Consider the following 57,671-nt stretch of genomic DNA (forward strand, 5'->3'; position numbering starts at 1 on the left):
TCCGCAAGCTGTGCGAGGACGCCAACGCCTTCGTGCAGCACCACATGCAGATGCTGGAGTCCACCGGGCTGGTCCGCTGGCCGGAGCTACCCCCGGCGGCGCTGCCCGCCCCCGGCCAGGACGGGTTGCTGGCCGCCGCCGCGGCGAACACCGGCCCGCAGGTCGGGGTCAGCAGCACAGTCGTCTGGCTGGTCTTCCTCGCCGCGCTCGGCACCGGCGGGATCGCCACCTACCGGATGCTGCGCCGCAGCTGAACCACCGCCTCTGGTGGCCCCCGTCAGCGATCCACCTGGGTGAAGTCCCAGGAGTGCGGGGCGCGGGCCACCAGCAGGGCGGGCGGATCGGGCAACGGACGCGGGCTGCTGCGCCACTTGGAGATGACCACGACACGGTGGTCGGTGGAGGAAAAGACCTCGCTGGAAACGTGCAGAGGGTCGTGCTCCAACTCCGGCAGGGCGGTGTCGCACACCCAGGTGATCAGGTCGGCGACGCCGTACGCCTCGGCGCGCGCCTCCCACATCCGCACGATCATCTCCGGTGCCCCCGTCACACGCTGACAGTTGTCAGCGGCAGCGCCGAGTCGGCCGGCAGGTCCAGCCGGCTCGGCGCGACCCCGGCGGCGACCAGGTGCGATCCGAGCGCAGCCACCATCGCCCCGTTGTCGGTGCACAGCTTCGGCCGGGGCACCCGCACCCGGATGCCGTACTTCTCGGCCCGCTGCTCGGCCAGCGCCCGCAGCCGGGAGTTCGCGGCCACTCCCCCACCGATCACCAGCGTCTCGATCCCCTGCGCCCGGCAGGCGGCGATCGCCTTGTTGGTCAGCACGTCACAGACCGCCTCCTGGAAGGACGCGGCCACGTCGGCGACCGGCACCGGCTCGCCGGCGCGCTGCCGCGCCTCGACCCAGCGAGCCACAGCCGTCTTCAGTCCGGAGAACGAGAAGTCGTACCGGTGGGCGGCGAGATCCTTGGCGGCGGTGAGGCCACGCGGGAAGGCGATCGAGGCGGCGTCCCCGGCGCGGGCCTCCCGATCGATGGGCGGGCCGCCCGGGAACGGCAGACCCAGCAGTCGGGCGACCTTGTCGAACGCCTCACCTGCCGCGTCGTCGATGGTGGCGCCGAGCGGGGTGACGCCCCGGGCCAGGTCATCGACCAGCAGCAGCGACGAGTGCCCGCCGGAGACCAGCAGCGCGATCGCGGGTTCCGGGAGCGGGCCGTGCTCCAGGGTGTCCACCGCGACGTGCGCGGCGAGGTGGTTGACGCCGTACACCGGCTTCTCGGCCGCCAGCGCGTACCCCTTGGCGGCGGCGACGCCGACGAGCAGCGCGCCGGCCAGACCGGGCCCGGAGGTGACCGCGATGGCGTCGATGTCGGCCAGGGTGACACCGGCCTCGGTCAGCGCGCGCTGCATGGTCGGCACGATGGCTTCCAGGTGGGCCCGGCTGGCCACCTCGGGCACCACGCCCCCGAAGCGGGCGTGCTCCTCGACGCTGGACGCGAGCGCGTCGGCCAGCAGGGTGTGCCCGCGTACGATGCCGACGCCGGTCTCGTCGCACGAGGTCTCGATGCCCAGGATCAGCGGTTCGTCAGCCATGGTCGTGTGGTCCGTCCCCGGTCGGCTCGGCGTCGCGCCGCATGACCAGCGCGTCGGTGTTGCTCGATTGGTAGTAGCCGCGACGCACCCCGATCGGTTCGAACCCGTACATCGCGTAGAGCCGCTGGGCGGCGACGTTGTCCACGGCGACCTCCAGCAGGGTGCTGCGGGCGTGACGCCGGGCCGCCTCGGCGAGCAGTTCCTCCAACAGGACACGCCCGACGCCGCGGCGCTGGACGTCCCGGCGGACCGCGATGACCTGCACCCACACCTCGTCCGGTGGGGCTCCGGCGAGCCCGGCGTAGCCGAGCAGGGCGCCGTCGGCGTCGGTGGCGACCCGGTAGTGGTGCCTGTTGGCCAGCTCGTTCCAGAACATCGCCGGCGACCAGTGATCCGCGCCGAAGAGGTCCTTCTCGATGGGCATCGCCTCATCGATGTGCCACCAGCGGAACGGGTCCAGCCGTACCGTCGTGCTCACGGCAGGACCGGTTTGCGACCGATCGCCGCCACGGCGTCCGGCCTGCGCAGGTAGAGCGGGGTGAGCCGCTCGCTGGGTGCGCCCGCCCGGATCCGCTCGGCGGCGAGTTGCGCCAGCACGGTGGCCTCCGGGTAGCGCGGCTCGACCCGGACCGGCAGGTCCAGGGCTTCGGCGTAGCGGTGCGCCCCGTCGCCGACAGCGACCGTCGCCCCCAGTTCCCGGGCGCGCGCGGCGGCCACCGCCGGGGTGGACACCTCGGGCCCGACGATTCGCTGACCGGCGCCGTCGTAGACGGCCCAGTACAGCTCCTTGCGGCGGGCGTCGCTCGCGGCCAGCACCGGCTCGCCGGCCACCGCCGGGTAGCCGATGCCGTCCAGGGAACAGACGCCGTACGTCGGGACGCCGAGCACCTGCCCCATCGTGGCGGCGGTGACCAGGCCGACCCGCAGCCCGGTGAACGGCCCCGGGCCGAGCCCGGCGACGATGGCGCCCAGGTCACGCGGGCGCGCTCCGGCGTCGGCGAGGACCGCGTCAACCTGGGGCGCGAGCAGTTCACCGTGCGCGCGGGCGTCGACCGTGCACCGGTACGCCCGGGACGTCACGCCGTCCGCCGAGATCTCCACCAACGCTGCGGTCACCGCGGGGGTCGAGCTGTCCACCACGAGTACGAGCACGGTTAGCCAGCCTAGCGGCCCCGCCACCGCCGCCCGGCCACGCCCCGCCCCCTGCCTGCGCCCCGCCCTCCTTGCCTGCGGCCGTCCCCCTGCCTACGCCCGTCCCCTTGCCTGCGGCCGTCCCCTTGCCTGCGCCCAGGTCAGCCACTCACTCCTGACCGTCCTGATGCCCGGGGCGCTGGCAGTTGCAGGCCCGGCCGCACAAGCCCCGCCGCTCAAGCCCGGCTGAGCAGACCCAGCCGCAGGCCCGGCTGCCTGGGCCGCTCTAGACCGGGCCGTCCTGGCCGTTCCCACGGCGTCGTCATGGCCGTCCTGGTCGTCCAGTCCATCGAGCGGGACTGGTCGCTATCACCCGCATCGCCGTCTCGGCTGCCCTGGCCGGCCCCTCGGCCGTCTTGGCCATCCTCCCGTCGGCTGTTCTCAGTCGACCTTTGCGGGACGTCACTCAACCGGCCGGAGGCCACTTGCCGTGATGAGCGGTATACCTGTGAGTCATATTTATGACTCACAGGTATACCGCTTTTCAGGGAATGACGTCCCGGCCGCGCCGGGCCGGGGCGGCGGATCGGCCGGTCGACAGGGTGGCGGGGTGGCCGGTTCGACGGGATCTCGGACCTAGGCCACTCAGTCGTGAATTCGGCTGAGCGGTTTCTCCTTGGCCGCTCGCGGTCCACCATGTCGACATGCCGCCCACGCGCCTCGCCACCCTGCTCGGCAGGGCTGTCCGCCAGCAACGGCACCTGCGCGACCTGACCCAGTCCCAGCTGGCCGAGGCGGCGGGGATCACCCAGGCGGCTGTTGCCCGGATCGAGAGCGGCAGCCGCGCCGCGAGTTTTCCCGTGCTGGAGCGCTTGTTCGCAGCGATGGACGTGCAGATGGTGGTCGAGGTCGAGCCGCTGGACGCGCACCTCGACGCCCGCATTGACGAACTGGCTGCCCGGCCGATCGCGGAACGCATCGACGCGCTGAGCCTGGATGAGACGCTGGACCGACTCACCGACTTTCCGCAGGTGCTGACCGGCAGCACGGCGGCTCTGTTGCAGGGCGCACCGGTCCCGGTGGACGCCGTGGAGATCGCCCTGCGCTGGCACGACTCGAAACGGTTCACCCGCTGGCTCGAGGCGAACTACGGCCAGCGGTGGAACGCCCGGTGGGGCGAGTTCGGCGGGGTGTGGCTGGAGCCGGAGGAGCCGGGCGAGCACCGTTGGTCGACCCGGTACGGCGAGATCAGGGCGACCATGTGCGACGAGCTGCCCGAGACGATCGAGGTGCGTCACGGTGGGCGCGACTATCGGGTGGTGCCGCTGGTCGAGCTGGAGCTGACCGAGCCGCGGGCCGCCGAGCTGCTGCGCCGCTACCGGGCGCGGCAACTCGCTGCCGAAGGCTGACCGCGCCGCGTGGCTAAGGGTCGCGCGGTCCCGCCGGGCGGCACCGCCCCCGCCACAACAACAAGCCGGCGGCCAGGGCCCGCACCACAACAAGCCGACCGCACGGCCACGCCAATGAGCGGTCGGCCAGGGCCTGCGCCGCAGGGTCAGCCGGCGGTGCGTTCCCAGTCGATGGTGGGGCGGCCGGCGTCGGCGAGCGCCTTGTTGGCCGCGCTGAACGGGCGACTGCCGAGGAACCCGCGCGGGTTCATCGGGCTGGGGTGACCGGCCTCCAAGACCACGTGCTGCGGGTTGGTGACCAGGGCCGCCTTCTTGCGCGCGTAGCCGCCCCAGAGCAGGAAGACCACCCGCTCCGGCGCGGCGTCCAGCGCCCGGATCGTGGCGTCGGTGAACTCCTCCCAGCCCGAGTTGGCGTGCGAACCCGGCGTGGCCTGGCGCACCGTCAGCACCGCGTTGAGCAGCAGGACGCCCTGCGCGGCCCAGCCGTCGAGGTTGCCGCTGCGCGGCTTGGCCACGCCCACGTCCTCGCCCAGCTCCTTGAAGACGTTGCGCAGCGACGGCGGCACCGCCACCCCCTCGCGGACGCTGAAGCTCAACCCGTGGGCCTGCCCGGCGCGGTGGTAGGGATCCTGCCCGAGGATCAGCACCCGGGTGCTCTGCGGCGGGCAGAGCCGGTACGCCGAGAAGAGATCCTCCAACGGCGGGAAGACGGTCTGCGTCGCGTACTCCCGGGCGACGAACTCGGCAAGCGCGGCGGTGCGAGCCGGATCGAGGTGCGGGGTGAGCACGGCACGCCACTGCTCCGGCAGCAGGGCCAGCAGATCCAGGGCGGGGGCGTCGTCGGGCATCAGGAACCTCTTCCAGCGCGGGTCGGTCCCCCGCACTCTAGGCACCGGGTCCGACAGCTCCCGCGCCGACAGGCCTCAACCCAGCTCGGCGATCCGTCGGGCCCAGTCGCCACCGACCGGGTCCAGCTCGACGATCCGGGTGTCGTCGTCGCGGCGGTCGATACGGACCCGCAGGTGCGCGTCGACCAACTGCTCCACCAGGCCCTCGCCCCACTCCACCACGGTCACCGACTCGTCCACCGAGGCGTCCAGGTCCAGGTCGTCGATCTCGGCACGCGGGTCGCTGGCGGCGCCCAGCCGGTATGCGTCGGCGTGCACCAGGGCCACCCGACCACCCTGCGCCGGGTCGGGCCGGTGCACACGGGCGATCACGAACGTCGGCGAGGTGACGTCGCCGAGAACACCGAGACCCGCGCCGACGCCCTGGGTGAGCGCGGTCTTGCCGGCCCCCAGCGGACCGGTCAACAGCACCAGGTCACCGGCCCGCAGCAGCCCGGCCAGCCGGCGGCCGAACTCCCGAGTGTCCTCGACGGTCGGCAGTTTGACGACGAAACTCACCGGTCCTCCATGCTCTCGAGTGACTCGAGGAACCGCGCCAGCGCGGCGTTGACCTCGTCGGCGTGCTCCAGCATCACCACGTGACCACTGTCTTTGATCTTGATGAACTCGGCGTGCGGCAACCGCCGGACGATCTCCTCCGAGTGTGTCACCGGAGTGATCATGTCCTTGTCGCCGACGACCACCAGCACCGGCGCGTTCGCCAAGGCGGCCAGCGCCGGGAAACGCGAGTGCGTGGCCAGCGTCCGCAGGTAGCGGGTCACCGTGTCGGCGGAGGTCCGGGAGTTCATCGTCTCCACGTACGACACCAGCGCCGGGCTGGGCTTGCGGGTGCCGAAGCCGTATTTGCGGGTCAGCAACCAGGCCACGTTGGACGTGGACTTGCGGGCCTTGTCGATCACCGGGCCGCCGTACCGGGTGGCGTTGCTGACCATGAAGAGCATCGGGCCACCGACCCGGCCGAGCAGCGCCGGCGCGACCAGCTTGGTCTCCGCGATCAACCCGCCCGAGGTGGCCATCAGTACCGTGCCCACCACCCGGTCACCGAACAGCTCGGGAAACAGCTCGGCGAACGCCATGATGGTCATGCCGCCCATCGAGTGGCCGACCAGCACCAGCGGCCCCTCGGGGGCGGTCCGGTCGATGACCTGGCGCAGCGTCCGGCCGAGCACCGCCAGGTCGTACTCCCCGGTCTCCAACCGGCCGGACCGGCCGTGACCGGGCTGGTCGTACGCGACGACACGGTAGTCGCCGCGCGCGGCGAGCATCCGGCGCTGGAAGTGGAAGGTGCCCATGTCCAGGCAGAAGCCGTGCACCAGCACCACCGTCGGGTGCCCCTGCACCGGGCGGGTCGGCTCGACCACCTCGACGTGGATGTCGGTGCCGTCCGGCAGCTCCAGCCGGAACGCCTCGTCGTACCGCTGCTCGCCGAACCTCTCGTGCGCGTAGGGGTCGGCCGGGTCGGCCTTGAGCCGGCGGACCAGGGTGCGTTCGGTCGCGACGCCGGCGGCCAGGCCGGCCGCCGCCACTCCGACCGCGGCGCCGACCAGGCCGGCGACCCGGCCGACGGCGGTCCGCGGACGCGGGATGCGGTACGTCACGAGGGGCGCTCGCCGTCGTAGACGCGCGGCACCCGCGTGCTGCCGAACCGGGTGACGATCTCGTAGTTGATCGTGCCGACCGCCTCGGCCCAGTCGTCGGCCGTCGGCTCGCCGTCGGCACCGCTGCCGAACAGGGTCGCCACGTCGCCGTCGGCCACCGGGTCGTCGCCACAGTCGATCACGAACTGGTCCATGCAGACGCGCCCGGAGATCGTCCGCCGTGCACCGGCGAGCTGCACCGGCCCGGTGTTGGACGCGTGCCGGGGCACACCGTCGGCGTACCCGAGGGGCACCACGGCCAGGTTGGCGTCGGCCTCGGTCGTGTAGGTGTGCCCGTAGGAGACGCCGGTGCCGGCGGGCACCCGTTTGGTGAGCATCACCCGGGCCCGCGCGGTCATCGCCGGCCGCAGCCCGTACGTGTCGCCGGCCACCGGGGACAGGCCGTAGACGGCCAGCCCGGGGCGGACCAGGTCGAAGTGGGTGTCCGGGCGGGTCAGGGTGGCCGCCGAGTTGGCCAGGTGCCGCCAGCGGGGGCGCAGCCCGGCCCGCTCGACCATGGCCAGCCCCTCGTGGAAGGCGGCGAGCTGCCGGTCGGTGGTCGGGTGGCCGGGCATGTCCGCGTACACGAAGTGGCTCCACACACCGACCACCTCGACCAGGCCGTCGGCCTGCGCCTTCGCGGCGGCGTCGAGCAGCTCCGGCCACTCGTCGACGGTCGCGCCACCCCGGGACAACCCCGTGTCGATCTTCAGGTGCAGTCGGGCCGGGCGTCCGGCACGCCGGCTCGCCTCGATCATCTCGTCCAGTTGCGGCAGGCTGGCGGCGGCGAGGTCCACCCCGGCGCCGACCCCCTCGTGCAGCGGCAACCCCGGCGCGAGCAACCACGCCAGCACCGGCGCGGTGATCCCGGCCCGGCGCAGCGTGAGCGCCTCGTCGAGGGTGCACACGCCGAGCCAGTCGGCCCCCGCGTCCAGTGCCGCGCGGGCGGACGGGAGCATGCCGTGGCCGTACCCGTCACCCTTGACCACCGCCATCAGCTCGGCGGTGGTGCCGGAGCGGAGCCGGCTCACGTTCTCGCGGATCGCGTCAAGATCGACGCGTACCTCGGCCTGCCACATACGCCCAGCCTACTTTCCGCCCCGATCCGGTTGGGCGGCGACGCACGGCCCGGCCCGCCGAGCCGGCCAACCGGCACCGAACAGCAACGATCAGCCCAGCCGGGCGATGACCGGGCGCAGCGCGGTCGCCACGTCGGGCGCGGTCACCGGACCGCCGCGGGCCGCCTCCCGACCGGCGAGCCCGTGCAGGTACGCGGCCGAGGCCGCCGCCCGGTCCGCCGGCACCCCGGCCGCCAGGAGCGAGCCGAGCAGTCCGGCCAGCACGTCGCCGGTGCCGCCGGTGGCCAGCGCCGGGGTCCCGGTCGGGTTGACGTACGCCCGGCCGTCCGGCGTGCCGATCACCGTGCGGTCCCCCTTGAGTAGCACCACCGCGTTCATCCAGGCGGCCAGCCGCAGCGCGGCCCCGACCCGGTCGGCGCCGGGCTCCTCCCCGCACAGCCGGGTGAACTCCCGGTCGTGCGGGGTGACCACGATCGGCGCGTCCCGGCCGCGCAGCCGGTCGGCGAGCGAGCCGTCCACCAGCAGGGTCAGCGCGTCCGCGTCGAGCACCACCGGCACCGGGGCGGCCAGGACGGCCCGCAGTTCGGCAGCCGCGTCGTCGCCGGTGCCCAGCCCCGAGCCGCACACCCAGGCCTGCACCCGGCCGGCGTCGGCGACCCGCGGCGTGGCGATCACCGAGGGGTGCTGGTGCAGCACCTCGGCCCGTGCGCCACCGGCGTAGCGGACCAGCCCCGTCGGCCCGGCGAGCGCCCCACCGACGGAGAGCACCGCCGCGCCCGGGTACGTCGCCGAGCCGGTCGCCACCCCGACCACGCCCCGGGTGTACTTCTCCGACGCCGCGCCCAGCTCCGGCCACCACTGCACGATGTCGGACCACTCGGTGACCTGGAGCGCGGGGGTGCCCCGCAGCCAGGGCCGCAGCCCGATGTCGACCAGCTCCACCTGCCCGGCCAGGGCGGCTGCCGGTCCGACGACCAGGGCGGGCTTCAACGCGCCGAAGGCCACCGTCACGTCGGCGCGGACCGCGGTGGGCCGGCCGGACGCGGCCAGCGGCACGTGCCCGGTGTCCACCGCCACCCCGCTCGGCACGTCCACGGCCAGCACGGTGGCCCGAGCGCCGTCGCGCCCGCGCAGGTCGTCGAGGCGCTGAACCATCCCGTCGGCGTTCGCCCGCAGTCCGCCCGTGCCGCCGATGCCGACGATGCCGTCGAGGACCAGGTCGACCGGGCCGGTCGGGCGGTCGACGACCCGGCCCCCGGCGGCGCGCAGCGCGGCCAGGCCCGCGGCGTGCGCCCGTCCCGGGGAGATCAGCAGGGCGGACACCTCGACGCCCCGGCGGGCCAGCCGTTCCCCGGCGTAGAGGGCGTCACCGCCGTTGTCGCCCGAGCCGACGAGCAGCAGCACCCGGCCGCCGTACACCCCGCCCCGCTCGGCGAGCAGCAGGGCGGCCCGGCGGGCCAACCCGGCGGCGGCCCGCTGCATCAGCGTGCCCTCCGGCAGGGTGCCCTTCAGCCCCGCCTCGGCCGCCCGTACGTCAGCCGCCCGCCACACCGCTCTCATGTCACCGTGCCCCATTCCGCTCGCGAGTGGGCCGTCACGGCCACCCGGCCGACGTCACCGTTCCGCGACCACCATCGCCGACGCGATCCCGCCGTCGTGCGACAGCGAGAGGTGCCAGTGGTTGATGCCCCGCTCGACGGCCGCCGTCGCGACGGTGCCCGAGACGGTCAGCCAGGGTCGACCGGTGTCATCGGGCACGATCTCGCAGTCGTGCCAGCTCAGCCCGGCCGGGGCGCCGAGCGCCTTGGCGACGGCCTCCTTCGCGGCGAACCGGGCGGCGAGCGACTCGGGCGAGCGTGGGGTGCCGGAGCGGGTGGCCCGCTCGGCCGCGGTGAAGAGCCGGTCGGCAAGCAGCGGCGTCCGCGCCAGGGACCGGGTGAACCGGTCGACCAGGACGACGTCGATGCCGACAGCGACGATCACCAGACCACCCTACCGGCGGCCGGGGCGGCAGATTAGCCGTCGGGCCCGCCGTGGGCAACGCCTGTGGACACACCGGAGTACGACAGCAGCCGGCTGTCCACAGGGCACTCCGGCACGGCTCGGCCCTGCCTAGCGTCAGCGCGTGGATGCCGATCGTGCACGGGGGTGGGGTCATGACCGAGGAGCCGTTCGCCGTCCGGCCGCAGGAGCTGCGCGCCGTGGCCGGTGCGCTCGACGACGAGGCGTACCGGTTGGCGTGGGGCCTGGCCCGGGCGGCCGGCCTGCTGGTGCCGGCGCCGGGTTGGCGGGCCGCGACGGCCCTCGCGGGGCTGGAATCGGCCGCGCACGCGTGGTTCTGCCGGCTGGGGGCGGACGTGGCGCTGACCGCCGGTGGGGTCCGGGCCGCCGCCGAGGCGTACGAGACGGTGGACGACCGGGCCGCCGGCCGGTTCGCCGTCCTGCCCCGGTGAGCGGCGTCGGCTACCGCCAGCTCTGGGCCGCCGATCCGGGCGGCTGGCGGGTGGCCGGGGTGGCCTGGGCCGGGTTGACAGGTCCGGTCGAGCGGCATGCCGACGCGCTAACCGGTTCCGCCGGGCGGTTGCGGGGCGGCTGGTCCGGCGCGGCCGCGGTGGCGGCAGATGCTCGGCTGGGCGGTCTGCGAGGCGAGGTGACCTCGGTGGCGCCCGCGCTGATCGAGGCCGATCAGGTGCTGTCCGAGCTGGCCGGGTGCCTCCTGGTGGCGAAGGCGCGGCTCGCCGAGGCGGTCGCCCGGGCCGACGCGGCCGGCCTGGTGGTGGACCGGTCCGGTGCTGTGCACGTCGATCCGACTCGCCTGCGACCGACCGAGCGGGCCGGCGCGGCCCAAGCGGGCGCGGGGGCGGCTCTGCGGAGAGCGCTGGAGTTGGCCGACGCGGCGGACCGGCAGGCCGCCGACCGGTTGGACGAGCTGGCCGGGGCCGCCGGCACCGGTTGGGCGTCCCCACCGCCGCCCGGCCGACCGGCCGCCGGAGCGACGCCGGCGCTGGTGCGAGCCTGGTGGTCCGGGTTGACCCCGGCACAGCGACGGTGGCTGGTCGGGCACGAACCGTCCCTCGTCGGCGGCCTGGACGGGGTGCCGGTGGCCGCCCGCGACCAGGCCAACCGCCTGCTCCTCGGCGCGCGACGCGCGGAGTTGCTGGCCGAACGTCGACGGCTGCTGGCCCGGGTGCCGCCGGGGCCGCTCGCCTCGCTGCGGCTGCGCGGGGTGGCGGCGCGGCTGGCCGGCCTGGACGCGCTGGCCGAGCGCCTGGCGACCGGGGAGCCGCGGGCGTACCTGCTGGGGCTGGACCCGGCCGGTGAGGGTCGGGTGGTGGTGGCGCTCGGCGACCCGGACCATGCCGACCGGGTGCTGACGTACGTGCCGGGAATGACCGCCGGCCTGGACGACGCCCCCGGCGAGCTGGGGCGAGCGGCCCGGGTGCTGGAGCGCTGCGCGACGCTCGCGCCGGGTGAACGCAGCGCGGCGGTGCTGTGGCTGGACTACGACGCACCGGACTTCCTGACCGAGGCGGCGTCGGCCGACCAGGCCCGGGACGCCGGCGGGGCGCTGCACCGCTTCCAGGAGGGGTTGCGCGCCACCCACGAGGGGCCGTCGGCGCGGCAGACCGTGCTCGGGCACAGCTACGGGTCGCTGGTGGTGGGCATCGCCGCCCGGGAGCACGGGTTGGCGGCCGACGCGTTGATGTTCGTCGGCTCACCGGGGGTCGGTGCGGAGCACGCGGTCGAGCTTGGCGTCCCGGCCGCCGAGGTGTGGGCCAGCAGCGCTCCGGACGACGTGATCCGCCTGGCCCGGCCGGTGGACGAGCTGGGCCGCCGGGCCCTGCTGGGCGCCGCTCCGCTCGCGGCCGTGCCGGGGTGGCCGGATCGGACGGACCACGAGCTGTGGTTCGGTCACGACCCGGCGGACTCCGGGTTCGGCGGCCGGGTGTTCCCGAGCGGTCGTGGCGGGCACACCGGCTACTGGGAGCCGGGCAACCCGGCGCTCGACGGGATGGCCCGTGTGGTGCTGGGCCGCTGACGACGCGCCGTCGACGCTCGGCCGCGCCGGCTCGGCACCGCGCACACCATGGGACCCCGGACACTGCTGGGCCGCGCCGGGTCGGCACCGCGCACACGACGGGGCCCCGGGCACCGCGGGTGCGGTGCGCCGGGGCCCCGGACGTGGGCGGCGACTACTCGACGGTTACCGACTTGGCCAGGTTGCGGGGCTGGTCCACGTCGTGCCCCCGGGCGGCGGCGATCTCGGCGGCGAGCACCTGCAGCGGCACCGTGGTGACCAGGGGGGCCAGCAGGGTCGGCGTACGCGGCACGTAGATCAGGTGGTCGGCGTACCGGACGACTGCCTCGTCGCCCTCCTCGGCGATCACGATGGTCCGCGCGCCACGAGCCCGGACCTCCTGGATGTTGGAGACGACCTTGTCGTGCAGCATGCCGCGGCCCACCGGCGACGGCACCACGCAGATCACCGGGGTGCCCTTGTCGATCAGGGCGATCGGGCCGTGCTTCAGCTCACCGGCGGCGAAGCCCTCGGCGTGCATGTACGCCAGTTCCTTCAGCTTCAGCGCGCCCTCCAGGGCCACCGGGTAGCCGACGTGCCGGCCGATGAACAGCACTGTGGGCTCGGACTTCAGGTCCCGGGCCAGCTCGCGGACTCCCTCGATGCGGTCCAGCAGCTCACGCAGCTTGCCCGGGATCTCCTGGAGCTGGGCCACGACCGCGCCGACCTCGTCGGCGAACTTGATCCCGCGCACCTGCGCCAGGTGCAGGCCGATCAGGTAGCAGGCGACGACCTGGGTGAGGAACGCCTTGGTGGACGCGACGGCGATCTCCGGCCCGCCGTGGGTGTAGAGCACGGCGTCGGACTCGCGGGGGATGGTCGAGCCGTTGGTGTTGCAGATCGCCAGCACCCGGGCCTTCTGCTCCTTGGCGTGGCGCAGCGCCATCAGCGTGTCCATCGTCTCGCCGGACTGCGAGATCACCACGATCAGCGTGGACCTGTCGAGCACCGGGTCGCGGTAGCGGAACTCGCTGGCCAGCTCCACCTCGCAGGGGATCCGCGTCCAGTGCTCGATGGCGTACTTGGCGACCATGCCCGCGTGGTACGCGGTGCCGCAGGCCACGATGAAGATCTTGTCGACGTCGCGCAGATCCTGGTCGCTGAGGCGGACCTCGTCGAGGGCGATCTCACCGGTCTCGGTGAGCCGGCCGAGCAGCGTGTCGGCGATGGCCTGCGGCTGCTCCTCGATCTCCTTGAGCATGAACCAGTCGTAGCCACCCTTCTCGGCTGCCGACGAGTCCCAGTCGATGTGGAAGTCCTTGCCGCTGGCGGGCTGACCGTCGAAGTCGGTGATCTCGATGCTGTCGCCGGTGATCAGGACGATCTGGTCCTGACCCAGCTCCACGGCCTCGCGGGTGTGCTCGATGAACGCGGCCACGTCGCTGGCCAGGTAGTTCTCCCCCTCGCCACGGCCGACGACCAGCGGCGAGTTGCGCCGGGCGCCGACGACCGCACCGGGCACCCCGGCGTCGACCGCGAGCAGGGTGAACGCGCCCTCCAGCCGCTGGCACACGACGCGCATGCCGGCGGCGAGCAGCTGCGGACCGTCCGGCTGGCCGGCGGCGCGCAGGTCGGCGAGCGCGGCGGAGAGCAGGTGCGCGGCGCACTCGGTGTCGGTGTCGCTGGTGAACTGGACGCCGTCGGCCTCCAGCTCGGCGCGGAGCTTGGCGAAGTTCTCGATGATGCCGTTGTGGATCACCGCGACGCGACCGTCGGGGGCCAGGTGCGGGTGCGCGTTGCGGTCGGTCGGGCCGCCGTGGGTGGCCCACCGGGTGTGCCCGATGCCGGTGGTGCCGTCACCGATGCCGATGGGGCTGGCCGCGCAGGAGGTCGGGTCGTCGGCGGCGCGCTCGGAGAGCACCTTCTCCAGGTTGGAGAGCTTGCCGGCCTTCTTCTCGGTCAGCAGTTGGCCGTCGCAGACGATCGCCACGCCCGCCGAGTCGTAGCCCCGGTATTCCAGCCGCCGCAGCCCGTCGAGCACGATGCCCAGTGCCGGGCGCGCGCCCGCGTATCCCACGATTCCACACATGGCCCGCAGCCTAACCCAGTTTCGCTCAGTGTGGGTGCTCGAAAGTCGGCTAAACAAGCACCGAATTTGAGCGATCGGTGGCTGGCGGACAGTAATGGGACGAGTGTCACGGGACCGGTCGCGGTGCCACCGACCCGACGGGGTTGCGGACGGCCAGCGGGTACGACAGTCTTCCGGCGGGCTCGGCGCGCGCTCCCCCGGCCCGTTGGCCCATACCCACTCCCGCCCGGAGCAGCCATGTCCGACGCGCCGCCGCCCGAGGCGTCCCCGACGCCACCCCCGGAACCAACCCCTACGCCGCCGGATCCGACTGCGGGACAGCCGCCGACGCCGCCGTCCGAGTGGGCCGCGCCGGGCTCCTTCCCGATGCCCGATCCACTGGCTCCGGGCCAGCCCTGGGCGCCGCCGGCGCCGTGGACACCCGCGTCGCCCTCGGCGCCGTGGACACCCGATCCCGCCGGAACCGGGTGGACGCCCACCGCGGCGACCCCCTGGCCACCACCCCCGTCACCGGAGCCCACGCCGGCCGGCTATCCGCAGCCCGGCTATCCGCAGCCGGGTTACCCGCCGCCGGGCTATCTCTACCCCGGCTATCCGCCGCCGGGCTACCCGCCGCCGGGCTACCCGCCGCCGGGCTACCCGCCGCCGGGCTATCTCTACCCGGGCTATCCGCCGCCCGGCCGGCCCTCCGGCAACGGTCGGGTGGTCGGGATCGTCGCCGCTGTCGTCGCGGCGCTCGTCCTCGGCGCCTGCGGCTGCTTCTGCGTGGGCGGACCCCTGCTCGGCCAACTGCTCCCGGACACGGTGGCCGAGGACCCGTACGACACCGGCCCCTTCGACGACGACGGCTGGCCGCCGAGCGCCGCGCCGGAGCCCACCGCGCCCACCGATCCCGAGACCACCACCGCGACGCCCACCAAGAAACCGATCACGCGCCCCACGTCGGGGCCCGCGCCGGTGACAGTGGTCTACCAGGTGTCCGGCGCGGGTGAGGCGGACATCGCCTACTACGACGCCGAGAGTGACCTCATCCACGTCGACAGCGCGAAGCTGCCCTGGCGTACGACGATCCGCACCAACGGCCAGAGCCGGATCATGGTGGAGGCGACCTGGCCCGACGGCGTGGCCGAGAAGCCCCTCGACTGCACGATCACGATCACCGGCGTCGGAAAGCCGGTGATCGACAAGAGCCAGGGGTACTGGATGACCCGCTGTGAGCCCGAGTGAGGCTGGGGTTGCGCCGGCGGGTGCCCGTAGGCTGGCGCAGGTGACGACGAGCACCGATGTCGACCCGCTGGTGGCCCGGATGCGGCCCTTCGGCACGACGATCTTCGCCGAGATGTCCGCCCTCGCCGTCCGGACCGGGGCGGTCAACCTGGGCCAGGGCTTCCCGGACACGGACGGCCCGCCGGAGATGCTCGCCGCCGCCGCCGCCGAGGCGCTGCGCGGCGGGCACAACCAGTACCCGCCCGGCCCGGGGATACCCGCCCTGCGCGCGGCCGTCGCGGCCCATCAGCGGCGGTTCCACGACCTGTCGTACGACCCGGACGGCGAGATCGTGATCACGGCGGGCGCGACCGAGGCGGTGGCGGCCAGCATCCTCGCGCTGTGCGAGCCGGGCGACGAGGTGGTCTGCTTCGAGCCGTACTACGACTCGTACGCCGCCTCGATCGCGCTTGCCGGCGCGGTCCGGCGGCCGGTCACGCTGCGTCCCGCCGCGGACGGTCGGTACGCGTTCGACCCGGCGGCGCTGCGGGCGGCGTTCGGGCCGCGCACCCGGCTGGTGCTGCTCAACTCACCGCACAATCCGACGGGCAAGGTGTTCACGCCGGCCGAGCTGGCGCTGGTGGCCGAGCTGTGCCAGGAGTACGGCGCGTACGCGGTCACCGACGAGGTCTACGAGCACCTGGTGTTCACGGACGCGTCCGGTCCACACGTGCCGCTGGCCGCGTTGCCCGGGATGCGGGAGCGGACGCTGCGCATCTCGTCGGCCGGCAAGACGTTCTCCTGCACGGGCTGGAAGGTCGGCTGGGTGAGCGGCCCGGCGGCGCTGGTCTCGGCGGTGCTGCGCGTGAAGCAGTTCCTCACCTACGTCAACGCCGCCCCGCTGCAACCGGCGGTCGCCGTGGCGCTGGCCCTGCCCGACGACTACTACACGGGCTTCCGCGACGGGCTCCAGCAACGTCGCGACCAGCTCGTGGGCGGCCTCACCGACGCCGGGTTCGAGGTGCTGACGTCGGAGGCGACGTACTTCGTCACCGCCGACATCACGCCGCTCGGCGGCTCCGACGGGGTCGAGTTCTGCCGGTCGCTGCCGGAGCGCTGCGGCGTGGTGGCCGTGCCGACCCAGGTCTTCTACGACGATGCCGAGGCCGGCCGACGACTGGTCCGGTTCGCGTTCTGCAAGCGCCCGGAGGTGTTGACCGAGGCGGTCACCCGGTTGCGCGCCCTGACCCGCTGACGCGCCGGGCGCGAGCCCCGGTCCACTCGACTACGACCCGACGGGGCTGGCCGTACGCACCAGGGCGGCGATCCGCTCGGCGACCTCGCGGGCGGTCGCCTCGGTGGCGGCCTCGACCATCACCCGGACCAGGGGCTCGGTGCCCGACGGGCGCAGCAGCACCCGGCCGGTCTCGCCCAGCTCCGCCTCGGCCCGCTCGACCTCGGCGCGGACGGCCGGCGCGTTCGCCCCGACGGTACGGTCGCCGACCGGCACGTTGATCAGCACCTGCGGCAGCTTGGTGACCACCGAGGCCAGCTCGGCGAGGGTCTTGCCGGTCGCGGCCATCCGGGCCATCAGGTGCAGGCCGGTGAGGACCCCGTCGCCGGTGGTGGCGTGCGCGGGCATGACGATGTGGCCGCTCTGCTCGCCGCCGAGCGCCAACTCCGAGGCGCGCAGCTCCTCCAGCACGTACCGGTCGCCGACCTTGGTCTCGATCAGCCGGATGCCCTGCGCGGACATCGCCAACCGCAGGCCGAGGTTGCTCATCACGGTGGCCACCAGGGTGTCCTGGGTGAGCGTGCCGGCGTCGCGCATGGCCAGCGCGAGGATCGCCATCACCTGATCGCCGTCGACCTCGTCGCCGTCGGCGGTGACCGCCAGGCAGCGGTCGGCGTCACCGTCGTGGGCGATGCCCAGGTGGGCGCCGTGCTCGACGACGGCCTCGCGCAGAGCCTCGATGTGGTTGGAGCCGCACTCGTCGTTGATGTTCAGCCCGTCGGGCTCGGCGTGGATCGCGATGACCTCGGCCCCGGCCTCCCGGTACGCGACGGGGGCGACCTCGGCGGCGGCGCCGTTGGCGCAGTCGACGACGACCTTGATCCCGTCGAGCCGGTGCGGCACGGTGCCGACGAGGTGCTGGACGTAGTGGTCCGCCCCGTCGAGCAGGTCGTGCACCCGGCCGACGCCGGCGCCGACCGGCCGGTCCCAGGCAGTGGTGGCGTTCGTCTCGACGGCCGCCTCGATCCGCATCTCGATCTCGTCGGGCAGCTTGTGGCCGCCGGCGGCGAAGAGCTTGATGCCGTTGTCCGGCATGGGGTTGTGCGACGCGGAGAGCATCACCCCGAGGTCGGCCTTCGACTCGGCGGTGAGGAACGCCACGGCGGGGGTGGGCAGCACGCCGACGCGGACCACGTTGGCGCCCGCGCTGGTGAGCCCGGCCACGACGGCGGCCTCCAGCATCTCGCCGCTGGCCCGGGTGTCCCTGCCGACAACGGCGAGCGGCGGGTGGCTGCGGTCCGTCTCGGCGAGTGTGTGCGCGGCGGCCACGGCGAGTGCGAGCGCCAATTCGGGTGTGAGATCCGCGTTCGCCCGCCCGCGTACGCCGTCCGTGCCGAACAACCGACCCATACCCGCCAACCTCCGATGAGCACTACCGAGAAGGAGAAAGCGGAACGGCCGGACCACCTCCCCGGTCGAGGGGAGGCGGACCGGCCGTCCGTCAGAAGTACAACGCGCTGGGAAAGATCAGCGCTTCGAGTACTGGGGAGCCTTACGGGCCTTCTTGAGGCCGTACTTCTTGCTCTCCTTGACCCGGGCGTCCCGGGTGAGGAAGCCGGCCTTCTTGAGGGCCGGGCGGTCGTCCGGCTCGTTGATGATCAGCGCGCGGGCGATGCCCAGCCGGAGCGCACCGGCCTGGCCGGTGGTGCCGCCGCCACGCAGGTTGGCGATGACGTCGAACTGCTCGAGCTTCTCGGCGGTGACCAGCGGGTCCTTGATGAGCTGCTGGTGCACCTTGCTCGGGAAGTAGGCCTCGAGGTCCTGGCCGTTGCAGGTGATCTTGCCGGTGCCCGGGACGATGCGGACCCGGACGATGGCCTCCTTGCGGCGGCCCACGGTCTGGATCGGCCGGTCACCACGAGGCGCGCGGGCGACGGGCGCCGGCGCCTCGGTGGCCTCAGGGGCTTCCGGGGCAACCTCGGTCTCGGTGGTGATGTCGGTCATGCTGCTTCCTTCGCCCGCGCTCACTGCGCGATCTGCTTGATCTCGAACGGCACCGGCTGCTGCGCGAGGTGCGGGTGCTCGGCACCGGCGTAGACCTTCAGCTTCTTGATCAGCTGACGGCCGAGCTTGTTGTGCGGGAGCATCCCCTTCACGGCCAGCTCGATGGCCCGCTCGGGACGCTTGGTCAGCAGCTCGTCGTAGCCGACCTGCTTCAGACCACCCGGGTAACCCGAGTGGCGGTAAGCGACCTTGGTCTGGCGCTTGTTGCCGGTCAGCGCAACCTTGCCCGCGTTCACGATGACGACGAAGTCGCCCGTGTCGACGTGCGGCGCGAAAGTCGGCTTGTGCTTACCACGCAGCAACGTGGCGGCGTGGGTGGCCAGGCGGCCCAGCACGACATCAGAGGCGTCGATGACGTGCCACTGACGCTCGATCTCACCCGGCTTCGGGCTGTACGTACGCACAGGTCTACCTTGTCTCGTCGTCGGTCTGGGGTCGCGCGCCGAGGTGACCAGATCTAGCAGGCCGGACCAGCGCGCACGAACGACCAAGCGTACCTGATAGGGCACGCCTCTGGATGTCGTACAACAGCAGGCAACGATACCCGGCGCCCCATCGGCAGGTCAAAACGGGGGTGGGATGCCGCGCGGCGACGCGCCGACCATGACCCGGATCACACCCCGGCGAGCCGGTGGGACCCCGGACGACGGTAGACGAACCAGGTCACCGCGAAGCACAGCGCGTACCAGCCGATGAACGCCAGGTAGGCGGCATCGGCGTTGCCGGAGCCGAGGAACGACTGGCGGAAGGCGATGTTGACCAGCACTCCGCCGGAGGCGCCGATCGCCCCGGCGATGCCGATCAACGCGCCGGTCATCCGCCGGGCCCACCGCGCGGCGGCCTCCGGGTCACGCGTGCCGGCGGCCACGGCGTCGGCCGCCCGGGCCCGGAAGATCGCCGGGATCATCTTGTACGTGGAGCCGTTGCCGACGCCGGAGAAGACGAAGAGGGCGAGGAACCCGGTCAGGTAGAGCCCGAACGAGCGCTCCCGGGCCGCGTACAGCACCGTGCCGGCGCCGATCGCCATCGCCACGAAGTTCCAGAAGGTCACCCGGGCCCCGCCGAGCCGGTCGGCGAGATGGCCACCCAGCGGCCGGATCAGCGAGCCCACCAGTGGCCCCAGGAAAGTCAGCCAGGCGGCGTCGACGGCTGTGGGGAACCGCTCGGCGAACTGGAGCTGGAGCACCTGGCCGAACGCGAAGCCGAACCCGATGAACGAGCCGAAGGTGCCGATGTAGAGCAGCGACATGACCCAGGTGTGCGGGTCCCGGGCAGCCTCGCGCAGCGCCCCGGGCTCGTTGCGCGCGCCGGGCACGGTGTCCAGCCAGCGGGCCGCCGCCAGCGCGGCCAGCACGATCAGCGGCAGGTAGACCGCGGGCACCAGCCGGGGGTACGCGGCCCCGGCGGTGGCCAGGACCGCCAGCCCCACCAGCTGCACCGCGGGCACCCCGAGATTGCCGCCGCCGGCGTTGAGCCCGAGGGCCCGCCCCTTGAGCCGGGACGGGTAGAACAGGTTGATGTTCGCCATCGAGGAGGCGAAGTTGCCGCCGCCGACGCCGGTGAGGCAGGCGAGCACCATCAGCGTGGAGTAGGACACCCCGGGTTCCAGCAGCACAGTCATCGGCACCGTCGGGACCAGCAGCAGCAGCGCGCTGATTGTCGTCCAGCGCCGCCCGCCGAAGCGGGCCACCGCCAGGGTGTACGGCAGCCGCAGCACCGCCCCCAGCGCGGCCGGCACGGCGGTGAGCAGGAACTTCCCGGCCGGGTCGATGCCGTACGCGGGGCCGAGGAAGAGCACGGTCACCGACCAGAGGCTCCACACGGAGAAACCCACGTGCTCGGCGAAGATCGACACCCAGAGGTTGCGGCGGGCGATGGGTGCGCCTGTCGTACGCCAGAAGTCGGGATCCTCGGGCCGCCAGTCGTCCAGCGGGCGCCGACGTCCGGCGACGGCAGGTGGCTCGGCGGTGACTGCGGTGCTGGTGAGCGTGCTCACGGCGGCTCCTCCTCGTCGATGCGACGAGGAGGAACGCTAGGAAGGCGGGGTTACCTGGCAGTGCCCGTCACGGGTCGGCCCGGATACGCCTACCGCACCACGGGCCGGCGGCGGTGGTGAGGTCCGGTGGCTCAGAGCTGCTGGAGGATGCGCAGGGCGCGGCCGACCCGGAGCATGGTGTCGGTGTCGGCGACGTCCACGCAGTCGGTGAACCACTTCTTCATCGGTGCGGAGATCCGGTCGGGCATCACCACGTACCGGCCCATCGGCACGGCGAGGGGCGAGTCGCGCAGGAGCGACTCCTCGACCACCTCGACGACGATCACGATGGGCACGTCGGTGGAGTTGTAGACGTCCGAGCTGATCACGAGCCCGAGGCGTTCCCGGGCGCCCTCGATGCGCCAGACCTCACCCCTACGCAGCACTTGGCCGTCCGCCGGAGAAGAGGTCGTTGACCATGCCGACCTCGCGGGCGTCGGCGAGGGCGGCGGACTCCAGGTCGAGGCCGGCACGGCCCACGGCGGCGGCGTGCGCGGTGAAGACCTCGCGCAGCGCCTTCTCGCGGGCGGCCTGGTCCATCCACGCCGAGAGGGACAGCCCTTCGCGCTTGGCGAAGCGTCGGGCCTCCTCGATCGTCTCGTCCGTGAACGACAGCGTCACCTTGGCAGTCATGCCGCTGAGACTACCCAGCGGTATGACCATCAGTCATCCACGCGCCGGCCGGCTCGTCCCCGGCCGCCGAAACGCACATACCGTCACCGGGCCCGGCCGCCGAACACGGCGAAGCGCCACTCCTTGACGTAGCAGTCGACGTCCACCAGGCCGGCCTCGCCGAGCCACCGGCACTGGTCGGCGACTGTCGCCGGCAGGTCGTGCCGCATCCGCTCCCGGGAGGCCGCGATCTCGTCGGGGGACGCGCCCAGCTCGGTGATCCGCGCCAGCCACACCTCGTCGTAGCGCCGGTCCAGAGCCGGCGTCGGACCGGCCACCTGCTCGGCGTTGACGAACACCCCGCCCGGCGCCAGCGCGGCGGCGGCCCGCCGGTAGAGCGCCCGCTTGCCGTCGTCGTCCAGGTGGTGGATCGCCAGCGCGCTGACCACCGCGTCGTACCGCCCGGGCGGCAGCTCGTCGGACAGGTCGGCGCGCACGCTCCGGTGCGGCACGCCCCGGTCGCGCAACTGTTCGGTGGCGCGGGCGAGCATGGCCGGCGCACCGTCCACCAGGGTCAGCCGGACCCCGGGCACCGCCGCGGCGAGCAGCAGCGAGAGCAGGCCGGTGCCCGCGCCCAGGTCCAACACCTCAGGTGTACGACCGGCGGCCAGCGCGGCGCGCAGTGGTGGCGCCGCCACCTCGACCGCTGCTCCGTAGAAGGTGTCGAAGCAGGGAATCAGCCGCCGACGCGCCTCGTCGTAGGTGCCGGCCACCGCGTCGAAGACGTCCGTCACGCTCATCGCCACTCCCATTTAGTGAGACAACTTTCCCACATACTAAGCGACGGGCGTGGGGTCGGCACAGCACCGACCGCTGGATGGGACGCGGGCGGCGCTCGCCACGGGCGGCGGACGGCAGGTCGGCGGACCGACCCACCCGTCACGTCCGCTGCCCCTGTGCGGTGTGAGCCCCACTTGACAGGACCGAAACAGAAGAGACCCGGACCGGAAACCGCCCGCCGGCACGCTTTCGGGACATGACAGACGGTGCACGGCCGGCAACTCGACCGGGGCGAACCCCCCGGGAGGTGGCGACGCACTGCCCGTACTGCGCCCTCCAGTGCGGGATGACGCTGCGCGAGGACGACACCGGGGTGAGCGTGCTCCCCCGCCAGTTCCCCACCAACCGGGGCGGGCTCTGCCAGAAGGGCTGGACGTCCGCCGAGCTGCTCGACCACCCGGACCGGCTGACCACCCCGCTGCTGCGCGACCCGGTCAGCGGCGAGCTGCGCCCGGCGACCTGGGACGCCGCGCTGGACCGGATCGCCACCGGCCTGCGCGCCATCCAGGGCAGCTCCGGTCGGGACGCGGTCGCCGTCTTCGGCGGCGGCGGGCTGACCAACGAGAAGGCGTACGCGCTGGGGAAGTTCGCCCGGGTCGCGCTGCGCACCCGCAACATCGACTACAACGGACGGTTCTGCATGTCGTCGGCGGCCGCCGCCGGCCTGCGCGCCTTCGGTGTCGACCGGGGACTGCCGTTTCCGCTGGCCGACCTCGGCCGGGCCGACACCCTGCTGCTGGTCGGCGCCAACCCGGCCGAGACCATGCCGCCGCTGGTGCGCTGGCTCACCGAGCAGCGCCGGGGTGGCGGCCGGCTCATCGTCGTCGACCCCCGCGTCACCGCCACCGCCCGCCAGGCCGACCTGCACCTGCAACCGCTGCCCGGCACCGACCTCGCCGTGGCCAACGCGTTGCTGCACATCGCGCTCACCGAAGGGTGGGTCGACCAGGCGTACGTGGCCGAGCGGACCAGCGGCTTCGACGTGGTCCGCCGCAGCGTCGCCGCGTGGTGGCCGGCCCGCGCCGAGCAGCTCTCCGGCGTGCCGGTGGCCGACCTGGAGGCGACCGCCCGAGCGCTGGGCACCGGCGGCCGCGTGATCATCCTGACCGCGCGCGGCGCCGAGCAGCACGCCAAGGGCGTCGACACCGTCACCGCGTACGTCAATCTCGCTCTCGCTCTGGGCCTGCCCGGCCGCGAGGGCTCGGGGTACGGCTGCCTCACCGGCCAGGGCAACGGTCAGGGCGGGCGGGAGCACGGGCAGAAGGCCGACCAGCTCCCCGGCTACCGCAGGATCGACGACCCGGCGGCCCGGGAACACGTCGCCGGTGTCTGGGGCGTGCCGGCCGACGACCTGCCCGGCCCGGGCGTGCCGGCCTACCAACTGCTCGACTCGCTCGGCACCCCTGACGGCCCCCGCGCGTTGCTGGTGTTCGGCTCGAACCCGGTGGTCTCCGCTCCCCGGGCGGCCCGGATCGAGGGCCGGCTGCGCGACCTCGACCTGCTGGTCGTCGCCGACCTGCTGCTCTCCGAGACGGCGGCGCTGGCCGACGTGGTGCTGCCCACCGCGCAGTGGGCCGAGGAGGACGGCACGATGACCAATCTGGAAGGCCGCGTGCTGCGCCGACGGGCCCTGCGCCCGCCTCCGCCGGGCGTCCGGACCGACCTGGCCATCCTCGCCGACCTGGCGGCGAGGTTGGGCGACGCCGAGACGGCTGCGGCGCGGTTCCCGACCGACCCGGCCACCGTGTTCGCCGAGCTGCGCCGGGCCTCCGCCGGAGGGGTCGCCGACTACGCGGGCATCGACTGGGCCCGGATCGACGACGCCGACGGTGTCTTCTGGCCCTGCCCCAGCGCGGACGGGCCGGACACGCCACGGCTCTTCGCCGACCGGTTCGGCACCCCGGACGGCCGGGCCCGGTTCCACGCCGTGGACCACCGGCCGGCGGCCGAGGAGGTCTGCGCCACCTATCCCCTGCACTTCACCACCGGCCGGGTGCTCGCCCAGTACCAGTCCGGCACCCAGACCCGCCGGGTGGCCGCGCTGCGCCGCGCCGCGCCCGAGGCGTTCGTCGAGCTGCACCCCGACCTGGCGGCCCGGCTGGGCATCGACGACGGCGACCCGGTGCGGGTCACCTCCCGCCGGGGCGAGCTGCGCGCGCCGGCCCGCCTCAGCTCGGGCATCCGACCGGACACGGTCTTCGCACCGTTCCACTGGTCCGGTGCCGGCCGGGCCAACTCGGTGACCAACGACGCGGTGGACCCGATCTCCGGGATGCCCGAGTTCAAGATCTGCGCGGTCCGGGTGGAGAAGGCATGACGGCCCGGGTGGTGATCGTCGGCAACGGGATGGCCGGTGCCCGGCTCGCGGCCGAACTGCACGCCCGCGAGGGAGACCGGAAGGTCACCGTGCTCGGGGCGGAGCCGCACCGCGCGTACAACCGGATCATGCTCTCCACGCTGCTGACCGGCCGGATCGCCGAACCGGACGTGGAGCTGACCGAGGCCGCCGGGCACGGCATCGATCTGCGCCCCGGCGTACCGGTGACCGCTGTGGACCGGTCCGCCCGCGAGGTCCGCACCGGCGACGGCGAACGAATCTCCTACGACCACCTGGTGCTGGCCACCGGCGCGCGGGCGGTGGTGCCGCCGCTGCCCGGCCTCGACCCGACCGACCTGCCGCAGCGGGTCGTTCCGTTCCGGACCCTTGACGACTGCCGCCGGATCCTCGCCGTCGCCGACGGGGCCCGCAGCGCGATAGTGCTCGGCGGTGGGCTGCTCGGCCTGGAGGCCGCCCGCGGCCTGGCCACCCGCGGGCTCGCCACCACTGTCGTGCACCACACCGGGCACCTCATGGAGCGGCAGCTCGACCCCGCGGCCGGCGCGGTGCTCGCCGGCACGCTCGCCGGGCTCGGCGTCACCATCCAGCTCGCGGTGCCGGCGACCGGAGTCGTCGCCGACGACGCCGGCGTCCGCCTCGACCTGGCCGACGGGCGGTCGCTGCACGCCGACCTGCTGGTGCTCTCCTGCGGCGTACGCCCCGACACCGCCCTCGCGCAGGCCGCCGGGCTGACCGTGCGGCGCGGCGTGGTGGTGGACGACCGGCTGCGCACCAGCGACCGGAGCATCTCGGCGATCGGCGACTGCGCCGAGCACGACGGCGCGCTCACCGGACTTGTCGCACCCGCCTGGGCCCAGGCCCGGGTGCTCGCCGACGTGCTGACCGGCACCGACCCGCTGGCCCGCTACCGACCTCGACCCGTGGTGACCCGGCTCAAGGCGGCCGGGATCGACCTGGCCGCGATGGGCGACGCCGCGGGCGGCGGGCCGGGCGAGGAGCTGACCTTCGCCGATCCCGCCCGGGGCACGTACGCGCGCCTGCGGATCCGCGACGAACGGCTGGTCGGCGCGATCCTGCTCGGCGACAACCCGGCGATCGGCACGGTGATCCAACTCTTCGACCGGGGTCACCCGGTGCCGGCCGACCGGCGGGCCCTGCTGCTGGGCCGGGCGCTCGGCGGGGCCGGCGCGGCGCCGAGCGCGTCACCGGCGCTGATGCCGGACGCGGCAGTCGTCTGCCAGTGCAACACGGTGACCAAGGGAGCGCTGGTGCGGTGCTGGCGCTCCGGTGCACGAACGCTCGACGCGGTGGTGGCGGGGACCCGGGCCGGCACCGGATGCGGCGGATGCCGGGATGCGGTCGGCGGCATCGTCGACTGGCTGTCCGAAGCGGAATCGGTGGAGGTGACGCGATGAGCGGTCAGGACCTGGTCGTCATCGGCAACGGCATGGTGGGGCAGCGCTTCGTCGACGCGCTGCGCGCCCGCGACCCGCAGGGCCGCTGGCGGGTGACGGTGCTGGCCGAGGAGGGGCGTCCCGCGTACGACCGGGTGCGGCTCTCGGCGTACTTCGACGGGGTGAGCGAGGACGAGCTCAACGTGCACACCCCGCACGACGGCGTGCGGCTGCGCCTCGGTGAGCCGGCCACTGCCATCGACCGCGCCCGGCGGGTGGTGACCACCGCCGTCGGCGAGTACGGCTACGACGCGCTGGTGCTGGCCACCGGGTCGTACCCCTTCGTGCCGCCGGTGCCCGGCGCCGACCTGCCCGGCGTGTTCGTCTACCGGACCCTGGACGACCTGGCGGCGATCCGGGCGTACGCGCGGGGACGGCGGGTCGGCGCGGTGATCGGCGGCGGGTTGCTCGGGCTGGAGGCGGCGAACGCGCTGCGCCTGCTCGGCCTGAGCACCGACGTGGTGGAGTTCGCGCCCCGGCTGATGCCGGTGCAGGTGGACCAGGCCGGCGGCGCGATGCTGCGCCGCTACGTCGAGGAGCTGGGCGTGCGTACCCACCTCGGGGTGGCCACCACCGCGATCCGCGCCGGCGCCGACGGCGCTGTCGACGCCCTGGAGCTGTCCGACGGCCGCGTGGTCGACGCCGAGCTGGTCGTGGTGGCCGCCGGCATCCGGCCCCGCGACGAGTTGGCGCGGGCCGCCGGCCTGCCGCTGGGTCCGCGCGGCGGGGTGCTGGTCGACGAGACCTGCCGCAGCGCCGACGAGCACGTCTGGGCCGTCGGCGAGTGCGCGGCGGTCGACGGCACCTGCCACGGCCTGGTCGCCCCCGGGTACGCGACGGCCGAGGTGGTGGCCGACCGGCTGGTCGGCGGCGCGGCGACCTTCCCGGGCGCGGACACCGCCACCAAGCTGAAACTGCTCGGTGTCGACGTGGCGTCGTTCGGCGACGCGCACGGCACCACCGAGGGCTGCCTGGACGTCACGTTCACCGACCCGGCCACCCGGGTCTACGCGAAGCTGGTCCTCTCCGACGACGCGCAGACCCTGCTCGGCGGGGTGCTGGTGGGCGACGCCAGCGCGTACCCGACGTTGCGGGCCAGTGTGGGCGGTCCGCTGCCGGCCGCGCCGCTGGCGCTGCTCGCGCCGGACGGCGGCGGCGCGGACGCCGGGGCACTGCCCGCCACCGCGCAGGTCTGCTCCTGCAACGCGGTGACCCGCGGCGACGTGGACGACGCCATCGCGGGCGGCTGCGCGGACGTGCCGGCGTTGAAGGCGTGCACGCGGGCGGGCACCAGCTGCGGCTCGTGCGTCCCGATGCTCAAGCAGCTCCTCGACGCGGCCGGGGTCGCGCAGTCCAGTGCGCTCTGCGAGCACTTCGACGTCGGCCGGCGGGAGCTGTTCGAGATCGTCCGCGTGCGCGGGATCCGCACGTTCTCCCGGCTGGTCGCCGAGCACGGGCGGGGGCGCGGCTGCGACATCTGCAAGCCGGTGGTGGCGTCGATCCTCGCCTCGCTGGGCAGCGGGCACGTGCTCGACGGTGAGCAGGCGTCGTTGCAGGACACCAACGACCACTTCCTGGCCAACCTGCAACGCGACGGCAGCTACTCGGTGGTGCCCCGGATCCCCGGCGGCGAGATCACCCCGGAGAAGCTGATCGTCATCGGCGAGGTCGCCCGCGACTTCCAGCTCTACACCAAGATCACCGGCGGGCAGCGGATCGACCTGTTCGGGGCCCGGGTGGAGCAGCTGCCGCAGATCTGGCGACGCCTGGTGGACGCCGGCTTCGAGTCCGGCCACGCGTACGGCAAGGCGCTGCGCACGGTGAAGTCCTGCGTCGGCGAGACCTGGTGCCGGTACGGGGTGCAGGATTCGGTGGGGCTGGCCGTGGCGCTGGAGCTGCGCTACCGCGGGCTGCGCGCGCCGCACAAGCTCAAGTCGGCGGTCTCCGGCTGTGCCCGGGAGTGCGCCGAGGCCCGCAGCAAGGACTTCGGCATCATCGCCACCGAGACCGGCTGGAACCTCTACGTCGGCGGCAACGGCGGCTTCCGGCCCCGCCACGCCGACCTGTTCGCCACTGATCTGTCGACCGAAGCACTGATTCGACTGATCGACAGATTCTTGATGTATTACATCCGCACCGCCGACCGGCTGCAACGCACGGCCGGGTGGATCGAGGCCATGGACGGCGGCCTGGACCACCTGCGCGCGGTGATCGTGGACGACTCGCTGGGGCTCTGCGCCGACCTGGACGCGGCGATGGCCCGGCACGTGGCGTCGTACTCCGATGAGTGGCGCGACGTGCTGGACGACCCGGAGCGGCTGCGCCGCTACACCTCCTTCGTCAACGCCCCCGACGTGCCCGACCCGTCGATCACCTTCGCCGTGGAACGCGGCCAGCCGGTGCCGGCACGCGCCCTGACGACCACCCGTCCCGAGCCGGCCGACACCCGCCGGCAGCCCGTCTCACTCGGCCTTCCGGAGGTACGGCGATGAGCCACACGAGCACGCTCGACTGGACCGCTGTCTGCCCCCTCGACCGGCTGGAACCGAACCGGGGTGCCGCCGCCCTGGTCGACGGCGTGCAGGTCGCCCTCTTCCACACCGTGGACGGGCTGTTCGCGATCGACAACCGCGACCCGGTCTCCGGGGCGTACGTGCTGTCGCGGGGCATCGTGGGCAGCCGCGGCGGAGTGCCGACGGTCGCCTCCCCGCTGCACAAGCAGGTGTACGACCTGCGCACCGGGGAGTGCCTGGACCTGCCCGGGATGGCCGTGGCCCGGCACGACACGCGCTGCCACGACGGGATCGTCGAAGTGCGGTTGCGACGGGAGGGCTGATGCGGGAAGAACTGGCCGGCTTCACCATCGGGGTGACCGCCGACCGGCGGCGCGACGAGTTGGCCGCGCTGCTCGAACGCCGGGGCGCCCGCGTGGTGCTCGCCCCGGCGCTGCGGATCGTGCCGCTGTCCGACGACACGGAACTGCGCGAGGCGACCCGCGCCTGCCTGGACCAGCCACCCGACATCCTGATGGCCAACACCGGCATCGGGATGCGCGGGTGGCTGGAGGCGGCCGAGGGCTGGGGGCTGGCCGAACCACTGCGTTCGGTGCTCGCCAGCTCGTACGTCGTCGCCCGGGGCCCGAAGGCACGCGGCGCGATCCGTGCGGCCGGGCTGCACGACCAGTGGTCACCGGCGTCAGAGAGCTGCGACGAGGTGGTCGATCACCTGCGCCGCCGTGGCGTGGCCGGGCAGGTGATCGCCATGCAGCTGCACGGTGAGCGGCAGCCCGAGTGCACGCTCGCGCTGGAGGCGGCCGGCGCCACGGTGATCGAGGTGCCGGTCTACCGCTGGGCGCCGCCGACCGACCCGGCACCGCTGCACCGGTTGATCGACCTGATCGCCGGCCGGCTGGTGGACGCGGTGACGTTCACCTCGGCACCAGCGGCGGAGGCGCTGTTGCGGGCCGCCGGGGACCGTACCGACGCGGTGGTGTCCGCGTTCCGCAGCGACGTGCTGGCCAGCTGCGTCGGAGCGGTGACCGCCGAGCCGCTGCTGCGGCACGGGGTGCCGGTGAGTGCGCCCGGGCGGGCCCGGCTGGGCGCGTTGGTGCGGACCATCGTCGACGAGCTGCCCCGCCGGACCGTGACGTTCAAGGCCGCCGGGCACCTGCTCACCCTGCGCGGACACGCGGCGGTGATCGACGGCGAGCTGCGCCCGCTCGCCCCCGCCCCGATGGCGGTGCTGCGGGCGCTGGCCCAGGCCCCCGGCCGGGTGCTGTCGCGCACGGCGCTGCTGCGGACCCTCCCCCGGGGCGCCGACGAGCACGCGGTGGAGATGGCGGTGGCCCGCCTGCGGGCCGGCCTACGCGCGCCGCGCGTGGTGCAGACCGTGGTCAAGCGCGGCTACCGGCTCCGGGTCGACTGACGCGTCGCGGCCGGCCCTGGTGTGCCGGCCACGACGCGGCGGTTCAGCCGACCGGCGTGGGGAAGCCCCTACCGTGCTCGGCCTGGAGCCGGAGCATGGCGTGCTCGACCACCGTCACCAGCACCTGCTTGACCGAATCCCGGTGCCGGGCGTCGGTCATCACCAGCGGCACCTGCGGCGAGATGGCCAGCGCCTCGCGGATCTCCTCCAACTCGTACTGGGGAGCGCCGTCGAAGTTGTTGAGCGCCACCACGTACGGCAGGTTGCGGTTCTCGAAGTAGTCCAGCGGGGCGAACGCGTCGGTGATCCGGCGGGTGTCCACCAGGACGGCGGCACCCACCGCACCTCGGATGATCTCGTCCCACATGAACCAGAAACGGGTCTGACCCGGTGTACCGAACAGGTACAGGATCAGGTCCTGGGCCATGGTGATCCGGCCGAAGTCCATGGCGACCGTGGTGGTCTCCTTGCCCGGCACCTTGGACGGATCGTCGATACCGACACCCGCGGCGGTCATCACCGCCTCGGTCGTCAGCGGCGTGATCTCGGAGATCGAGCCGACCAGGGTCGTCTTACCGACGCCGAAGCCGCCCGCGACGACGATCTTCGCGGAGACGATTCCCCGGCTCGGCCGCCCCCCAGCGGGGTCATAGCCTGCGAAGTCCACTTAGCACCCTTCCAAGCAGTTCCATCCGCTCCTCGAACCCCTCGGCGGGAGCAGCAGTGTGTAACGTCAGCAGGCTCTCGGCCACCATGTCGGCGACCAGCACCCGGGCGACGCCCAGCGGCATCCGGGTGTACGCGGCGATCTCCGCCAGCGACTGTGCACGGCCCTCGCAGACCGTGGCGATGCGGTGCTTGTCGTGCCCCGCGAAACGGGACTCGGCAACCTGGGTGGGAGAGGCCGTGAGGACCGCCTCCAGGGCGATGTCCTGCCGGGGCTCGGTACGACCACGGGTGACCGCGTACGGACGCACCAGAGCGCCGCGCGGGTCAGCGCGCCGTTGGTCCATCCACGATCACCTCCTCGTCCCCAGCGGAGCCGGCCCACACCGCCTCCCATCCCTGTTCCGGCGCGCGGTCCGCGCCGGGTCTTCCGGCGCTACGAACGCACCGCGTCCCTCGGCAGCGGCACCAGCGCGGCGCCGACCCGCTCCACCAGCAGTGCCATCTCGTAGCCCACCTGGCCCACGTCGCAGCTCCGCGCGGCCAGCACGGCCATCGACGAGCCGTCGCTGATCGACATGAGGAAGAGGTATCCGCTGTCCATCTCGATGACTGTCTGCAACACCCCGCCCGCGCTGAACATCCGGGCCGCGCCCTCGGTCAGGCTCACCACGCCGGAGGTGATCGCGGCGAGCTGGTCCGCCCGGTCCCCCGGCAGGTCCCGGGAGGACGCGAGCAGCAGCCCGTCGGCGGACACCGCCACCACGTGGGCGATACCCGCCACGCTGTCGGCGAAGTTGGTGAGCAGCCAACCCATGTCCTGCATGGCAGCTGGCCTGTTCATCGGCTCTCCTTGGTCGAGGTGCTGTTCAGGTCCGTGCCGGCCGTCCGACCACGCTGCACGCCGCGGTGGTAGGCCGACAACAGGCCGCGTACTTCATCGGGGGTCCGCCGGCTGCGGTCCCGGCCACCCTTCGGTTCGATGCCACCCGGCACGAGCTGCGCCTGCGGCACCCGCTTGGGCAGACCCGAGCGGGTGGTGCCGGCGGCGGCCGGCTCGGCGGCCCGGCTGGCCAGCGACCAGCCCTCGTCGGCCGCCGTCCGCCAGGCGTCCGGGTCCGTGGCCGGCGGGGGCGTGCTCGGCGGGGCAGCGGGGGCCGGGGCCGCTGCCGGCGCCGTCCGGGCGGCCGGCGGCGGGGTGTACGACGGCGGCGGTTTCGGCGTCGAGGCCCCACGACCGCCGGTGCTCGCACCGCCACGACCGGTGCTCGCACCACCGAATCCGTCCATGCTTCCCACGCTCTGCGCTCCCGTGCCCTCGGAACTGCCCGGGGTGCGGGTGGGCAGTGGCGGTCGGGCCGGCGCGGCCGCCGGCGCCGACGCGGTGGCCGCTTGACCGCCGTTGGCCGCCCGCGGGCCGGCGTCGGCGGGCGCGGGCGGGGTGTCGAACTGGGGCCGGGTGAAGATCGCGGTGGCGTCGTCGCCGTGCGACCGGAACCAGACCGCCTCCATCTCCCGGAAGATCGGCGCCTCGGCCGGGAACTCCGGCCGGGTGCTGACCGGTGCGGAGGGCGCCGGCGGCGTGGCCGGCGCGGCGGGCTGCACGGGCGGGGCCGGCGTCGCGGGCGGGGCGACCGCTCCGGGACCGGCGACCGGCCCGACGGGCAGCCCCGGCGCGCTCCGAGCGTCAGTGGTGTCGGCCGTCGAGCCGCGTCGGGGCAGCGCGCCGATGGTCGGGTACGCCACGGTCGGGCTGCCCACCGAGGTGCCCCCACCGTTGCTGTACGCCGGCCGGGCGGGCGGGACCGGGGTGGCCGGCGCGGTGGCGGGCGGCACCGTTGGGCGGGCCCCGGTGTAGCCGCCGGCCTGCACGGCCGGGGCGGTGTCCCGCGCGTCGACCGGAGACTGCCACTGCTCGGGCGTCGGGGCGCTGGTCCGCCACTGGTCGGGCAGCGTCGCCGCCGCGGTGCTGGCCCCGGCGTACGACTCGGCGTGGTTGACCGGGGTGAGCGGCGTCTGCTCGACAGCCATCGGCTGGCGCGGACGGGTGAGCACCTGCTCGCGGCCCCGGTTGCTCGGCAGGACCACGGTGGCGGCGGGCAGCGTCACCTGGGCGACGGTGCCGCCCTCCACGTTGCGGCGCAGCTCCACCCGGATGCCGTAGCGGGAGGCGAGCCGGCTCACCACTGCCAGACCCATCAGCCGGAACGCGGCGACGTCCACGCTCGGCGGGGCGGCCAGCCGGCGGTTGAGCGAGTCGAGCTGCTCGTCGGTGAGGCCGAGCCCGCGGTCCTCGATCTGGATCAGGACGTAGTCGCGGATGCGGCGACCGTCGGCGACGACGGTCGTGTTCGGCGGCGAGAACCGGGTGGCGTTGTCCAGCAGCTCGGCGACGAGGCGTACGACGTCGTTGACGGCGTGCGCGGCAACCGAGATGTCGGTGTCGACGGTGCCGAACTCGATGCGGTTGTAGAGCTCCACCTCGGACTGCGCGGCGCGCAGCACGTCCACGACCAGCGCGTCGTCGCGGCGCGGTACGGCCGAGTCGGCGCCGGCGAGGACCAGCAGGTTCTCGTCGTTGCGGCGCATTCGGGTGGCCAGGTGGTCCAACTCGAAGAGCTGGGCCAGCCGCTTCGGGTCCTCCTCGCCGCGCTCGATCGCGTCCAGCTCGCCGATCATCCGGTCGACCAGGGTCTGACTGCGGCGGGCCAGGTTGAGGAACATCGCCGAGACGCTGGTGCGCAGTGCTGCCTGCTCGGCGGCGACCCGCACCGCTTCCCGGTGGACGACGTTGAAGGCCAACGCCACCTGACCGACCTCGTCCCGGCTGTTCAGCTGGATCGGGTCGCGGACCTGACGGACGATCTCGTCCACGCCACCGTCGCCCACGCTGCCCATGTTCTGCAGGCGCTGCACGGCGTCCGGCAGGTCGTGGTTGGCCACCGAGAGCGCGCCCTCGCGCAGTCGGCGCAGCGAGTGGTTCAGCGACCGGGCCAGCACCACGGCCAGCGACACCGCGATGATCAGGGTGAGCAGCACCAGGATCGACTCGACCACGGCCTGCCGGATGACGTCCGAACGCGCCTGGTCGGCCTGGTCGAGCAGCCGGTTCTGCAGTTGAACCTCGGCCCAGCGCATCAGGTCGTTGACCGCGCCGATGGCGGCGGTGGCGTCCTGAGCGCTGACCAGCGGGCGCTGCCCGACGGAGCGGGTGATGTCCGTGGCGACCCGGTCGGAGAGGCCGACGGCGTCGCCGGAGACGGTGCTGTCGACGAGGGCCCGCTGCACCGGATCAGCGGCGAGCGAGAAGGCGACCAGGGACTCCTGCTGGCTGGTCAGCGTGGCCACGAAGGAGGAGAACTGCTCCGGGTCGAGCTGGCCGGCGGTCAGCGCCGTGAAGGCGACCGCCTCCTCCTCGGCGACGGCCGCCTTGGCGCGGGCGAACGCGGCGACCGCACGGCGGCTGTCCGACAGGCTCTCCTCGCCGGGCAGCTGGGCCAGCCCGTCGCCGTAGGCGACCAGGTCGGTGAGGATGACGCCGTAGCGCAGCACCGCCTCGGCGACCGCCATGGCGTCATCCTGCCGGCGGTCCAGCACCTCCTGGCGGGTGCCGTCCAGGGTGGACAGGTGGTCGTCGATAGCCGCCAGCCGGTCCCGCAGCGCCGCCGGCACGTCGCCGATGCGGCCCCGCTCGGCGTTGTACTGGTCCACGCGCTGCTGCGTCTCGCGCACCCGCAGGTTGTACGCGTCGGCGGACTGTCGGGGAGCGGCCAGGTAGGCCGCGGCGGCCATCCGCTCGGCCTGGAGATCCTGGGTGAGCGCGCTGACGTCGATGGAGAGCGCGGTGAGGGACCGGGCTCGGGTGGCGTCGTAGGCGCCCTCGCCCACCGAGATGAGCCGGACGGTGGCCAGCGCGATGACGGCGGCCACCGGAACGACCAGAATCAGCGCCAGCTTGGACCGGATCCGGGCGTCCCGCAGCCTCGGTAGGCGCCGGCGCGTACGACGAGCATTCTCGCCGAGCGCGGGCAGGGTCGTCGGTCCGGTGCTCACGACATCGCCTCCGTCGTTTCTTCCCCGCCTGGCCCGCCGAACCGTGCCGTGGGCGGAGGGGACCACGCGCGGCACGGCCGCGATTTCATCAGAGAAGATCGTGTTTGGGAAGCCGCAGTGAGGCAGGAAACGGTCGGACGGCGCGGAACCCGTGATCCGGTCAACTGATACCTTCATTTCCGCAAGCCCCTGAACAGGGCATGTAACTCCAGAGTGGTCACGCGTGTATGCAAAGTGAGCTTTTGCAAACATTGCGTTACCCCAGCATGTGGGATGGCCGTCCCGAAAATGCAACCGGGGTCCGCGCTTGACCACAGCGCCGGCCATTGGCAAGGTTTTGCAGGCTTCGCGCACACCGTACGGCAGAGGAGATCCCGTCCTCCACTGAGGACGGATTAGCGGCGGTGACCGGGCAGCGCCCGCGCCCGCACCTGGAGGACTGAGTTGAGCCCCATCCGCTCCGCGACCATCGCGGCGCTCGCATCGGCCGTAGTGGCCACCACGCTCACCGGCTGCCAGTTCGGTGGAACGGAGCAGGACACGAGTCCGATCGTGATCGCTGCCGATCTCGAACTCTCCGGGGCTGCGGCCCCGATCGGTCAGACATACCAGCGGGCCCTGAAACTCAAGGTCGAGCAGTTGAACTCCTCCGGAGCACTCAACGGCCGGAAGATCGATCTGAAGGTCAAGGACAACCGTTCCGACGCCGCCGAGTCACTGCGCAACATCGCCGACTTCAGCAGTGATTCCCAAGTCAGCGCCATCGTCATGGGCGGCTGTAACGAATGCGCGGTCGGCGCGGTCGGCGTCATCAACGACAAGCGGATTCCCACCATTGCGCTCGCCGCTTCCGGAGCGATCGCCAGCCCGGTCGCCGAGCGGCGCTACGTGTTCAAACTCGGTCCGAACGCGGCGGACAGCGCCGCGGCGCTCACCACCGAACTGCGGCGCAAGAACGTCCGCAAGGTGGGCCTGCTCGCCAGCAACGACGACTACGGCCGGGAGGGCGTGCTCGCGCTACGCCGCGAACTGACCAAGGCCAGCATCAAGGTCGCCGGTGAGGAGTCGGTGAAGACCACCGACACCGAGGTCGGCCAGCAGGTCACCAAGCTCACCAAGCTCAAGCCCGACGCACTTGTCGTCTGGACCCCGCCGGAGCAGGCCGCGCTGGCCGCGACAAGCGCCCAACAGGCCGCGTTCCGGGGGTCGCTGTTCTTCGACGCGGGAGCGGCCGGCGATCTCTTCCTCGGCACTGCGGCCCGAGCCACCGAGCGGGCCACGCTGATCTTCACCCAGACCATGGTGATCGACGACGTGATCGCCACCACCCCGGCGAAGGCGGCCCGGCGGCAGTGGTTCCAGGACTACACGGCCCGCTTCGGCGGCTACAACGGGTCCTCGTCCTTCGCCGCCGACGCGATCCAACTGATCGCCGACGCCGAACTGCGGGCCGGCGGCCCGGCCGGAAAGGTCGACCGGGACGGCATCCGCGACGTGCTGGAAACGTCCCAGATCGACGGCCTCTCCGGCCCGATCCGCATGACGCCCGACAACCACTCCGGCCTCATGCCGCAGGCGCTCACCACGCTTGTCGCCCGCAACGGGCGCTGGCGTCTGGCGGGGTAACGCTCGGGCCCGCCGGTGCCTGGTGCATCGTGCTCGGCGTTGGGGTTGTGGCCTACCGTCCCCGGCTCCGGGCGGTCAGGCTTGATCCCTCCGCCGGGCACGGTAGGCCACAACCCTCCCGCGTCACGGTTACTGCAAAGGGCCGGCCTCCTTGTCGGGGCCGGCCCTTCGTGTTTCCTTGTTGGTCTTGTCTTGCCTTTTGGGGTCAGCGGCTGCTGGTGGTTTCCCGTACCCAGGGCAGCGCGAACCGCTCGATGAGCACGAGCGCGGAGTAGAGCAGGATGCTGACCAGCGCCACGAGCATGATCGCCGCCCAGGCGGTGGCGGTGTCGCCGACGCCCGCGTACTGGGTGATCACGTAGCCCAGGCCGCTCTCCCCGGCCTGGAACTCACCGATCACCGCGCCGATGGCCGCCAGCGGCATGGCCACCTTGAGCCCGACGAAGATCTGTGGCAGCGCCGCCGGGAACCGCACCTTGCGGAACGCCTGCCAGCGGGAGGCGTTCCACGACCGCACCAGCTCGGCCAGGTCGGCCGGCGTGGTGGTCAACCCCGTCGCGGTGGACAGCACGATGGGGAAGAAGCAGAGCAGGAACACCATGGTCAGGATCGGCTTCTGGCCCCAGCCCAGCGCCACCACCAGCAGTGGCCCGAGGGTGATCTTCGGCACGGCGTTCACCGCGACCAGCAGCGGGGTGAACATCCGCTCGACAGTGTGCGAGCTGGCCAGGGACAGTCCGATCAGGACACCCGCAGCGGCTGACAGGACGAAGCCGATCAGGATCTCCAGCAGGGTGGTCCCGGTGTGCTCCAGCATCTGGGCGGGCTTGTCGACGAACGCGCTGAGCACGTCCCCCGGCGGCGGCAGGGCGGCCGGGTGGACCAGTTCCAGCCGGGCGATCAGCCACCAGGCGGCCAGGGCGACCACGAGACCGGCCGCGGGCAGCAGCGCCGCCCCGGTCCCCGCGCGCAGGCCGGCGCCCCGACCCGCCCGACGTGCCTCCGGTCCGGTGCCCGGGGGTGGGGGCACCGTCACCGCCGACTCGGCTGAGCGGACGTCGGTCATCTTGTCCTCCTCGTAATTCGCCGGCCGCGGGGACCGACGAGCGACGGGGGTACGTCCCACCGGATCCGGTGGGACGTACCCCCTGGTGACGACCGGACGATCAGGCCTTCGGCGCGAGGCTGAAGTCGATGATCTGCTCGGGGGTGATGTTCTGCTTGAGCGCGCCCGCGCCCTGCAGGATCGCGATGCTCTTCGCGACCCGGCCGCTGTCCAACGTGCCGATCGCGGTGCCGGAGTTGCCGGAACGCACGTACGCGGCCATCAGGTCCAGCTCGGCGGCGGCGGCGGCCGGGTTGGCGGCGTCGACGTTCTTCTTCAGGATCTCGCCGGCCTCCTTGGAGTTCGCCAGGCTGTACTCCAGGCCCTTGAGCAGCGCCGCGGTGAACTTCTTCACCATCTCCGGCTTCTCCTTGGCGATCTTCGAGGAGGTGATCAGCACGTTGCCGTAGAGGTCCTGCATCACGTTGCTGTACGGCAGCATGACTGCCTTCTTCTTGGCCACCGCCTCGATCGTCGGCTGGCCGACGACGAACTGGCCGATGCCGTCCACCGACCCACTGGCCAGGGTGCCGATCAGCGCCTGGGCCTCACCGTTGACCCAGGTCACCTTGCTGGCGTCCACACCGGCGAGCCGGGCGTACGTCGGGAACAGGTTGCGGACCACGGAGCCGGGGGTGTCGGCGAGCTTCTTGCCCTCCAGGTCCTTGGGCGAGTTGATGTTCTTGCCCTCGACGGTGGCGATGCCGGCCATCGTGCGCTGCTGGATCGCGGCCACCGCCGTGAAGTCCTTGGCCTGTCCGTTGCCGAGCTGGAGCAGACCACCGGTGAGGTCGATCGGTCCGAAGTCCGCCTGGCCACCGACGACGGTCTGGATCACGCCACCGGTGCCCTGACCGGCCTTGATGTCGACGTCGAAGCCGGCCTCCTTGAAGAAGCCCTTGTCCTTCGCCACCCAGGCGTAGGAGTCACGGCCGAAGTTGCCGAAGGAGGTGAGGTACGTCACCTTCGTCAGCTCTCCGTCCTTGCCGCCCTTGGCGTCGTCGGACGAGTCCGACCCGCTGCTGCAGGCGGAAACAAGGGCAAGGGCGGTGGCCAGCGCGGCCGCAGCGACCGTACGGGTCAGCCTTCTCATCAGTGCACCATGTCCTTTCCGACCGGGGCCGCAGGCCACCGGAGGGGGTTGTCGCGACGGTACCGGCGGGAGGGGTAGAAGCCGGGCACCGCCATCGTGAGGGGACTCTTCGCGGGCACAGCGTACGAGAAACCCACAGTTGCGACGCCAGGCGTATCGGGTTGCGGAACGGATACAACATGACGACCACCCCGGACGGTGCGAGATGTCAACGGGGCAGCTAGCCTTTGTCGGATTCCTGACCGTCCACTCAGCGGAGGTACGCCGCAGATGATCCGACTGTCCGGGGTGTCGCGTACCTTCGAGGGCCGATCCGGCCGGGTCGAAGCCCTTCGCGGCATCGACCTCGACGTGGCCGAGGGCGAGTTCGTGGCCGTGCTCGGGCGCTCCGGCTGCGGGAAGTCCACCCTGCTGCGGCTGATCGCCGGGCTGCTCCCGCTCACCTCCGGCGAGATCACCGTGGCCGGTACGCCGATCACCCGGCCCCGCCGCGACATCGCCATGCTCTTCCAGAAGCCGGCGCTCCTGCCGTGGCGCAGCGTGCTGGACAACGTCCTGCTGCCGGTGGAGATCTTCGGCTGGAGCCGCGCCAAGCACCGCGAACGGGCCCGGCAACTGCTCGACGTGGCCGGGCTTTCCGGGTTCGAGAAGCGGCTGCCGCACGAACTCTCCGGTGGCATGCAGCAGCGGGTGTCGCTGTGCCGGTCGCTCATCGGCGAACCCCGGGTGATGCTGATGGACGAGCCGTTCTCCGCGCTCGACGCGCTCACCCGCGAGGAACTCTCCGGCGAACTCCAGCGCGTGCACATGGAGAACAAGCCGAGCATCGTCTTCGTCACCCACTCGATCGACGAGGCGGTGCTGCTCGCCGACCGGGTGGTGGTGCTGAGCCCCCGTCCCGGCCGGATCCGCAAGGTGGTCGAGGTGGCCATCCCCCGACCCCGCACCCTGGGCCGCAACGCCCATCTCGCCGACGTCGCCCGGGTCAGCGCCGACCTGCACGAGCTGTTGATGGAACGCGACCAGCCGGCCGCCGCCGGCGTGGAGGGACGATGAACATGCGGGTGTCGGTCTTCACCGAGCCCCACCGCGGCGCCGACTACGACACCCAGCTCCGGTTCGCCCGGCTGGTCGAGGCCGGCGGCTACGAGGGTTTCCTCCGCGCCGACCACTACCAGTCGATGGGCGCCGACCCGGGCCTGCCCGGCCCGACGGACGCCTGGCTGACCCTCGCCGCGCTGGCCCGCGAGACCCAGCGGATCCGGCTCGGCACCCTTGTCACGTCGGCGACCTTCCGGCTGCCCGGCCCTCTCGCCGTGCTGGTCGCCCAGGTCGACCAGATGAGTGGCGGTCGGGTCGACCTCGGCATCGGCGCCGGCTGGTACGAGCGCGAGCACATCTCGTACGGCATCCCGTTCCCGGCCGTCGGCGAGCGCTTCGACCGACTCGCCGAGCAGCTTGAGGTGATCACCGGGCTGTGGGCCACCCCGGTGGGCGAGACGTACAGCTTCACCGGCGACCACTACCGGCTGGTGGACGCGCCCGCGCTGCCCAAACCGGTGCAGGTGCCCGGCCCGCCGATCATCGTGGGCGGGCGCGGCCCGAAGCGCACCCCCGAACTGGCGGCCCGCTACGCCGACGAGTTCAACATGCCGTTCAAGTCCGTGGCCGAGACCGCCGGGGCGTACGACCGCGTTCGGGAGGCGTGCGACCGCGTGGGTCGGGCCGAGGCCGGCCGGGCCCCGCTGGTCCTCTCGGCCGGGATCGTGGTGGCCATCGGCCGCACCGACGCGGAGGCCGCCCGGCGGGCCGCGCCACTGCACGAGAAGAGCGCGCTGCCGCCGGAGGACCCGGTGGTCGGCTCGCCCGCGCAGCTCGTGCAGCGGATCGGCGAGTTCGCCGAGATCGGCGCCACCCGGGTGCACCTGCGCATGACCGACCTCGACGACCTCGACCACCTCGAGCTGATCGCCGCCGAGGTGCTCCCCCAACTGGACGGTGGACGATGACGGACGTGACCGACGGCACCGAACTCGGGCCGGTGGGCCAGGAGATCGTGTACGAGAACGACCGGGTCCGGGTCTGGCACATCCGCCTCGAACCGGGCGAGCGGCAGCCCCTGCACCGGCACGACCACCCCTACCTGGTGGTGGCGATCCAGGGCGCGAAGAACGTCGTACAGACCATCGACGGCACCCGGATCGACGCCGACGAGCCCACCGGCGGGGTCGTCTACCGGGACCCGGGTGCGGTACACATGCTCACCAATGTCGGGGACACGACATACCTGGCCCGACTGGTCGAACTCAAGTAGACCCGCCGGGCGTGCCTCGCCGCGCCGCGCGGCGTGCCGGTGGCGATCCGGTGTACCAGGTGCGTAACGTGCCGGACATGGCCTTTCGGACCTGGGGCAGACTACTGCTCACGGCGCTCGGGGTGAGCGTGCTGGCCGGAGCCGGCCAGCTCGGCGTCGCGTACGGCTTCGGCATCGTCCGACTCACCGGTGCCTTCACCGGCACGACCGTCAACCAGTGGCCCGCCCAGCTCGTCTGGGTGGGCTGGTTCGCCGCGAACGCCGCTGTCGCCGGCGCCGTCCTGACCGGTCGTCTGGCCCGCCGGGACACCCCGGCGGCCAGCACCGGCCGGCAACTGGCCATTGGCGGCGCGGCCGCCCTCGGCGCCACCGCCGTGGCCCCGCTCTGCATGCAGCCCGCCCGAGCCGCCGAGTTGATCTCGGTGGACCCGGTCTGGGCGGTCGGCATCTGCGCCATCCTCGGGGCGGTCATCGGAGCGGGTGCGGCCGTCGCCGTGCTGTTCCGACCCGAACTGGGCTGGAACATGGCGGCCGTGGCCGGGGCGGTCTGGCTGCTGGCGTTGATCTCCGTCCTGCCGTCGCTCGGCACGGCTGGCCCGCTGCCCACGGTCCGACTCGGCGTCCTCGAACCGAGCTGGCTGAACGACGCCGCCGCGCAGCGCCTGGCGCTGCTCCTGCTGCCCGTGGTGGCGCTGCTCGCGGGCGCCGCCACCGCCGGGTTGGCCCGCTGGCGCGGCCAGGTTCCGCTGGTGAGCGGGGCGACCGGGGTGGCCGGTCCGGTGCTTGTGGCATTCGCGTACCTGACCGCTGGCCCCGGCGACGCGGTGGACCGCTACCAGACCACCCCCTACTACGGCGCGCTGATCGCGATCCTCGCCGGCGCCCTCGGTGCCGCGGCCGCGGCCTTGCTGCGCTGGCCCATCGGCGCGCGTACCGCCGATCCCCAGGCGATCGCGCCGACCGACATCCTGCGCCCGCTGCCCGCCGGCCCGTCCCTGCCGGGCGCCGAAGCGGCGAGGTCGACGGGTCCGGCCGACGACGCGACCCCCAGCGGTGGGGACCTGGCGACCACCGGTCCGGGTCCGCGCGCCGCCGACGACACCGCAGGCGTACGCACCGTCCCCGCCCACTGGGACTGGCCGGCGACCACGGCGAGCGGCCAGCACGGCACCGTCCCCGCCGACGCGACGCCCCCGGGGCCGGCGCCCCGACCGGTTGGCCGCCGCCAGCACGCCGACACCACCCCGGACGCGGCGACGGCGGGCACCCCGAACCAGGACGCGCCTCCCACGGGCGGGCAGCACGACCGCGCGACCAACCCGCCGGCCCCCGCCTCGTGGCTGACCGACCCGACCGGCGAGTTCACCGCCGGGCGACGAACGACCTCGTCGAGCCCTGACGGGGACGCAATCGGCGCCGCCGTCCCGTTGCCCGCCGTCCCGGCGTCCACCGCTGCGGTCGGCGACACAGGGGCTGCCGGCCCGACGCCCCGCGCGGACGCCGACGACCCGACCGGGAAGACGACGACGGCCACGACCGCCGGGGACGAGCGAAGCAGCGACGACACGACGACCAGCGACCCGGCCATCCCGGTCCCGCCGGTCGCGGTCCCGCCGGTCGCGGTCACACCGAGGGCGGACGGCGCAGGCACGCCGAGCGCGGGCAACGCGGCCACGCCGGTCGCGGACGGCGCAGGCACGACGGTCGCCGGCAACGCGGGCACGCCGAGCGCAGACGACGCAGGCACGACGGTCGCGGGCAACGCAGCCACGACGAGCGCGGGAACCCCGAGCGCGAGCAGCGCGGGAACCCCGAGCGCGGGCAACGCGGCCACGCCGAGCGCGGGCAGCGCGGGCGACGGCACGGCCGACGCACCCGCACCCAAGCCGCGTCGTACGCGCAAGCCGAAGTCCACCCCGGCCGAGGTCACTCCGGGCACGACCGCCGAGGACCCGGCGGCAGCCGCTGGGTCGACAGGTGGGCGTACCAGGCGGCTGGCCCGGTCCGGCAAGGCCACCGACGTGAGCGGCACCGACTCCGCAGGGCCGGTCGACCACGCTGCTCCCGTGCCCGACCAGGACGCTCCCCGGCCCGACCGGGACGCTCCCCTGCCCGGCGACATCGAGCCCGCCCAGGCGAGTCTGACCGGCGGCAAGGGTTCGCGGGAGCAGACCGACGGGACCGGTGGAGAGAGCCGGCGCGACCGGGCCGCCGGCACCGATTCGACGGTCACCACCGCCCCGGTTGGGGATCCCGCACCCGTTGAGGAGTCCGCGACGGGTCGCGCCGAACGGTCCGCGGCGCAGGGTGACGGCGGCGCTTCGTTGTTCGGCGAGGCGAGTGTCGACGGCCCGGAGGCCGACCGGTGGACCCCGACGGCACCGGCCTGGCCGGTCACCTCGGCGTGGACCGCCGCACCGGGGGCGGCCGACCCCGAACCGTCCGCTTCGGATGCTCCCGTCCCGGCGGAGGAGTCGACCGACTGGACGCCCCGCTTCCGGCACCGGGCGCCGCTGCCGGACCTGAGCCGCGCCAGCACCTGGGACGCCTTCAACACCACTCGACGCACCGCCGCGTCGGACCGGACCACCAGCACGGCCGACCAGAGCGCCGGCGCACCCGGCCAGGGCAGCCCGACCGCCAGCATCCCGGACCAGGACGGCCCGACCGCCGCCACGCTCGACGGGGGCCTACCGACAGGCCGCGCCGCCAGCACCACGGGCCAGACCAACAGCACGACAGACCAGCCCGGCAGCACGACAGACCGGGCCGTCGGCAGGCGCGGCCGGGCCGGCGAGGCCACCGGTACGCCCGCATCGGCGGGATCTGTCGCGCCGCCGTCGACCGGCCCGGGCATACCCGGGCAGGGCGGCACGTCCGGCACCGCCGGCAGTGACGGGCCGGACAGCGACGCCCGGCGGGCCGCGTCGACCTCCACCGACGACGCGGAGCAGCCCTCCCGGCGGGGACGGCTCGGTGGCCTGTTCCGCCGCAACCGGGTCCGGGCCGACGAGGAGAAGCGGTCCGCGGCGGATGCGGCGGAGCCGCTGGCCACGCAGGACGAGGAGTTCGTCGACTGGGTCGCCGGGCTCGGCAAGCCGATCGCGGACAACGAGCCGGAGCAGGAGAACGGGCGTCGTTCGCTGCGCTCCACCGGCCGTCACCACCGCGACTGACCGCCTGACGTCAGGTCGGTACGCCGACCCAGGATGATCGACTCGGGTTCGCTGAATCCGGGCTGTCCACCGCGCTGGGACACCCCGAGGTCAGTGAACCCGAGTCGATCATGCCGGCCCGGTCAGGCGAGCGGCAGATAGACCTTCCCGCCGCCGGAGACGAACTCCGCCGACTTGTCCTTCATGCCGCGGGCCGCGTACTCCTTGAGCTCTTGCGTGATCTTCATCGAGCAGAACTTCGGGCCGCACATCGAGCAGAAGTGCGCCGTCTTCGCGGGCTCGGCGGGCAGCGTCGCGTCGTGGTACGACCGCGCCGTCTCCGGGTCCAGCGAGAGGTTGAACTGGTCCTCCCAGCGGAACTCGAACCGCGCCTTGGACAGCGCGTCGTCCCACGCCTGCGCGCCCGGGTGCCCCTTGGCCAGGTCCGCCGCGTGGGCCGCGATCTTGTACGCGATCACGCCCGCCTTCACATCGTCGCGGTCGGGCAGGCCGAGGTGCTCCTTCGGGGTGACGTAGCAGAGCATGGCGGTGCCGAACATGCCGATCATCGCGGCGCCGATCGCCGAGGTGATGTGGTCGTAGGCGGGCGCGATGTCGGTGGTCAGCGGGCCGAGCGTGTAGAAGGGCGCCTCGTGGCACCACTCCTGCTGGAGGTCCACGTTCTCCTTGATCTTGTGCATGGGCACGTGGCCCGGGCCCTCGATCATCACCTGCACGTCGTGCTCCCAGGCGATTTTCGTCAGCTCGCCGAGGGTGCGCAGCTCGGCGAACTGCGCCTCGTCGTTGGCGTCCGCGATCGAGCCGGGCCGCAGCCCGTCGCCGAGCGAGAACGTCACGTCGTAGCGCGCGAGGATCGCGCACAGCTCCGCGAAGTTCGTGTAGAGGAAGTTCTCCTCGTGGTGCGCCAGGCACCACGCCGCCATGATCGAACCGCCCCGGGAGACGATCCCGGTGACCCGGTCAACGGCCAGCGGCACGTACGGCAGCAGCACCCCGGCGTGCACAGTCATGTAGTCGACGCCCTGCTCGGCCTGCTCGATCACGGTCTCCCGGAAGACCTCCCAGCTGAGCTTGACCGGGTCGCCGCCGACCTTTTCCAGGGCCTGGTAGATCGGCACCGTGCCGATCGGCACCGGCGAGTTCCGCACGATCGCCTCCCGGGTCTCGTGGATCCGCTTACCCGTGGACAGGTCCATCACGGTGTCGGCGCCCCAACGGGTGGCCCAGGTCAGCTTCTCCACCTCCTCGGCCACCGACGAGCTGACCGCCGACGTACCGATGTTGGCGTTCACCTTGACCAGGAAAGCCTTGCCGATGATCGCCGGCTCGCACTCCGGGTGGTTGACGTTGAGCGGCAGCACCGCCCGGCCGGCGGCGATCTCGGCCCGTACGAGTTCCGGGTCGACGTTCTCCCGGATCGCCACGAACTCCATCTCCGGCGTCACCACACCGGCCCGCGCGTACGCGAACTGCGTCGGACGACGTCCGTCCACACCGGCGAGCGGCGTACCCGCGCCTCGTACCGGCGCCACGTCACCCCGCTCGGCGATCCACGGGCCCCGCAACGCGGGCAACCCCACCGCCGGGTCGGATCCCGGGCCGGACGTGTCGTAGAGCCGCACCGGCGGATGGTCGCCGGTCAGCGCCACCTCGGCGAACGGCACCCGCACATCCGGCCGTGACCCCTCGACGTACACCTTGCCTCGTGCCTGCATGACAACCTCCCTGGTGATCAGGCGGACCAGCCGAAGTGATCCAGCGGCCCGCGCCCCGCGCCCAGCTCCCAACCCCGCGCGCCGGTCAGCGCGCGGAGCACGTACTCCTTGGCGGCCCCCACCGCCGCCGGCACCGGATCGCCCAGCGCGAGCCGCACGGCGATCGCCGCCGAGAACGAGCACCCGGTGCCGTGGGTGTGCCGGGTGTCCACCCGTGGCCCACGCAGCACTGTCGTGACGCCGCCCCCGTGCAGCACGTCGACCGCTTCGTCTCCGCCCAGGTCACCGCCGGTGACGACGACGTGCTCCGGGCCGCCGGCGGCGAGGGCCTGGGCGGCGACGATCATCCCGGCCAGGTCGTCCACTGCGCTTCCGGTGATGGCCGCGGCCTCCGCGCAGTTCGGCGTCGCCACCCGGGCGTACGGGAGCAGCCGCTCCACCGCACCCACCACGCCGAGCCGGTGGCCGCTCGTGGCGACCAGCACCGGATCGACGACGAGCTGCGGCAGCCGGCCGTCCCGGGCGGCCTCGGCCACGACGTCGGCGACGGCGGGTGTGCCGAGCATTCCCGTCTTGACCGCGCCCACGGTGAAGTCGGCGAGCACGCTGTCCAGCTGCTCCGCGACCGTGCGCGGCGGCAGCGGCAGGACGGCGTCGACACCTCGGGTGTTCTGCGCGGTGACCGCCGTGAGGACGCTGGTGCCGTACGCCCCGAGCGCCGCGAAGACCTTGAGGTCGGCCTGGATGCCGGCGCCGCCGCCGGAGTCGGAGCCGGCGATGGTGAGGATGGTTTTCGGGGTCATGGTTTTTCCCTGGTTGCGGTCTGGGGCTGCGGCCGACCGTGCCCACTCCGGGCGGTCAGGCTTGATCCCTGCGTGGGCACGGTCGGCCGCAGCCCTGACCGGGGGACCTCCGTGTGCCCGTGCCGGCTTTTTGCGAGCTTCTGGGTGGCCGCCTCGACGAAAGCGCTGGTCAGTAGGTGGGCTGTTTCTTCGGGGTTTGCTGCTCGCATGAGTGCGCCCAGCACTGCCACTCCGGCGGCTCCGGCCTCGACGCAGGCGGTTACCTGATCAGGGGTCTCAACCCCGCCGAGAGCCAGCAGGGGCACCGGGCTGGCGCGCACCAGGCTGCGCAGTCCCGCGACGTTCAGGGGTGGGCCGTAGCCGGGTTTGGACTTTGTTGGCCAGACCGGGGAGACGGTGGCGTAGTGCTCGGTGGTCAGGCGGGCGAGTTCGGCCTCGTTGTGGCAGGAGCGGCCGACCAGCGGCAGGGCCGGCGGCGGGTACGGGCCGGCGGCGGGCAGGTGGACGGCGTCGCCGCCGAGCGGGTCGGGGCCGGCCACGACGAGGGTCCCGCCGGCGTCGGCGAGGATCGCGCGCAGGTCGACCGCGAGAGCGGCGCGCTCGGCGCGGGGTAGGTCCTTCTCCCGCAGTACGACCCACCGCACTCCCTGAGCGACGGCCCCCGCCACGACCCGTTCGAGACCGCCCCTGGCGACCAGCCGATCGGTCAACAGGACGACCCCCGACGGCAGGACGCCTGTCACAGGTCCGGTCTTCCCTCGTCCGGAGTGGACGCGAGGGCGTGGAAGCGGCGGGCGATGCGGCCCGCACCGGCGGCCAGGCGGCCCGCCTCGACCGCGTACCGCATCGCCGTGGCCATCGCCACCGGGTCGGCGGCCCGGGTCACCGCGCTGGCCAGCAGGACCGCGTCGCAGCCCAGCTCCATGGCCAGGGCCGCGTCGGACGCCGTGCCGATGCCGGCGTCCAGGATCACGGGTACGTCCACGCTCTGGCGGATCAGCCGGATGTGGTGCGGGTTGCCGATGCCGAGCCCGGAACCGATCGGGGAGCCGGCCGGCATCACCGCGGCGCAGCCCACGTCGGCGAGGCGGCGGGCGAGCACCGGGTCGTCAGTGGTGTACGGCAGCACGGTGAAGCCGTCGGCGACCAGTTCCTCGGCGGCGCGGAGCAGTTCCACGCCGTCGGGCAGCAGCGTCCGCTCGTCGCCGATCACCTCCAGCTTGACCCAGTCGGTGTCGAACGCGTCGCGGGCCAGCCGGGCGACCTTCACCGCCTCGGTGGCGGTGTGGCAGCCGGCGGTGTTCGGCAGCAGCCGTACCCCGCACCGGTCCAGCAGGTCGAGCAGCCCTCCGGCGGTGCCCGGGGCGGTGTCCACCCGGCGCAGCGCCAGCGTGACCAGCTCCGTGCCGGACGCCCGGATCGCCTGTTCCAGCACGTGCAGGTTCGCGGCGCCGCCGGTGCCGAGGATCAGCCGGGACGTGAAGGCCACCCCACCCAGTTCGAACGACATCCCACTCACCCGCCCTGCGCCGCGGTCAGCACCTCGACGCGGTCGCCGTCGCGCAGCACCGTGCCCGGCCAGCCGGCCCGGGGCACCACCTCGCCGTTGACCGCTACCGCGACGCCACGCTGGTGCGGGGCGACGTCACGGACCAGGTCGGCCACCGACGCGCCGCCGGGGACGCTGCGTCCGGCCCCGTTCACCGTCAACTCCACCGGTCCTCCTCGGTCGTTCGTCCAGGTCCGCTCCTGTCGCCCGCGCCGGCCCGCACCGCGTCGCCGGTACCTGTCGACGCGACGGCGAACCGGTCCGCGCCGAAGGGCGCGAGCAGCGGGTCGGGTACGCCGGTGGTCACCAGGTCGGCGATCGTCTCGGCGGTGATCGGGGTGAGCACGATGCCGTGCCGGTGGTGCCCGGTGGCGGCCAGGACGGCGGGCCGGCCGGGCAGCGGCCCGAGGATCGGCGCGTTGTCAGGTGTTCCGGGCCGCAGGCCGGCGACCGCCTCGACCAGGTCGTACTCGGTCAACTCGGGCAGCAGGTCGACCCCGGCGCGCAGCAGCCGCTGCACGGCGCCGGCGGTGACGGTCGTGTCCGACCGCTCCTCGACCGTCGCGCCGAGGACCACCTCACCGTCGGCGCGGGGCACCAGGTAGACGTGCTCGCCGTCGGCGTACCCCCGGATCACGTGCCGGAAGCCCGGTGCGACGCCGCCGGGCGCGCGCAGCCGGAGGATCTGGCCCTTCACCGGCCGCACGGGCAGGCCGGTGAGCGCGGCGGCCCCGCAGCCGGCGGCGACCACGGTGACCCCCGCGTCCACGTCGGACAGCCGCCGGACCGGCTGCGGCACCAGCACCGCGCCGGCCCGCCGCGCGGCCGTGCGCAGCGCCGGCACCAGCAGCCGGGGATCGACCTGGTGGTCGGTGGGCGCGAGCGCGCCGCCGCGCACCCGCGGGGCCAGCGCCGGTTCGCTGTCGCGCAGCTCGCTCGGGCGCAGCGGCGTCACCGGCAGACCCAACCCCTGTTGGTACGCCCAGAGCCGGCGTGCCTCGGCCAGGTCGTCGCCGGTCAGCCCGACCATCAGGGTGCCCTCGGTCCGGTAGCCGATCTCGGTGCCGCTCGCCTCGGTCAGCTCGGCGGCGAACCCGGGCCAGCGGGCGGCGGACGCCACCAGCAGCTCGGTCAGCTGCCGCTCACCGAAGTACGCCTCGGCGACCGGGGAGAGCATGCCGGCGGCGACTGCCGACGCCCCCGACCCGGAGGCGGGGTCGTGCACCTCGACGCGCAATCCCCGGACGGCGCAGCGCCACGCGATGGCCAGTCCGATCGGGCCCGCACCGACCACCGCCAGATCGGTGCGCGTCACGCCAGCGCCCGCAGCAGGTCGACGGTCGCCCGCGCGGGGTCGGCGGCGCCGGAGAGCGCACCGACCACCGCCACCCCGTACGCCCCGGCGGCCCGCAACGCGGGCACCCGGTCGGCGGTCACCCCGCCGATCGCGATGACCGGCACGTCGACGGCGTCGGCGACGTCGCGGACGCCCGAGGGCCCGATGGGATCCGGCAGACCGGTCTTCGTGCTGGTGGTGTGGCACGGGCCGACGCCCAGGTAGTTGGCGCCGGCGACGACCGCCTCGATCGCGGTCCGGGGCTCGCGGGCGGTGGCCCCGAGCACGCCGGTCGGGCCGAGCACGTGCCGGGCGGCGGCGACCGGCAGGTCGTCGGCCCCGACGTGCCCACCGGCGGCGCCCACCGCGAGCGCCACGTGCAGCCGGTCGTTGACCAGGCAGGTCGCCCCGTACGGCGCGCAGAGCGCCAGCACCCGGCCCGCCAGGTCGTACGCCTCGCGGTCGGTGGCGGAGTCCTCCACCCGGACCTGTACGACGAGGTCGGCGCGGGCCGCCGCGAGGGCGGCCCGGACCACGGTGAGTGGGTCGCGCCCGGGTCGGGTGTCGGTGACGAGATGCAGTCGTCCAAGGGACGGCACGGCAACGCTCCTCCCTGCGCCGGCATTACCCGGATCAGGTTCAACGGTCGGGGGCTGTCAGCCCCCCTCTCAGCCCGGTACACCGGGCTCCCGTGGGTTACTTGCGTGTCACCGTACGACAGTTCCGCCGGTCTGCCAAGGGACTGGCCGCCGGCCGGACACCACTCCATCGATGGGGTACTTTCTCCGGTCCTGTTCGGAATGTCGCCCGCCGTTGCAGAACCGTTACCAGCCGGCATCTTGCCCGACATCGATACACCAGAATTAATTTGTTCAGCGATTCGACAAAATGCCGGCGTGGACGCCCTGGCACGGCGTCCCCACCGGCTCCATCCGGGACGGTCTTCGGCAGCCGGCCCCCGCGATTCCTGTCCACCGCGACATTGGAGGCGGCGTGTCCCGTTCTCGTCGTGCCCGTTTACCACTCACCGCTACCCTGCTGTCCCTCGCGCTAGCCTCGACGACCCTGCTCGGGTCGCCGGCGCAGGCGGCTCCGGCCGCAGCGCAGATCCCCGCGCGAGACGTGCCGGTCGCGGCTCCGCTCTCCCAGGCGGTGCCGAAGGCACCGAAGGCCGCAGCGGCCGACCCCTATTCCGTCCTGGTCTTCTCCAAGACCGCCGCCTTCCGGCACGACTCCATCCCCACCGGCATCGCCGCGATCCAGCAGCTCGGCGCGGCCAACGGGTTCACTGTGGACACGACCGAGGACGGCGCCGCGTTCAACGACGCCAACCTCGCCAAGTACAAGGCCGTGATCTGGCTCTCCACCACTGGTGACGTCCTCGACGCCGACCAGCAGGCGGCCTTCGAGCGCTACGTGCGGGCCGGCGGCGGTTACGCCGGTGTCCACGCCGCCTCCGACACCGAGTACAGCTGGGCCTGGTACGGCGACCTGGTCGGCGCGTACTTCGCCAACCACCCGCAGAACCAGCAGGCCACCGTCAAGGTGGAGGACCACGCCCACCCGTCCACCGCCGACCTGCCGGACCGCTGGTCCCGGTTCGACGAGTGGTACAACTTCCAGACCAACCCGCGGCCGGACGTGCACGTGCTGGCCAGCCTGGACGAGAAGAGCTACACCCCGGGCGCCGGCGCGATGGGCGCCGACCACCCGACGGCGTGGTGCCAGGACTTCGACGGTGGCCGCTCCTGGTACACCGGCGGCGGGCACACCCGCGAGTCGTACGCCGAGCCCGAGTTCCTCAAGCACCTGCTCGGCGGCATCCAGACGGCGGCCGGCGTGATCGACGCCGACTGCGGCGCATCGAAGACCTCCAGCTTCGAGAAGATCACCCTGGACAGCAACACCAGTAATCCGATGGAGCTGGACATCGCGCCCGACGGGCGGGTCTTCTACATCGAGCGCGACGGCCGGGTGCAGATCATCAAGCCCGACACCGGCAGCACCGTCACCGCCGTCGACCTGGACGTCTTCACCGGCAACGAGGACGGCCTCATCGGCATCCGGCTCGACCCGGACTTCGCCACCAACAAGTGGGTGTATCTCTACTACGCCCCGAACGACGGCGTCACGCGCAACCTGCTGTCCCGGTTCACGGTGACCGGCGACACCATCGACCCGGCGAGCGAGAAGCAGGTGCTGCGGGTCGACACCCAGCGCAACACCTGCTGCCACGCGGGCGGCAGCATGACGTTCGACAGCGCCGGCAACCTCTACCTGGCCACCGGTGACAACACCAACCCGTTCGAGTCGAACGCCTACGCCCCGCTCGACGAGCGGCCGGGCCGTCAGGACTACGACTCGCAGCGCACCTCCGCCAACACGAACGACCTGCGCGGCAAGGTGATCCGGATCCACCCCGAGGACGACGGGACGTACACCGTTCCGACCGGCAACCTCTTCGCGCCGGGCACCGCGAAGACCCGTCCCGAGATCTACGCGATGGGCTTCCGCAACCCGTTCCGGATCGGCACCGACCCGAAGACCGACACGCTGTACGTCGGGGACTACGGACCGGACGCCAACGCGAACAACCCGGACCGGGGCCCCCGCGGTCTGGTCGAGTGGAACGTCGTGACCCCCGGCAACTACGGCTGGCCGTACTGCACCGGGACGAACGAGGCGTACAACGACTACACGTTCCCGTCCGGCCCGAGCGGGCCGAAGTTCGACTGCGCCGCGCCGGTGAACAACTCGCCCAACAACACGGGCCTGACCAACCTCCCGCCTGTCGTTCCGGCCACCGTCGACTACGGCTACGCCGGTGACGCGCGGTACCCGGAGATCGGTGGCGGTGGCGCCCCGATGGGCGGCCCGGCCTACCGGTACGACGCCAACCTCAACTCCCCCCGCAAGTGGCCGGCCTACTACGACGGCAAGGCGCTGCTCGGCGAGTGGAACCAGAACAAGATGTACACGATGCAGATGACCGCCGACGGCAAGTCGTTGGTGGACATCAACCAGCTGCTCACCGGCATGAAGATGATCCGGCCGATGGACTTCGAGTTCGGCCCGGACGGCGCGCTCTACCTGATCGAGTGGGGTACGGGCTTCGGCGGCAACAACGACGACTCCGGCATCTACCGGATCGACTACACCGCCGGTGACCGCGCACCGATCGCCGCGGCGTCCGCCAACCCCACCTCGGGGCCGGCGCCGTTGACCGTCACCTTCTCCAGCGCCGGCTCCCGGGACCCGGACGGCGGCGATCTCACCTACGCCTGGACCTTCGGCGACGGGCAGACCTCCACCGAGGCCAACCCGACGCACACGTACGCGACGGCGGGCAACTACACCGCCCAGCTCACCGTGACGAACCCGAAGGGCCGTACCGCGGTGGCAAACGTTCCGGTCACCGTGGGCAACACCGCGCCGACGGTGAGCATCGAGTTCCCGCCGGACGGTGGCTTCTTCAACTGGGGTGACCAGGTCCGCTACACGGTCAAGGTGACCGACCCGGAGGACGGGCAGATCGACTGCGCCCGGGTGAACCTCCAGGTGCTGCTCGGTCACGACGAGCACGCCCACCCGCTGGAGCAGCACACCGGCTGCACCGGCACGGTCCAGACGTCGCTCGCCTCCGGGCACGGCGCCGAGGCGAACGTCTTCGCGGTCTTCGAGGCCACCTACACCGACGATGGTGGCGCCGGCGGTGCGGGCGCGCTCACCGGCCGGGACATCGAGATCCTGCAGCCCAAGCAGAAGCAGGCCGAGTACTTCACGGCCACCGGCCGGGTGCCGGGCAGCACCGGCGGCGGAGACGCCGGCGTGCAGCGGGAGGCCGGAGCCGACACCGCCGGTGGCGGCCAGAGCATCGCGTTCATCGAGGACGGCGACTGGTGGTCGGTCGTCCCGGCGGACCTGACGAACATCACCGAGATCCGGTTCCGGGCCGCCTCGGCCGCCGCTGGCGGTCGGATCGAGGTCCACGCGGGCGCGGTGGACGGACCGGTCGTGGCCACGGCCACGGTCCCGTCGACCGGGGCGTGGCAGACGTACACGGACGTGAGCGCGCCGGTCACCGGTGCCGCGAGCGGCTCGCTGTACTTCGTGGCCCGCGATCCGAACGGCGGGACGGGCTCGCTGTTCAACGTCAACTGGATGGACTTCGTCGGCCGCGGCGTCACCGAGAACGGGCCGCCGGTGGTCACCGCCACCGCGACCCCGACCAGCGGCACCGTGCCGGTCACCGTCGCGTTCGACGGCACGGCCACCGACGCCGAGGGCGACACCCCGCTGACGTACGCCTGGGACTTCGGTGACGGCGGCACGGCGTCCACCCTGGACGCCAGCCACACGTACACGAGCGTCGGAGCCTTCACGGCCACCCTCACGGTGACCGACAGCAAGGGCGCCAAGTCGTACGCCACGGTGCCGGTGCGGGTGAACGCTCCGGACACGTCCTGCTTCGGGGCGCGTTCGGACGACTTCAACGGCAACACCCTGGACAAGGGCCGGTGGACCAGCGTGGTCCGGGAGAACCAGCTCTACTCCCTCGGCGGTGGGGCGCTGAAGCTGCCCACCTCGGTGGGTGACCTGTACGGCGCCCGCAACGACGCCACCAACCTGGTGCTCCAGGCGGCGCCGACCGGAGCCTGGGAGATGACCACCAAGGTCACGCTTCCGGTGACGGCCAACTACCAGCAGGCCGGTCTGCTGGTGTACGGCGACGACGACAACTACGCCAAGGTGGACCTGCTCTACAACGGCAGCCGTCGGGTGGAGTTCATCCGAGAGACTGCCGCGACGCCGCGCAACGACGCTGCGGACGCCACCAACGCGCCGGCGGGTGACACCGTGTACCTGCGGATCACCAGCGACGGGACGAACCTGACCGCCGCGGTCTCGGGCGACGGGCAGACGTTCACCCCGGTCGGCCGCTCGGCCGCGCTCGCCGGCATCACCAACCCGCGGATCGGGGTCTTCGCGCTCAACGGAGGCACCGAGGCACCTGTCGTGGACGCCGCGTTCGACTCGTTCGTGGTCACGCCGGACGCCCCGGCCGGCCCGGTCGACCCGTCGGACGAGTTCACCGGCGACACGCTGGACAAGTGCCGGTGGGACGCGATCCAGCGGGAGGACCCGAACGGTTACCGGGTCACCGGTGGCGCGTTGCGGATCGACGTGCCGAACGGTGACATCTACGGCACCGACAACACCGGGCCGAAGAACTTCATCCTCCAGACCGCGCCCTCGGGCGACTGGACCCTGGAGACGAAGGTCGACGGCAGCCTGCTGAACGAGCAGTACCAGCAGGCGGGTCTGCTCGTGCAGGCGGACGACGACAACTACGTGAAGTTCGACTTCATCGCGGACAACCAGGCCGGCCAGACGGTCACGCGGCGGATCGAGTTCCGCAGCGAGATCGGCGGCGTCGTCCAGAACCCGCAGCCGGAGGCGACCAGCCTCACCTCGGCGGTGTGGCACCTGCGGCTGGCCCGCAGCGGCGACACCTTCACGGCGTCGTACTCGGCCGACGGGACGACCTGGACCACGCTGGAGACGTTGACCAGCAGCGCGGTCGGGGCCACCCCGAAGGTCGGTCTGTTCACCCTCGGCGCCAACCAGACGGCGTCGAAGACGGCCTCGTTCGACTACTTCCGGCTCAGCACCGAGGTGGTCACCGACGAGACCGCTCCGGTGACGACGGCGGCGGTGTCCGGCACCCCCACCGAGGGGTGGTACACCGGGCCGGTGACGGTCACCCTGACCGCCGCCGACGAGGCCGGCGGCAGCGGACTGGCCGGTACGGCGTACCAGCTGGACGGGGCCACCACCTGGACCGACTACACCGCTCCGGTGACGGTCAGCGGGGACGGCGAGCACGAGCTGCGGTTCCGCTCGACGGACCAGGCGGGCAACGTGGAGTCGACGAAGACCGTCTCGGTCAAGATCGACGCCACCGCGCCGGTCACCACTGCGACGTTCGCTCCGGCGAACGACGCGGGCTGGCACAACGGGACGATCCCGGTGGTGCTGACCTCGACCGACGCCGGTTCCGGGATCAAGACGGTCGAGTGGTCGCTGGATGGCGGCGCGTGGACGCCGTACTCGGAGCCGGTCGCGGTGACCGGTGACGGGCAGCACGAGCTGCTGTACCGCTCGACTGACAAGGCGGGCAACGCCGAGACGCTCAAGTCGGCGATCCTGAAGATCGACGGCACCAAGCCGACGCTGCTGGTCTCCGGTATCGCCGACGGCCAGCTCTACGGGGACAGCCAGGACGTCCGGGTGTCCTGGCAGGCCGTCGACCCGACCTCGGGTATCGCGACGGTGGTCGGCCAGCTGGACGGCAAGGCGTACGCCAGCGGCACCCTGCAGGCCATGTACGAGCTGCCGCTCGGCCTGCACGAGCTGACCGTCACCGCGACCGACAAGGCCGGCAACACGACGACCTCGAACGTCCGGTTCTTCGTCACCACCTCGTTCCGGGACATGCAGAACCTGCTGGACCGGTTCAAGGCGACGGGGCGGCTCTCGGCCAAGGCGCAGAAGCAGTTGACGGCGAAGCTCGACGCGGCCCGGCAGGCCGAGGCGGCCGGCAACGACAACAAGGCGATCAAGCAGTTGACCGCATTCCGGGCCCTCGCCGCCGACGCCACACTGGTGCCGGAGGCCGAGGTTCGGGACGTCCTGATCCGGGACGCCGACGCCATGATCGTTCGGCTCGGCGGCACGGCCAGTAAGGCCGGGGTCAAGGCGAACGACGGCGAACCGGTCAAGGGCACCGGACGGCTCGGTGGCGACGCCACCCGGCTGGCACCCGGTCGCCAGCTCTGATCCGATCGAGGCCCCTTCCCGACGCCACGGTGTCGGGGAGGGGCCTCCCTCATCAGTAGTGAGGAGATGTCCGTGACGGGTATCCGCAAGGTGGTGGCCGCCGTGTTCGCCGGGCTGGTCCTGACCCTGCTCTCCGCTGCCCCGGCGGCCGCCCAGGCCGACAAGCTCAAGCTGACGGTGGCCGGCGACGGCGCTCAGGGGGTCACCATCCAGGCCAGCTACCCCGATGGCCGCCGGCTGGACCGGATGGTGCGGTTGGTGCTCACCGCCACCGGCCCGGACGGGCAGCGGGTCGGGCCGGTCCAGCTGGAGCCGCAGCCCGAGGGGCAGGGTTTCTACAGCAGCGGCCCGGTGCTGTCCACCGGCACGTGGAAGGTGACGGTGAACTCCCCCGCTCCGCTGCAGAGCAGGACCACCGCCACGGTGCAGGCCCGGGCGGCGCAGTCACCCCCGGCTCCCAAGCCGGTCGCGGTGACCGCGGACGGGCCGCGCGATCGCGGTGCGGCCGCCGGGTGGTGGCCGTTCGCCGCGGCCGGCCTCGTGCTGGTCGCCGTGGCGATGGGGGTGGCCATGCTGTTCGGCCGCCGCCGCGCCGGCACGCCGAACGACTGACCGAGCGGCGCTTCGGCGCCACCACAACGACCGGGCCGGGCCGCGATGAGCGGCCCGGCCCGTTGTCGTTCGCCGCGCTCAGAGGATGGCGCGCAGTGCCGCCAGGTCGTCGTCGCTGGGCTCCCACGTGCCGGCGGCGGCGTTCGCGTGCACCTGCTCGGGCGTCGTGGCGCCGGCGATCACCGAGGTCACGGCCGGCTGGGCGGCCAGCCCGCCGATCGCCACCTGGAGCATGGTCAGGCCCCGCTCGCCCGCGTACGCCTCGATGGCCTCGATGGTGTCCCAGTCGGCAGCCGCGAGCCGCTCGGCGTACCGGCCACCGCCGGAGAGCCGGCTGCCGGCCGGCGGCTGCTCGCTGCGCTTGTACTTGCCGGTGAGCAGGCCGTTGGCGAGCGGGAAGAACGGCAGCATGCCGAGCCCGAACCGCTCGCACGCCGGGATGATCTCGGTCTCCACCGAGCGTTCCAGCAGGCTGTAGTGGTTCTGGGCGCTGATGAAGCGGGCCCGGCCGTTGGACGAGGCGACCCAGTCGGCGTCGGCGATCTGCCAGCCGGCGAAGTTGGAGTTGCCCAGGTAGCGCACCTTGCCGTCGCGGACCAGGTCGTCCAGGGCGGCGAGGGTCTCGTCGATCGGGGTGCCCGGGTCAGGCTCGTGCATCTGGTACAGGTCGATGTGGTCGGTGCCGAGCCGGCGCAGCGACGCCTCCACCGCGCGCGCGATGTAGCGGCGCGCACCCCGGGCACCGAAGTCCGGCCCGTTGAGGCCGTTCATGTCCATGCCGAACTTGGTGGCCACCACCACGTCGTCCCGGCGGCCCTTGAGTGCCTGCCCGAGCAGCTCCTCGGAGCCGCCCTGCGGCTCGCCGTAGATGTCGGCCGTGTCGAAGAGGTTGATCCCGGCGTCCAGGGCCGCGTCCACCACCGCGCGGGTGCCGTCGAGGTCCAGCTTGCGGCCGAAGTTGTTGCAGCCGATGCCGACGACGGACACCACGAGCCCGGAGTCGCCCAGCCGGCGATAGGTCATCTCAGTCACGAGATCCACCCTATGCCGGCCGGACGCACCGCTGCCCGGTGACCGCTCAGCCCACGTCCCAGACCGGTTCCGGGGTCTCCACCACCTCGCTGTCGCCCCGGAACAGCACGAACCTGTCGAAGGAGCGGGTGAACCACCTGTCGTGGGTGACCGCCACCACAGTCCCCTCGAACGCGTTCA

Annotated in this window: 52 protein-coding genes and 1 riboswitch (2 of these 53 running past the window's edge); of the genes, 18 read left to right on the forward strand and 34 right to left on the reverse strand. The window is 73.0% G+C overall.

Going from position 1 to position 57,671, the window contains the following annotated elements:
• Positions 1-254: the 3' end of a DUF4142 domain-containing protein gene (locus AB0B97_RS16700; protein ID WP_234591094.1), read on the forward strand. 487 nt of this gene lie to the left of the window's left edge; only the last 254 of its 741 coding nucleotides appear in the window; its start codon lies beyond the left edge, outside the window; the stop codon is at positions 252-254.
• 23 nt (positions 255-277) lie between these two features.
• On the opposite strand, the gene AB0B97_RS16705 is transcribed toward AB0B97_RS16700, so the two are convergent.
• Genes AB0B97_RS16705 through tsaB form a run of 4 tightly spaced genes read right to left on the reverse strand, consistent with a single transcriptional unit; the run spans position 278 to position 2,745 of the window.
• Complete coding sequence (locus tag AB0B97_RS16705; RefSeq protein WP_039906914.1) at positions 278-532, reverse strand: hypothetical protein; 255 nt, start codon at positions 530-532, stop codon at positions 278-280.
• Between the two features lie 14 nt (positions 533-546).
• Positions 547-1,593: a tRNA (adenosine(37)-N6)-threonylcarbamoyltransferase complex transferase subunit TsaD gene (gene tsaD, locus AB0B97_RS16710; RefSeq protein ID WP_357494420.1), complete on the reverse strand. Its 1,047-nt coding sequence runs from the start codon at positions 1,591-1,593 to the stop codon at positions 547-549.
• Complete coding sequence (gene rimI / locus AB0B97_RS16715) at positions 1,586-2,071, reverse strand: ribosomal protein S18-alanine N-acetyltransferase (protein ID WP_357494422.1); 486 nt, start codon at positions 2,069-2,071, stop codon at positions 1,586-1,588. The genes tsaD and rimI overlap by 8 nt, the downstream gene beginning before the upstream one ends.
• Positions 2,068-2,745, reverse strand: coding sequence for a tRNA (adenosine(37)-N6)-threonylcarbamoyltransferase complex dimerization subunit type 1 TsaB (tsaB, locus tag AB0B97_RS16720; protein ID WP_357494424.1), 678 nt, complete (start codon positions 2,743-2,745; stop codon positions 2,068-2,070). Before tsaB ends, rimI begins: the two co-directional genes overlap by 4 nt.
• 683 nt (positions 2,746-3,428) lie before the next feature.
• Here tsaB and AB0B97_RS16725 point away from each other — a divergent pair.
• Complete coding sequence (locus AB0B97_RS16725) at positions 3,429-4,133, forward strand: helix-turn-helix transcriptional regulator (RefSeq protein ID WP_357494426.1); 705 nt, start codon at positions 3,429-3,431, stop codon at positions 4,131-4,133.
• Between the two features lie 146 nt (positions 4,134-4,279).
• On the opposite strand, the gene ung is transcribed toward AB0B97_RS16725, so the two are convergent.
• From ung to AB0B97_RS16755, 6 genes are all read right to left on the reverse strand, one after another.
• Positions 4,280-4,981, reverse strand: a complete 702-nt coding sequence (gene ung, locus AB0B97_RS16730) for a uracil-DNA glycosylase (protein WP_357494428.1) — start codon at positions 4,979-4,981, stop codon at positions 4,280-4,282.
• A gap of 75 nt (positions 4,982-5,056) precedes the next feature.
• Positions 5,057-5,539 (reverse strand): tRNA (adenosine(37)-N6)-threonylcarbamoyltransferase complex ATPase subunit type 1 TsaE, encoded by a 483-nt coding sequence (gene tsaE / locus AB0B97_RS16735; protein ID WP_357494430.1) that lies wholly within the window; start codon positions 5,537-5,539, stop codon positions 5,057-5,059.
• Positions 5,536-6,639, reverse strand: a complete 1,104-nt coding sequence (locus AB0B97_RS16740; RefSeq protein ID WP_357494432.1) for an alpha/beta hydrolase — start codon at positions 6,637-6,639, stop codon at positions 5,536-5,538. Before AB0B97_RS16740 ends, tsaE begins: the two co-directional genes overlap by 4 nt.
• A complete protein-coding gene (gene alr / locus AB0B97_RS16745; RefSeq protein ID WP_234591121.1) occupies positions 6,636-7,757 on the reverse strand; it encodes an alanine racemase in 1,122 nt (373 codons plus the stop codon). Before alr ends, AB0B97_RS16740 begins: the two co-directional genes overlap by 4 nt.
• A gap of 90 nt (positions 7,758-7,847) precedes the next feature.
• Positions 7,848-9,317 carry an NAD(P)H-hydrate dehydratase gene (locus AB0B97_RS16750; protein WP_357494434.1) on the reverse strand — a complete coding sequence of 490 codons (1,470 nt, stop codon included), beginning with the start codon at positions 9,315-9,317 and terminating at the stop codon, positions 7,848-7,850.
• A 54-nt stretch (positions 9,318-9,371) separates the two neighbouring features.
• Positions 9,372-9,740, reverse strand: a complete 369-nt coding sequence (locus AB0B97_RS16755; protein ID WP_234591615.1) for a holo-ACP synthase — start codon at positions 9,738-9,740, stop codon at positions 9,372-9,374.
• A 173-nt stretch (positions 9,741-9,913) separates the two neighbouring features.
• Between AB0B97_RS16755 and AB0B97_RS16760 the strand changes: the two genes are divergently transcribed.
• Together AB0B97_RS16760 and AB0B97_RS16765 are read left to right on the forward strand one after the other, a co-directional pair.
• Positions 9,914-10,210 (forward strand): hypothetical protein, encoded by a 297-nt coding sequence (locus tag AB0B97_RS16760; protein WP_357494436.1) that lies wholly within the window; start codon positions 9,914-9,916, stop codon positions 10,208-10,210.
• Positions 10,207-11,796, forward strand: coding sequence for an alpha/beta hydrolase (locus tag AB0B97_RS16765; RefSeq protein WP_357494438.1), 1,590 nt, complete (start codon positions 10,207-10,209; stop codon positions 11,794-11,796). The genes AB0B97_RS16760 and AB0B97_RS16765 overlap by 4 nt, the downstream gene beginning before the upstream one ends.
• 154 nt (positions 11,797-11,950) lie before the next feature.
• Here AB0B97_RS16765 and glmS read toward each other — a convergent pair whose 3' ends face one another.
• Positions 11,951-13,864: a glutamine--fructose-6-phosphate transaminase (isomerizing) gene (gene glmS, locus AB0B97_RS16770; protein ID WP_234589296.1), complete on the reverse strand. Its 1,914-nt coding sequence runs from the start codon at positions 13,862-13,864 to the stop codon at positions 11,951-11,953.
• Positions 13,865-14,230: 366 nt separating this feature from the next.
• On the opposite strand from glmS, the gene AB0B97_RS16775 reads away from it, so the two are divergent.
• Both AB0B97_RS16775 and AB0B97_RS16780 read left to right on the forward strand, forming a co-directional pair.
• Positions 14,231-15,091 (forward strand): MmpS family transport accessory protein, encoded by an 861-nt coding sequence (locus AB0B97_RS16775; protein ID WP_357494440.1) that lies wholly within the window; start codon positions 14,231-14,233, stop codon positions 15,089-15,091.
• A 40-nt stretch (positions 15,092-15,131) separates the two neighbouring features.
• Entirely contained in the window at positions 15,132-16,325 is a 1,194-nt protein-coding gene (locus AB0B97_RS16780; RefSeq protein WP_357494442.1) for a pyridoxal phosphate-dependent aminotransferase, read from the forward strand.
• Positions 16,326-16,355: 30 nt separating this feature from the next.
• On the opposite strand, the gene glmM is transcribed toward AB0B97_RS16780, so the two are convergent.
• From glmM to AB0B97_RS16815, 7 genes are all read right to left on the reverse strand, one after another.
• A complete protein-coding gene (gene glmM, locus AB0B97_RS16785) occupies positions 16,356-17,714 on the reverse strand; it encodes a phosphoglucosamine mutase (RefSeq protein WP_357494444.1) in 1,359 nt (452 codons plus the stop codon).
• A 117-nt stretch (positions 17,715-17,831) separates the two neighbouring features.
• Positions 17,832-18,308, reverse strand: coding sequence for a 30S ribosomal protein S9 (gene rpsI / locus AB0B97_RS16790; RefSeq protein ID WP_234589289.1), 477 nt, complete (start codon positions 18,306-18,308; stop codon positions 17,832-17,834).
• Positions 18,309-18,328: 20 nt separating this feature from the next.
• Positions 18,329-18,772, reverse strand: coding sequence for a 50S ribosomal protein L13 (gene rplM / locus AB0B97_RS16795; protein WP_007465158.1), 444 nt, complete (start codon positions 18,770-18,772; stop codon positions 18,329-18,331).
• A gap of 209 nt (positions 18,773-18,981) precedes the next feature.
• Positions 18,982-20,364 (reverse strand): nitrate/nitrite transporter, encoded by a 1,383-nt coding sequence (locus AB0B97_RS16800; RefSeq protein WP_357494446.1) that lies wholly within the window; start codon positions 20,362-20,364, stop codon positions 18,982-18,984.
• A gap of 131 nt (positions 20,365-20,495) precedes the next feature.
• On the reverse strand, positions 20,496-20,789 hold the full coding sequence (locus AB0B97_RS16805; RefSeq protein ID WP_234589287.1) for a hypothetical protein: 294 nt from the start codon (positions 20,787-20,789) through the stop codon (positions 20,496-20,498).
• A complete protein-coding gene (locus tag AB0B97_RS16810; protein WP_234589286.1) occupies positions 20,779-21,066 on the reverse strand; it encodes a DUF6364 family protein in 288 nt (95 codons plus the stop codon). The genes AB0B97_RS16805 and AB0B97_RS16810 overlap by 11 nt, the downstream gene beginning before the upstream one ends.
• Before the next feature lie 53 nt (positions 21,067-21,119).
• The gene (locus AB0B97_RS16815) at positions 21,120-21,815 is read right to left on the reverse strand and encodes a methyltransferase domain-containing protein (RefSeq protein ID WP_357494449.1); all 696 of its coding nucleotides are present in this window, start codon (positions 21,813-21,815) and stop codon (positions 21,120-21,122) included.
• Positions 21,816-22,051: 236 nt separating this feature from the next.
• Here AB0B97_RS16815 and AB0B97_RS16820 point away from each other — a divergent pair, with 236 nt between their 5' ends.
• The 5 genes from AB0B97_RS16820 to AB0B97_RS16840 are packed head-to-tail and all read left to right on the forward strand — an operon-like array spanning position 22,052 to position 29,571.
• Positions 22,052-24,172, forward strand: coding sequence for a molybdopterin oxidoreductase family protein (locus tag AB0B97_RS16820; RefSeq protein ID WP_357494451.1), 2,121 nt, complete (start codon positions 22,052-22,054; stop codon positions 24,170-24,172).
• A complete protein-coding gene (locus tag AB0B97_RS16825; protein WP_357494453.1) occupies positions 24,169-25,608 on the forward strand; it encodes an FAD-dependent oxidoreductase in 1,440 nt (479 codons plus the stop codon). Before AB0B97_RS16820 ends, AB0B97_RS16825 begins: the two co-directional genes overlap by 4 nt.
• On the forward strand, positions 25,605-28,139 hold the full coding sequence (gene nirB / locus AB0B97_RS16830; protein ID WP_357494455.1) for a nitrite reductase large subunit NirB: 2,535 nt from the start codon (positions 25,605-25,607) through the stop codon (positions 28,137-28,139). Before AB0B97_RS16825 ends, nirB begins: the two co-directional genes overlap by 4 nt.
• The gene (gene nirD, locus AB0B97_RS16835) at positions 28,136-28,483 is read left to right on the forward strand and encodes a nitrite reductase small subunit NirD (protein ID WP_357494457.1); all 348 of its coding nucleotides are present in this window, start codon (positions 28,136-28,138) and stop codon (positions 28,481-28,483) included. Before nirB ends, nirD begins: the two co-directional genes overlap by 4 nt.
• Positions 28,483-29,571 carry a uroporphyrinogen-III synthase gene (locus AB0B97_RS16840; protein ID WP_234589280.1) on the forward strand — a complete coding sequence of 363 codons (1,089 nt, stop codon included), beginning with the start codon at positions 28,483-28,485 and terminating at the stop codon, positions 29,569-29,571. Before nirD ends, AB0B97_RS16840 begins: the two co-directional genes overlap by 1 nt.
• Before the next feature lie 43 nt (positions 29,572-29,614).
• Here the strand turns inward: AB0B97_RS16840 and AB0B97_RS16845 are convergent, their stop codons facing one another.
• The 5 genes from AB0B97_RS16845 to AB0B97_RS16865 form a co-directional block, all read right to left on the reverse strand.
• Entirely contained in the window at positions 29,615-30,238 is a 624-nt protein-coding gene (locus AB0B97_RS16845) for an ATP/GTP-binding protein (protein ID WP_234589279.1), read from the reverse strand.
• Entirely contained in the window at positions 30,219-30,584 is a 366-nt protein-coding gene (locus AB0B97_RS16850; RefSeq protein WP_007465174.1) for a DUF742 domain-containing protein, read from the reverse strand. The genes AB0B97_RS16845 and AB0B97_RS16850 overlap by 20 nt, the downstream gene beginning before the upstream one ends.
• A gap of 89 nt (positions 30,585-30,673) precedes the next feature.
• On the reverse strand, positions 30,674-31,081 hold the full coding sequence (locus AB0B97_RS16855) for a roadblock/LC7 domain-containing protein (protein WP_007465177.1): 408 nt from the start codon (positions 31,079-31,081) through the stop codon (positions 30,674-30,676).
• Positions 31,078-34,290 carry a nitrate- and nitrite sensing domain-containing protein gene (locus tag AB0B97_RS16860; protein WP_357494459.1) on the reverse strand — a complete coding sequence of 1,071 codons (3,213 nt, stop codon included), beginning with the start codon at positions 34,288-34,290 and terminating at the stop codon, positions 31,078-31,080. Before AB0B97_RS16860 ends, AB0B97_RS16855 begins: the two co-directional genes overlap by 4 nt.
• Positions 34,291-34,685: 395 nt before the next feature.
• On the reverse strand, positions 34,686-34,832 hold the full coding sequence (locus AB0B97_RS16865) for a hypothetical protein (RefSeq protein WP_357494986.1): 147 nt from the start codon (positions 34,830-34,832) through the stop codon (positions 34,686-34,688).
• On the opposite strand from AB0B97_RS16865, the gene AB0B97_RS16870 reads away from it, so the two are divergent.
• Positions 34,783-35,916, forward strand: coding sequence for an ABC transporter substrate-binding protein (locus AB0B97_RS16870; RefSeq protein ID WP_357494954.1), 1,134 nt, complete (start codon positions 34,783-34,785; stop codon positions 35,914-35,916). The two genes, AB0B97_RS16865 and AB0B97_RS16870, sit on opposite strands and share 50 nt — an antisense overlap.
• Positions 35,917-36,121: 205 nt before the next feature.
• On the opposite strand, the gene AB0B97_RS16875 is transcribed toward AB0B97_RS16870, so the two are convergent.
• The gene (locus AB0B97_RS16875) at positions 36,122-36,982 is read right to left on the reverse strand and encodes an ABC transporter permease (protein WP_357494461.1); all 861 of its coding nucleotides are present in this window, start codon (positions 36,980-36,982) and stop codon (positions 36,122-36,124) included.
• A gap of 100 nt (positions 36,983-37,082) precedes the next feature.
• Positions 37,083-38,114, reverse strand: coding sequence for an ABC transporter substrate-binding protein (locus AB0B97_RS16880; RefSeq protein ID WP_234583413.1), 1,032 nt, complete (start codon positions 38,112-38,114; stop codon positions 37,083-37,085).
• A gap of 270 nt (positions 38,115-38,384) precedes the next feature.
• On the opposite strand from AB0B97_RS16880, the gene AB0B97_RS16885 reads away from it, so the two are divergent.
• From AB0B97_RS16885 to AB0B97_RS16900, 4 genes are all read left to right on the forward strand, one after another.
• Positions 38,385-39,170 carry an ABC transporter ATP-binding protein gene (locus AB0B97_RS16885; protein ID WP_234583414.1) on the forward strand — a complete coding sequence of 262 codons (786 nt, stop codon included), beginning with the start codon at positions 38,385-38,387 and terminating at the stop codon, positions 39,168-39,170.
• 2 nt (positions 39,171-39,172) lie between these two features.
• Complete coding sequence (locus AB0B97_RS16890) at positions 39,173-40,123, forward strand: LLM class F420-dependent oxidoreductase (RefSeq protein WP_234583477.1); 951 nt, start codon at positions 39,173-39,175, stop codon at positions 40,121-40,123.
• Positions 40,120-40,428, forward strand: coding sequence for a cupin (locus tag AB0B97_RS16895; RefSeq protein WP_234583415.1), 309 nt, complete (start codon positions 40,120-40,122; stop codon positions 40,426-40,428). Before AB0B97_RS16890 ends, AB0B97_RS16895 begins: the two co-directional genes overlap by 4 nt.
• 77 nt (positions 40,429-40,505) lie before the next feature.
• On the forward strand, positions 40,506-43,604 hold the full coding sequence (locus tag AB0B97_RS16900; protein ID WP_357494465.1) for a hypothetical protein: 3,099 nt from the start codon (positions 40,506-40,508) through the stop codon (positions 43,602-43,604).
• A gap of 122 nt (positions 43,605-43,726) precedes the next feature.
• Here AB0B97_RS16900 and thiC read toward each other — a convergent pair whose 3' ends face one another.
• The 7 genes from thiC to thiE form a co-directional block, all read right to left on the reverse strand.
• Positions 43,727-45,319: a phosphomethylpyrimidine synthase ThiC gene (gene thiC, locus AB0B97_RS16905; RefSeq protein ID WP_234583417.1), complete on the reverse strand. Its 1,593-nt coding sequence runs from the start codon at positions 45,317-45,319 to the stop codon at positions 43,727-43,729.
• A 17-nt stretch (positions 45,320-45,336) separates the two neighbouring features.
• The gene (gene thiD, locus AB0B97_RS16910; RefSeq protein ID WP_357494467.1) at positions 45,337-46,122 is read right to left on the reverse strand and encodes a bifunctional hydroxymethylpyrimidine kinase/phosphomethylpyrimidine kinase; all 786 of its coding nucleotides are present in this window, start codon (positions 46,120-46,122) and stop codon (positions 45,337-45,339) included.
• Positions 46,119-46,865 (reverse strand): thiamine phosphate synthase, encoded by a 747-nt coding sequence (locus AB0B97_RS16915; protein WP_357494469.1) that lies wholly within the window; start codon positions 46,863-46,865, stop codon positions 46,119-46,121. Before AB0B97_RS16915 ends, thiD begins: the two co-directional genes overlap by 4 nt.
• On the reverse strand, positions 46,862-47,641 hold the full coding sequence (locus AB0B97_RS16920) for a thiazole synthase (RefSeq protein ID WP_308195350.1): 780 nt from the start codon (positions 47,639-47,641) through the stop codon (positions 46,862-46,864). Before AB0B97_RS16920 ends, AB0B97_RS16915 begins: the two co-directional genes overlap by 4 nt.
• Positions 47,638-47,838, reverse strand: a complete 201-nt coding sequence (gene thiS, locus AB0B97_RS16925) for a sulfur carrier protein ThiS (RefSeq protein WP_234583421.1) — start codon at positions 47,836-47,838, stop codon at positions 47,638-47,640. The genes AB0B97_RS16920 and thiS overlap by 4 nt, the downstream gene beginning before the upstream one ends.
• Positions 47,829-48,986, reverse strand: a complete 1,158-nt coding sequence (gene thiO / locus AB0B97_RS16930) for a glycine oxidase ThiO (protein ID WP_357494472.1) — start codon at positions 48,984-48,986, stop codon at positions 47,829-47,831. Before thiO ends, thiS begins: the two co-directional genes overlap by 10 nt.
• Complete coding sequence (thiE, locus tag AB0B97_RS16935) at positions 48,983-49,606, reverse strand: thiamine phosphate synthase (protein WP_357494474.1); 624 nt, start codon at positions 49,604-49,606, stop codon at positions 48,983-48,985. Before thiE ends, thiO begins: the two co-directional genes overlap by 4 nt.
• Positions 49,601-49,710: riboswitch (TPP riboswitch) on the reverse strand. It overlaps the preceding gene by 6 nt.
• Positions 49,711-50,159: 449 nt before the next feature.
• Between thiE and AB0B97_RS16940 the strand changes: the two genes are divergently transcribed.
• Positions 50,160-55,847, forward strand: a complete 5,688-nt coding sequence (locus AB0B97_RS16940; protein ID WP_357494476.1) for a ThuA domain-containing protein — start codon at positions 50,160-50,162, stop codon at positions 55,845-55,847.
• Between the two features lie 66 nt (positions 55,848-55,913).
• Complete coding sequence (locus tag AB0B97_RS16945; RefSeq protein WP_357494478.1) at positions 55,914-56,459, forward strand: hypothetical protein; 546 nt, start codon at positions 55,914-55,916, stop codon at positions 56,457-56,459.
• Positions 56,460-56,537: 78 nt separating this feature from the next.
• Here the strand turns inward: AB0B97_RS16945 and AB0B97_RS16950 are convergent, their stop codons facing one another.
• Both AB0B97_RS16950 and AB0B97_RS16955 read right to left on the reverse strand, forming a co-directional pair.
• A complete protein-coding gene (locus AB0B97_RS16950; protein ID WP_357494480.1) occupies positions 56,538-57,500 on the reverse strand; it encodes an aldo/keto reductase in 963 nt (320 codons plus the stop codon).
• A 37-nt stretch (positions 57,501-57,537) separates the two neighbouring features.
• Positions 57,538-57,671, reverse strand: partial view of an ATP-binding cassette domain-containing protein gene (locus AB0B97_RS16955; RefSeq protein WP_357494482.1) — the 3' end only. It continues 1,546 nt past the right edge of the window; the window shows 134 of its 1,680 coding nt (coding positions 1,547-1,680); the start codon falls outside the window, past its right edge — the gene reads right to left on this strand; it ends in the stop codon at positions 57,538-57,540.

It is taken from the genome of Micromonospora sp. NPDC049004 (genome assembly GCF_040649315.1).
GTDB lineage: Bacteria > Actinomycetota > Actinomycetes > Mycobacteriales > Micromonosporaceae > Micromonospora.

Bases quoted from the DNA above. Each gene is read 5' to 3' on its own strand.
- AB0B97_RS16895 (WP_234583415.1), top strand. From the start codon at position 40,120: ATGACGGACGTGACCGACGGCACCGAACTCGGGCCGGTGGGCCAGGAG.
- AB0B97_RS16815 (WP_357494449.1), bottom strand. From the start codon at position 21,815: ATGAGCGTGACGGACGTCTTCGACGCGGTGGCCGGCACCTACGACGAG.
- rpsI (WP_234589289.1), bottom strand. From the start codon at position 18,308: ATGACCGACATCACCACCGAGACCGAGGTTGCCCCGGAAGCCCCTGAG.
- AB0B97_RS16840 (WP_234589280.1), top strand. From the start codon at position 28,483: ATGCGGGAAGAACTGGCCGGCTTCACCATCGGGGTGACCGCCGACCGG.
- AB0B97_RS16900 (WP_357494465.1), top strand. From the start codon at position 40,506: ATGGCCTTTCGGACCTGGGGCAGACTACTGCTCACGGCGCTCGGGGTG.
- AB0B97_RS16890 (WP_234583477.1), top strand. From the start codon at position 39,173: ATGCGGGTGTCGGTCTTCACCGAGCCCCACCGCGGCGCCGACTACGAC.
- alr (WP_234591121.1), bottom strand. From the start codon at position 7,757: ATGTGGCAGGCCGAGGTACGCGTCGATCTTGACGCGATCCGCGAGAAC.
- nirD (WP_357494457.1), top strand. From the start codon at position 28,136: ATGAGCCACACGAGCACGCTCGACTGGACCGCTGTCTGCCCCCTCGAC.
- AB0B97_RS16810 (WP_234589286.1), bottom strand. From the start codon at position 21,066: ATGGTCATACCGCTGGGTAGTCTCAGCGGCATGACTGCCAAGGTGACG.
- AB0B97_RS16750 (WP_357494434.1), bottom strand. From the start codon at position 9,317: ATGAGAGCGGTGTGGCGGGCGGCTGACGTACGGGCGGCCGAGGCGGGG.
- AB0B97_RS16760 (WP_357494436.1), top strand. From the start codon at position 9,914: ATGACCGAGGAGCCGTTCGCCGTCCGGCCGCAGGAGCTGCGCGCCGTG.
- AB0B97_RS16725 (WP_357494426.1), top strand. From the start codon at position 3,429: ATGCCGCCCACGCGCCTCGCCACCCTGCTCGGCAGGGCTGTCCGCCAG.
- AB0B97_RS16885 (WP_234583414.1), top strand. From the start codon at position 38,385: ATGATCCGACTGTCCGGGGTGTCGCGTACCTTCGAGGGCCGATCCGGC.
- glmM (WP_357494444.1), bottom strand. From the start codon at position 17,714: ATGGGTCGGTTGTTCGGCACGGACGGCGTACGCGGGCGGGCGAACGCG.
- AB0B97_RS16875 (WP_357494461.1), bottom strand. From the start codon at position 36,982: ATGACCGACGTCCGCTCAGCCGAGTCGGCGGTGACGGTGCCCCCACCC.
- thiC (WP_234583417.1), bottom strand. From the start codon at position 45,319: ATGCAGGCACGAGGCAAGGTGTACGTCGAGGGGTCACGGCCGGATGTG.
- AB0B97_RS16855 (WP_007465177.1), bottom strand. From the start codon at position 31,081: ATGAACAGGCCAGCTGCCATGCAGGACATGGGTTGGCTGCTCACCAAC.
- AB0B97_RS16945 (WP_357494478.1), top strand. From the start codon at position 55,914: ATGTCCGTGACGGGTATCCGCAAGGTGGTGGCCGCCGTGTTCGCCGGG.
- thiD (WP_357494467.1), bottom strand. From the start codon at position 46,122: ATGACCCCGAAAACCATCCTCACCATCGCCGGCTCCGACTCCGGCGGC.
- AB0B97_RS16705 (WP_039906914.1), bottom strand. From the start codon at position 532: ATGATCGTGCGGATGTGGGAGGCGCGCGCCGAGGCGTACGGCGTCGCC.
- AB0B97_RS16820 (WP_357494451.1), top strand. From the start codon at position 22,052: ATGACAGACGGTGCACGGCCGGCAACTCGACCGGGGCGAACCCCCCGG.
- AB0B97_RS16825 (WP_357494453.1), top strand. From the start codon at position 24,169: ATGACGGCCCGGGTGGTGATCGTCGGCAACGGGATGGCCGGTGCCCGG.
- AB0B97_RS16880 (WP_234583413.1), bottom strand. From the start codon at position 38,114: ATGAGAAGGCTGACCCGTACGGTCGCTGCGGCCGCGCTGGCCACCGCC.
- AB0B97_RS16775 (WP_357494440.1), top strand. From the start codon at position 14,231: ATGCCCGATCCACTGGCTCCGGGCCAGCCCTGGGCGCCGCCGGCGCCG.
- tsaD (WP_357494420.1), bottom strand. From the start codon at position 1,593: ATGGCTGACGAACCGCTGATCCTGGGCATCGAGACCTCGTGCGACGAG.
- AB0B97_RS16850 (WP_007465174.1), bottom strand. From the start codon at position 30,584: ATGGACCAACGGCGCGCTGACCCGCGCGGCGCTCTGGTGCGTCCGTAC.
- ung (WP_357494428.1), bottom strand. From the start codon at position 4,981: ATGCCCGACGACGCCCCCGCCCTGGATCTGCTGGCCCTGCTGCCGGAG.
- nirB (WP_357494455.1), top strand. From the start codon at position 25,605: ATGAGCGGTCAGGACCTGGTCGTCATCGGCAACGGCATGGTGGGGCAG.
- glmS (WP_234589296.1), bottom strand. From the start codon at position 13,864: ATGTGTGGAATCGTGGGATACGCGGGCGCGCGCCCGGCACTGGGCATC.